This window comes from Bradyrhizobium sp. 191 (genome assembly GCF_023100985.1).
GTDB lineage: Bacteria > Pseudomonadota > Alphaproteobacteria > Rhizobiales > Xanthobacteraceae > Bradyrhizobium > Bradyrhizobium diversitatis.
In genome coordinates this window covers 7330687-7387943 of the sequence record NZ_CP064692.1, presented here as the reverse complement: position 1 = coordinate 7387943, position 57257 = coordinate 7330687, and the positions used below count along the sequence as shown (strand labels likewise).

Here is a 57257-nt window from a genome sequence, read left to right as displayed (position 1 = left end):
CTAGTCTGGCTGGCCGGCGTTCCCAACGTGGTTCCGTTCGGTCCGTAGATGCGCATCGGAAGGAATCCGGGTGATCGATGCCGGAGCTTCGCCGTTTTATGGTTAACGGCCCGTAAACAGCCCGGCAAAATCTGCCGACAGGCGGCAGTTTCGCTCCTCAGGCACAACACCCGCTGACACCGGTCGAAACAGATTTATTCAACCTATTCAGCGATCTATCCCGAAGCCCCGGGTTGGCACAGCGCTCGCAAGGAAAGCGCCGGACCAGCTCGTCATGGGAGTGTCGTGCAGGTCCTTCGGATTTGAGGAGCCTCTTTAGGAGCCTTGGGGAGCAGAGGATGCCAGGCGTTCGTTGGGTGAGGATTGTTGGGGTGGCCTGCGCCGCGCTGTCAGCGCTGGCGCTCTCGGTCACGCCTGCAAGCGCGACATCGCGCATCAAGGATCTCGCCAACATCGAGGGCGTGCGGCAGAACCAGCTCATCGGTTACGGCCTCGTCGTCGGCCTCAACGGCACCGGCGACACGCTCAACAACATCCCCTTCACCAAGCAATCGCTGCAGGCGATGCTCGAGCGCATGGGCGTCAACATCCGCGGCGCCACCATCCGCACCGGCAACGTCGCGGCCGTGATGGTGACCGGCAACCTGCCGGCCTTCGCCACCCAGGGCACGCGCATGGATGTCACCGTCTCCGCGCTCGGTGACGCCAAGAACCTCCAGGGCGGCACCCTGCTCGTGACCCCCCTCCTGGGCGCCGACGGCAACGTCTATGCGGTGGCACAGGGCTCGCTCGCGATCTCCGGCTTCCAGGCCGAGGGCGAGGCGGCCAAGATCGTGCGCGGCGTTCCGACCGTCGGACGCATCGCCAACGGCGCCATCATCGAGCGCGAGATCGAGTTCGCGCTCAATCGGCTGCCGAACGTGCGCCTGGCGCTGCGCAACGCCGACTTCACCACCGCCAAGCGCATTGCGGCTGCGGTCAACGACTATCTCGGCGTCAAGACCGCCGAGCCGATCGACCCCTCGACGGTGCAGCTGTCGGTCCCGCCGGAGTTCAAGGGCAACGTCGTCGCTTTCCTCACCGAGATCGAGCAGCTCCAGGTCGATCCCGATCTCGCCGCCAAGATCATCATCGACGAACGGAGCGGCATCATCGTGATGGGCCGCGACGTCCGCGTCGCCACAGTCGCTGTGGCGCAGGGCAACCTCACCGTCACCATCTCCGAGAGCCCGCAGGTCAGCCAACCCAACCCGCTGTCGCGCGGCCGCACCGTGGTCGCGCCGCGCAGCAGCGTCACCGTCACCGAGGACGGCAAGAAGCTGGCCGTCGTCAAGGACGGCGTCTCGCTCCAGCAGCTCGTCGACGGCCTCAACGGCCTCGGCATCGGTCCCCGCGACATGATCAGCATCCTCCAGGCGATCAAGGCCGCCGGCGCGATCGAAGCCGACATCGAGGTGATGTGATGCAGGCAGGCTCCATCAACACCCCGCGCGCCACCACCGCTTCGGCGTTCTCGGTGGAGAGCCGCAACGGCCGGCCGGACTTCGAGCTCGCCGCCGCGCTGCAGAAAGTCTCACCGCAGCAGCAAGCCAAGGCGCAGAAGACCGCCACCGATTTCGAGGCGATGTTCCTCAACAGCATGTTCTCGCAGATGACCTCGGGCCTGAAGGGCGAAGGTCCGTTCGGCGATACGACCGGCACCGGCGTGTGGCGCTCGATGCTGACCGAGCAATATTCCAAGAGCTTCGCCCAGGCCGGCGGCGTCGGCGTCGCCACCGAAGTCTACCGCACCCTGATCATGCAGCAGGCGAAAACGATCCGCACGGCATAAGGTCAAACGAAATGAACCATTTCCACGCCTCACGTCAGCCGATGCAAGCCCAGAGTCCGAACGCCGCGCCCGGCAGCACCGAGGCGCGCAAGCTCGCCGAAGGCCTGATGGACGCAATGAGCGCATTGCTCGGACTGATCGAGCGGGAGACCGAGCTCGTTCGCGCCGGCAAGGTCCGCGAGGCGATGACGCTCGAGAGCAAGAAGCAGGAGCTGTCGCGCAATTACGTCGGCGCCGTCAGCCAGCTGAAGGCGAACCAGGCCCAGCTCGCGAAATCCGCGCCGGAGTTGCTCTCGACGCTGCATCGCCACCACGATGCGTTTCGCGCGATGCTCCAGGTCAATCTCACCGTGCTCGCGACCGCGCACGCTGTCTCCGAGAGCGTCGTGCGCGGCGTCAACGCCGAGATCCAGAAGCGCAACGTGCCGAACACCTATACGGCCGCGGGACGCCGCGCCGCGCCGGGACCGCGCCACATCACTCCGCTCGCGGTCAGCCGCTCGCTCTGAGCGCGCAGGAACAAGCGACATTTTTACGAAATATTGCGCGGCGATGGCGTCGCGCGATTAGTCACGTTTCCTTACCAGGTCTTCAAACCTGGTGTTCCATGGTTGCGCTATTAGAGGGGTTGGGATTTGACTCAAGTAAGGCAACCAGGAGGCTGCCATGAGTACAGATTTCAGCATCAGGCCGGTGGGGATCCCGGCACCCGCGCAGATCGTACCGACGTCCAACGTGGCGGCGAACGAGGCCGTGCAAACGGATCTTCCGGTGAGCCAGACGGTCGCCGCGAGCGATACGGGCGCGCCTGTGCGCAATGATCTGCCAAACCACGAGAACGTCTCGCGCCAGGTCGTGTTCGACCAGGCGGCCGCGTCCTTCGTCTTCCAGGTCGTCAACGCCAAGACCGACGCTGTGGTGACCCAGTTCCCCGACGAGGCGATGCTGCGCCGGCGCGCCTATTTCCATGCGCTGGATATGCAGTCCGAGCCCTCGCGTCCGCTCAGCACGGACGTCAGCGCCTGACGACCAGGTGTCGACCGTCACGACGGCGGATCGACACCAGTCGAGTCCGCCGCAAGTTCGGTGGCGATGTCATTGATCCGCCCCAGCGCCGGCTTCCGTCAGCATCGACTTGGTCCGCGGTCGGCAAATGCTCGACCACGACCGCTCTCCGTCACGGCCGTCCGGACAGGCCTGCAGCGATGTTGCGGTTGATCTCGATCAGCGGGCGGAAATGATCGAACTGCGGGCTCATCTGCAGCGCGGCCGTCTGGCTCAGCACGAACACGCTGATGTTGGCGATCTTCTGCCGGACGTCGATCGGCTGCGGATTGGTGTCACGCATCGCCTCGCTCAGGAAGATGGTCCAGAGCTTGCGGTTGAACATCAGGGCCTGCATGGTCTGCTCGCTGAGCGGATCGGCGTTGTTCACCGCGTCCTGGAGCTTGTTGGCGGCCTTGAGCAGGGTCTGCGCCTCGATGTCCCGAGGAGATGCGGTGGTCGTTGCAACACGCGCATAAGCCGAGGCAGCGGAATTCGACATCAATCACACCCTGGACGTTACCTAACGCGTTCTACGCGCTTAAGGATTTCTTTCCCAACCCTAGGCAGCACCGCTTAAGATTTGCTTACGTGTTGTGCTTGGAAGCACTCCGGACAATTACGGGGCACGGAGCTCTTCGTCGGCGCAACGCTAGATGCGCGCACGCACGATGTAAACTCGCTCGGCGTGATGCGCATCGATCTCAGCTAATCTTGTCTTAGCGATCTCCCTTAAAAGAACGGCGGAGCGTTAGCTCCGCCGCGAAATCTCGAGTAGCGAACTTGCGCCGCGAACTTAGCGGAGCAGCTGCAGCACGCTCTGTTGCGACTGGTTGGCCAGCGACAGCGCGGAGACCGCGATCGACTGGCGTGTCGAAAGCGCCTGGCTGTTCGCCGCTTCCTCATTGGTGTCGGCGAGCGTCAGGTTGGACGAGCCGGTCTGCAGCACGTTGATCAGGTTCTTGGAGAAGTCCTGACGCACCTGCACGATCGACAGGTTCGAACCGAGGGTGGAGCCTTCCGAGCGCAGCGTGCTCGAGGCTGCATTCAGGCTGGCCAGCACCTTGTTGGTGGCGCCGTTGTCGATGAAGTCGACGCCGTTGACGAGATTGCTGAGACCGAGGCCCGCCGCATTGAACACCACGCCGTTGATACTCAGCGTGGAGCTGCCGGTCTCGTTGAAGACGAGCTTCAGCGTGTCGCCGTTGAGCAGGTTGACGCCGTTGAAGGAGGAGTCCTGCGACGTCGTGTCGATCTGGGCCAGGATGTTGTTGAACTGGTTGACCAGGTTGGAGCGCGCGGTCTGCGCCACCGGATCCTGGACCGGCGGCTGCGCGGTGGTGAAGGCCAGAACGCCGGTGATGGTGCCGCCGACTGCGCCGCCCGCGAGGGTCGAACCGAGCGTCGACGAGGCGTATTCGTTGACGGTGGTCACCGTGAGCACGCCGTTGGCATCGATCGTCGCCGTCAGGTGGTTGGCCTGCAGCTGCGCGTTGAGCTGGTCCAGCGTCTTGACGGTGCCGTTGGTGCCGTCGCCGAAAGTGACGTTCACCGGGGTGCCGCCGTTGAACGAGGTGAAGGTCAGCGTCTTGCCGCTGATGCCGCCGACGCCGGACGTGCGGGCCGCAGTGAAGGCGGTTGCCGTTCCCGTATTGCCGCTGAGACCGAATGCACTGAGGGCATTGCCGGTGCCGGTGATCGAGAGATCGGCGTTGACGCCGGTGGAAAGCGCAAGCTGACCGCTGCTGTTGACCGACGACGGGATCTGGCCCGCCGTGGTCGACAGCGTCGCCGCGCCGTTGAAGATGCTGGCCGTCTTGACGCCGGTCGCGAGGTCGACGGCGTTGAGCAGGTCGGTCAGCGTCGCGCTCTGGATATAGACGGTCGAGTTGCCGTTGCCGTCCGTGACGATGTTGCCGCTGACGCCACCCGAGGTGACGCTGGCCGCCGATTGCGGCGTCTGCGCGTTCTTGAAGGTGATGGTGTGGCCGTCGATGTTCAGCGTCGAGCCGTCCTGAACCAGGGTGCCGAGCGAACCTGCGGTGGTCGACCGGGCCGCGGTGACGTTGGCATTGCCGGCGCCGGTTGCGGACGTCAGGCCGAGCGCCTTGAGGAAGTCGGCCTTTCCGGTCACGCTCAGATCGGCGCCGGTCGAGCTCTTCAGCGTGACCTGGCCGCCCGTGATGGAGGATGCCACCTGCAGCGTGCCGACAGGACCGGCCGAGCCGCTGACCGAGATGGTCGCGGCGCCGGCGCTGATCGTCGCGCTCTTGACGCCGCTGGCCAGATCGATCGCGCTCAACAGGTCGTTGACGGTGCCGGTGGGCGCGGCGGCCGTCCCCATGTAGACGATCGAGTTGCCGTTGCCGTCGGTGGCGATGTGGCCGCTGGCATCCAGGCCCCAGCCGGTCGGCTGCGTCGCGGGCGCCGCGCCGGTCCGGAAGGTAATGGTCTTGCCGTTGACGGTGATCGAATCTCCATCGGCCGGCGACGAGCCGAGGGTGCTCGCCGCCGTGGTTCCGATCAGCGTCGCGCTGCCGGTCAGGGCAGTGGTGCCGTCGGCCATGGTTGCGGCAACGCCGGTCAACGTGCCCGCCGTCGAGCCGAGCGATGCACCGAGGGCGGCGGCGGCCGTCACCGGCGTCACGCCACCGGGAGCGCCGGTGTAGAGCACGTTGCTGTTGGCGGTTGCGCTTGCATAGGACGTCGTGCCGCGCAGATCGGCCGGTGTCGCGCCGGGAATGGTCGTCGAAACGTTCGACTTGGTGGAATAGCCGACGGTGGTCTGCAGCGCCTGGTTGGCGATCGATTTCGCGCTGTCGATCAGCTTTTGCAGCGAGGTGATGCCGGTGTTGGCGGCCTGGAGCACCTGCACGCCGTTGTTGATGCCGTCGAGCAGGTTGCTGATGTCGCTCGCCCGGTTGTCCAAGCCCTGCGCCGTGAAGAAGTTGGTGGGATTGTCGAGCGCCGTATTGACCTTTTTGCCGGTCGACAACCGCTCCTGCGTCGTGGCCAGCAAGTCGGCCGTCGACTGCAGCGACAACAGGTTCTGGCGAACGGACGCCGAGAGAACGATGTTGGACATTGGCGAGTCTTCCTCTTGAACCGGATACGAATCGGCCGCGCGGTCTGCAAAGCGGGGCTTTTGTCCAGTTTTAGGAGGTGTCCTTTAAAGTATGGTTAACGCCGGTTTAAGGGATAGGGTTAATGGCGGGTGAAGGCCCCTGCCCGCCTCCAAATGCAAAGAGAGCGGCGGGGCAAATGGCCCCGCCGCTCGATTTTTACCTCGTATTTCAGTTGCTTACTAGCGAAGCAGCTGGAGCACGCTCTGCTGCGACTGGTTGGCCAGCGACAGCGCGGAGACCGCGATCGACTGGCGGGTCGACAGCGCCTGGCTGTTCGCCGCCTCGACGTTGGTGTCGGCCAGGGTCAGGTTGGACGAGCCGGTCTGCAGCACGTTGATCAGGTTCTTGTTGAAGTCCTGACGGATCTGCACCACCGAGAGGTTCGAACCGAGGCTCGAGGCTTCCGAGCGCAACGTGCTCGAGGCGGCATTCAGATTGGTCAGCACCCTGTTGGCGGCGGCGTTGTCGATGAAGTCGACGCCGACGGTCAGCGCGGCGAGGCCGAGACCCTTCGAGTTGTAGGTCACGCCGGTGATGTTCAGGCTCGACTTGCCGGTCTCGTCGAACACCAGCTTGAGCTGGTCGCCGTTGAGCAGGTTGACCCCGTTGAACGAGGAGTCCTGCGCCGTCGTGTCGATCTGGTTCAGGATGTTGTTGTACTGAGATACCAGGTTCGCACGGGCCGTCTGTGCGACCGCATCCTGGACGGGCGTGGAAGCCGTCGAGAAGGTCAGCGCCGAGGTCAGCGTGCCGCCGATCGCACCGCCCGCTGCAGTCGAGCCGAGCGTCGAGGAGGCGTAGTCATTGGACGCCGTGATCGTCAGCAGGCCGTTGGCGTCGATCGTCGCGGACAGGTTGTTGGCCTGAAGCTTCGAGTTGAGCTGGTCGAGCGTCTTGACCGTGCCGTTGGTGCCGTCGCCGAAGGTGACGTCGACCGCGGTGCCGCCGTTGAAGGAGGTGAATGTCAGGCTCTTGCCGCTGATGCCGCCGATGCCGGAGGTGCGCGCCGCCGAGAACGCCGTCGCGTTGCCGGTGTTACCCGAAAGCCCAAACACCGCCAGCGCGTTGCCGGTGCCGGTGATCGACAGGTCGGCGTTGATGCCGGTCGAGAGCTGGAGCTGGCCGCTGGTGTTGATCGACGACTTGCTCTGGCCGGTTGCGGTATTCAGCGTCGCCGCGCCGTTGGCCGCAATCGACGCGGTCTGCACGCCGGTGGCAAGGTCGATCGCGTTGAGCACGTCGGCGACAGTGCCGGCCTGGAGGTAGACCGTCGAGTTGCCGTTGCCGTCGGTGATCACGTTCCCGCTCTTGCCGAACCCGGCTGGAATGGCCGGCGCACCTGCTGAGCCCGGAACCGGCGCGTTCTTGAAGGTAATGACGTGGCCGTCGACATTCAGGGATGCGCCATCGGAAATCAGCGATCCCAGCGAGCTCGCGGTCGTGGTCCGGTTGACGCTCAGCGACGCATTGCCGCCGCCCGTTGCGCCGGAGAGGCCCAGCGCCTTGAGCAGGTCGGCCTTGCCGGTCAACGACAGATCCGCACCCGTCGAACTCTTCAGCGCCACGACACCTGCGGCGATCGAGGAGGGCGTCTGGCCCGCGCTGTTCGCGATCGTCGCCAACCCGCTTGCGATGACCGAGGTGTTCACGCCGCTGGCGAGGTCGATCGCGGTCAGCAGGTCGTTGACGGTCGCGGCCGGGGTGGCGGCTGTGCCGAGATAGACGGTGGTGTTGCCGCTGCCGTCGGTCACGAGGTTGCCGCTGAGGCCCGAGCCGGCCGGGACGGCGGCTGCCAAGGGAGCCGAGCCGGCGCGGAAGGTGATGGTCTTGCCGTTCACCGTCAGCGTGTCGCCGTCGGCGGGAGCCGAGCCGATCTTCGTGGCCGCGGTGGTGCCGATCAGGGTCATCGTGCCTGTCACGGCGGTGGTGCCGTCGGCAGCGTTCACGGCAACCGTATTCGAGAACGTACCTTGCGCCGCGCCGAGGGTAGTGGTTGCGACGGCCGCGGTAACGCCGCCCGCCGTGCCGTTATACAGCACGTTGCTGTAGGCGGTCGCGCTGGCATAGGAGGTCGTGCCGCGCAGGTCGGCGGCGGTTGCGCCCGCGATCGTGGTGGAGACGTTGGACTTGGTGGAGTAGCCGACCGTGGTCTGCAGCGCCTGGTTGGCGATCGACTTGGCCGAGTCGATCAGCTTCTGCAGCGAGGTCAGGCCGGTGTTGGCGGCCTGCAGCACCTGCACGCCGTTGGCGATGCCGTCGAGCAGATTGTTGATGTCGCTGGCGCGATTGTCGAGCGACTGGGCGGTGAAGAAGTTGGTGGGATTGTCCAGCGCCGAGTTGACGCTCTTGCCGGTCGACAGACGGTTCTGTGTGGTGGCGAGGAGGTCGGCGGTGGACTGGAGAGAGAGCAGGTTCTGACGAACCGACGCAGAGAGAACAATACCGGACATGACTCTTACCCTTCTGGCTTACGCGTCTTCGTTCGATCGCTTCGGATCGAGTGACGGGCACAGCCTGCGCGGACATGGCTAACAAAGGGTGAAACGCGTCTCGCCGGCATAAGCGGCGGTTCACCATAAGCTGCCGGAAGGCGCGGATGGCATCGACAATCCGTCTGAAATAATTGGCGTTTCTCTGCGCTTACGCTCCATTAACCATAACCGCTGGTTACTTTTCAGAGCGTCTCCTGGTTTCTCGAAAGGTCGCATGACATATGAAAAAGCGGCGGGGCCGAAGCCCCGCCGCCGGATCCTGCTTGCGATGTTGGCCGCGACTTAGCGGAGCAGCTGGAGCACGCTCTGCTGCGACTGGTTGGCCAGCGACAGCGCGGAGACCGCGATCGACTGACGGGTCGACAATGCCTGGCTGTTGGCCGCCTCGACGTTGGTGTCGGCCAACGTCAGGTTGGACGAACCGGTCTGCAGCACGTTGATCAGGTTCTTGTTGAAGTCCTGACGCACCTGCACGATGGTCAGGTTCGAGCCCAGCGCGGAGGCTTCCGAGCGCAGCGTGCTCGACGCCGCGTTCAAATTGGTCAGCACCTTGTTGGTGGCCGCGTTGTCGATGAAGTCGACACCGCTGGTCAGCGCAGCAAGGCCCAGACCCTTGGAGTTGTAGGTCACGCCGGTGATGCTCAGGCTCGACTTGGCGGTCTCGTCGAACACCAGCTTGAGCTGATCGCCGTTCAAGAGGTTGACGCCATTGAACGAGGAGTCCTGCGCGGTCGAGTCGATCTGCTGGAGGATGTTGTTGTACTGGTTGACCAGATTGGCACGCGAGGTCTGCGCGACGACGTCCTGGACGGGGGTGGAAGCCGTCGAGAAGGTGAGCGACGAGGTCAGCGTGCCGCCGATCGCACCACCCGCGGTGCTCGACCCGATGGTCGAGGACGCGTAGTCGTTGGTGGTCGAGATCGTCAGCAGGCCGTTGGCGTCGATCGTCGCGGACAGGTTGTTGGCCTGAAGCTTCGAGTTGAGCTGGTCGAGCGTCTTGACCGTCCCGTTGGTGCCGTCGCCGAAGGTGACGTCAACCGCGGTGCCGCCGTTGAAGGAGGTGAAGGTCAGGGTTTTGCCGCTGATGCCGCCGATGCCGGAGGTGCGGGCCGCCGAGAATGCGCTGGCGGTGCCGGTGTTGCCGGCGAGGCCAAGCGCATTCAGCGCGTTGCCGGTGCCGGTGATCGACAGGTCGGCATTGATGCCGGTCGAGAGCTTGAGCTGGCCGGAGGCGTTGATCGACGAGGCGATCTGGCCCGAGGCGGCCGCAAGCGTCGCGGCACCGTTGGCGGCAATGGTGGCGGTCTGCACGCCGGTGGCAAGGTCGATCGCGTTGAGCACGTCGGAAACGTTGCCGGCCTGCAGATAGACTGTCGAGTTGCCGTTGCCGTCGGTGATCACGTTGCCGCTCTTGCCGAAGCCGGTCGGAATCGCCGGGGCGTTGGTCGAGCCCGGGACCGGCGCGTTCTTGAAGGTGATGACCTTGCCGTCGACGTTCAGCGTCGAACCGTCCGTGATCAGAGCGCCCAGCGAGCCCGAGCTGGTCGTACGGGTCGCCGTCGCCGTGGCGTTGCCGCCACCCGTTGCGGTGGTCAGGCCAAACGCCTTGAGCAGATCGGCCTTGCCGGTCACGGACACGTCCGCACCCGCCGAGCTCTTCAGCGTCACGATGCCGGCGGCTATCGACGACGGCGTCGCACCGGAGGCGGCACCGATCGTCGCAGCACCGTTGGTGATCGTCGAGGTCTGCACGCCGCTGGCGAGGTCGATCGCCGTCAGCACCTCGTTGACGGTCGCAGCCGGGGTGGCGGCGGTGCCGAGATAGACGGTGGTGTTGCCGCTGCCGTCGGTCACGAGATTGCCGCTGACACCCGAGCCGGTCGGGACCGCGGCCGCCAAGGGAGCAGAGCCGGCGCGGAAGGTAATGGTCTTGCCGTTCACCGTCAGCGTGTCGCCGTCGGCGGGAGCCGTGCCGATCTTGGTGGCGGCGGTGGTGCCGATCAGGGTCATCGTGCCCGTCACGGCGGTGGTGCCGTCGGCGGCGTTCGCGGCAACCGTGTTCGAGAACGTGCCCTGGGTCGCACCGAGAGTGGTCGTGCCCGTCGCAGCGGTCGTGCCGCCGGGAGCGCCGCTGTACAGCACGCTGCTGAGCGCCGTGTTGCTGGCATACGAAGTCGTGCCGCGCAGATCCGCCGCAGTCGCGCCCGCGACCGTGGTCGAGACGTTGGACTTGGTGGAGTAGCCGACGGTGGTCTGCAGCGCCTGGTTGGCGATCGACTTGGCGCTGTCGATCAGCTTCTGCAGCGAGGTGATGCCGGTGTTGGCAGCCTGCAGCACCTGCACGCCGTTGGCGATGCCGTCGAGCAGGTTGTTGATGTCGCTGGCGCGGTTGTCGAGCGACTGGGCGGTGAAGAAGTTGGTGGGATTGTCCAGCGCCGAGTTGACGCTCTTGCCGGTCGACAGACGGCTCTGCGTGGTGGCGAGAAGGTCAGCGGTGGACTGGAGGGAGAGCAGGTTCTGACGAACCGATGCGGAAAGAACGATACCGGACATTGAGTGTTACCCTTCTGGTACGCAACGCAACAAACTTCGATTAGGATTAATCGATGTGCGGGACGGTGAACGTTGAGGGCTAACAAAGCATGAAGCGTGTCGCGCCAGTCCTTGCGCGGATTCACCATATGGCAGTGTCTCGCTCGATCGAGCTCGCGCATATCGCCCTGATAAGACGACGCTTTCTTGCCCAATGGGAAGGCATTTGCCACTCGTCAACCATAACTTAGAGTACGCAATTGCTGCCTCCAGATGCACCGTCCCGTCTTGGCGAGCGGCACTCAGATGCCGATGCAAAAACAAAGCGGCGGGGCCGAAGCCCCGCCGCCGGATCCTGCTTGCGATGTTGGCCGCGACTTAGCGGAGCAGCTGGAGCACGCTCTGCTGCGACTGGTTGGCCAGCGACAGCGCGGAGACCGCGATCGACTGGCGGGTCGAGAGCGCCTGGCTGTTGGCCGCCTCGACGTTGGTGTCGGCCAGGGTCAGATTGGCCGAACCGGTCTGCAGCACGTTGATCAGGCTCTTGTTGAAGTCCTGACGCACCTGCACCACCGAGAGGTTCGAACCGAGGCTCGAGGCTTCCGAGCGCAGCGTGCTCGACGCAGCGTTCAAATTGGTCAGCACCTTGTTGGTGGCCGCGTTGTCGATGAAGTCGACACCGCTGGTCAGCGCAGCAAGGCCCAGACCCTTGGAGTTGTAGGTCACGCCGGTGATGCTCAGGTTCGACTTGCCGGTCTCGTCGAACACCAGCTTGAGCTGATCGCCGTTCAAGAGGTTGACGCCGTTGAACGAGGAGTCCTGCGCGGTCGTGTCGATCTGGTTCAGGATGTTGTTGTACTGAGATACCAGGTTCGCACGAGCCGTCTGCGCGACGACGTCCTGGACGGGGGTGGAAGCCGTCGAGAAGGTGAGCGACGAGGTCAGCGTGCCGCCGATCGCACCACCCGCGGCACTCGAGCCGAGCGTCGAGGACGCGTAGTCGTTGGTGGTCGAGATCGTCAGCAGGCCGTTGGCGTCGATCGTCGCGGACAGGTTGTTGGCCTGAAGCTTCGAGTTGAGCTGGTCGAGCGTCTTGACCGTCCCGTTGGTGCCGTCGCCGAAGGTGACGTCGACCGCCGTACCGCCGTTGAAGGAGGTGAAGGTCAGGGTCTTGCCGCTGATGCCGCCGATGCCGGAGGTACGCGCCGCCGAGAACGCCGTGGCGGTGCCGGTGTTGCCGGCGAGGCCCAGCGCATTCAGCGCATTGCCGGTACCGGTGATCGACAGGTCGGCATTGATGCCGGTCGAGAGCTTGAGCTGGCCGGAGGCGTTGATCGACGAGGCGATCTGGCCCGAGGCGGCCGCAAGCGTCGCGGCACCGTTGGCGGCAATGGTGGCGGTCTGCACGCCGGTGGCAAGGTCGATCGCGTTGAGCACGTCGGAAACGTTGCCGGCCTGCAGATAGACTGTCGAGTTGCCGTTGCCGTCGGTGATCACGTTGCCGCTCTTGCCGAAGCCGGTCGGAATCGCCGGGGCGTTGGTCGAGCCCGGGACCGGCGCGTTCTTGAAGGTGATGACCTTGCCGTCGACGTTCAGCGTCGAACCGTCCGTGATCAGAGCGCCCAGCGAGCCCGAGCTGGTCGTACGGGTCGCCGTCGCCGTGGCGTTGCCGCCACCCGTTGCGGTGGTCAGGCCAAACGCCTTGAGCAGATCGGCCTTGCCGGTCACGGACACGTCCGCACCCGCCGAGCTCTTCAGCGTCACGATGCCGGCGGCTATCGACGACGGCGTCGCACCGGAGGCGGCACCGATCGTCGCAGCACCGTTGGTGATCGTCGAGGTCTGCACGCCGCTGGCGAGGTCGATCGCCGTCAGCACCTCGTTGACGGTCGCAGCCGGGGTGGCGGCGGTGCCGAGATAGACGGTGGTGTTGCCGCTGCCGTCGGTCACGAGATTGCCGCTGACACCCGAGCCGGTCGGGACCGCGGCCGCCAAGGGAGCAGAGCCGGCGCGGAAGGTAATGGTCTTGCCGTTCACCGTCAGCGTGTCGCCGTCGGCGGGAGCCGTGCCGATCTTGGTGGCGGCGGTGGTGCCGATCAGGGTCATCGTGCCCGTCACGGCGGTGGTGCCGTCGGCGGCGTTCGCGGCAACCGTGTTCGAGAACGTGCCCTGGGTCGCACCGAGAGTGGTCGTGCCCGTCGCAGCGGTCGTGCCGCCGGGAGCGCCGCTGTACAGCACGCTGCTGAGCGCCGTGTTGCTGGCATACGAAGTCGTGCCGCGCAGATCCGCCGCAGTCGCGCCCGCGACCGTGGTCGAGACGTTGGACTTGGTGGAGTAGCCGACGGTGGTCTGCAGCGCCTGGTTGGCGATCGACTTGGCGCTGTCGATCAGCTTCTGCAGCGAGGTGATGCCGGTGTTGGCAGCCTGCAGCACCTGCACGCCGTTGGCGATGCCGTCGAGCAGGTTGTTGATGTCGCTGGCGCGGTTGTCGAGCGACTGGGCGGTGAAGAAGTTGGTGGGATTGTCCAGCGCCGAGTTGACGCTCTTGCCGGTCGACAGACGATTCTGCGTGGTGGCGAGGAGGTCAGCGGTGGACTGGAGGGAGAGCAGGTTCTGACGAACCGATGCGGAGAGGACGATACCGGACATGACTCTGTTACCTTTCTGGTAAACGACGCTACTGTTACGCGTCTGCTTGGATCGAGATTGACCCAGCGACCGGCGGACCGTGGCGCCGAGACTTCTAACGAAGCATGAAATGAAACCCGCGCTTTTGCCGGGTCGCGCGTGATTCGGGGCGCCGAAGCCGCGCACATCGCCACACCGCCGCACAGACATGACGTTGGGAAGATTGAGCTTTTTCTCGCGAATGCCGGAGATTTACAGCTCGTTAACTAATTCCGGGCGAGAATCGGGCCTTGATGAGCCGCAACGAACGCTCGGTTACGAAAGCGTTGATGGAGAACAGGCATGGCCCTCAAGGTCGAGCTCAGACCGCACGAACGCATCATCGTCGGTAACTGCGTGATTACCAACACGGACCAGCGCGCCCGCCTCCTGATCGACGGCGACAACGTGCCGATCCTGCGCGAGCGCGACATCCTCACGCCGGAGACCGCCAATACGCCTGCCAAGCTCGTCTATCTCGCGGTCCAGCTCATGTACATCTCACCGGATCCGCAGACCCAGCACGGCACCTATTTCAACCTGGTGCGCGACATCGTCACTGCGGTGCCGAGCTCCTGGCCGATCATCGAAGGCATCAACAACAACATCCTGAATGGCGACCTCTACCGGGCGCTGAAGGACGCCCGCAAGCTGATTGCCTATGAAGAGAAGCTGCGGGATCAGTACGCGGCAGCGCATCCCAAGGTCGAAGCGGACAAGGCCGACGTGAGTTCAGCCGCCTGACCACACGCTTTCGCTTCGCCCAAGCTGCGAACGACGACGGCCCCGGATCGCCTCCGGGTGCCGTCGTCGTTTCAGGCGCGCATCGATGCTACTGCGCCGCGAGCGGCGGCGCCTCGACCTCGATCAGTCCGCCACGGCTCCGCCGTTCGCCGAACTCCAGCACGGCCGCGAGCAGCGCATCGACGTCCGCTTCCTCGGTGCGGTGATTGACGATCGCGGCGCGGATCGCGAGCCTGCCGTCCAGCGTCGTGCTCGACGGCGCCGCGATGCCGGACTCCTGGACGTCGGCGACGATCTCGCGATTGACCGCATCATCGGCACGGTAGCGGAAGCAGACGATGTTAAGATTGACCGGCGCCAGCAATTCCAGCCGAGGTTCGGCCAACACGCGCGCCTCCAGATATTTCGCCAGCGCGCAGCTTCGCGTGATCACCGCACCAAGCCGATCGGTGCCGAACGTCTTCAGCGTGAACCACGTCTTCAGCGCACGGAAGCCACGCGACAGATCGGGGCCGAGATCGCAGGGCCAGACCGCGCCCGCCGCAAGCCCCCTCGCCTCGCGGCGCAGGTAGGCCGCCGGCTGCGCAAAGGCCTGCCGATGCCGCTCGCCGTCGCGCACCAGCAGGAAACCGGCATCGTACGGCACCTGTCCCCATTTGTGGAAGTCGAGCGCGATCGAATCTGCGAGCTCGATGCCGCCGAGCAGCGGCGCAAGCTCGGGCGACAGGATGGCGAGCGCACCGAAAGCGCCGTCGACGTGAAACCAGATTCCTTCCTCGCGGCACAGCTCCGCGATCGCCCTGAGGTCGTCGATCGCGCCGATGTCGACCGTGCCGGCGGACGCGACCACCAGGAAAGGCTTGAAGCCGACCTCGCGATCAACAGCAATCTGCGCGCGCAGCGCGGCGACGTCGATGCGATGATCGGCATCGACATCGATCCTGCGCAGCGCATCGGTGCCGAGCCCGGCAATATCCATCGCCCTGGAGACGCAGCCATGCGCCGCCCGCGAGGTGTAGGCCGTGAGCAGCGCACCGTCATTGCCGATGCCGTGCTGCCGCGCCAGCGTGCCGAGCACACTCGTGCGCGCCACCAGCACCGCCATCAGATTGGCCATCGACGTACCCGTGACGAAGATGCCGCTCGCGCCGTCGGGGAAGGCGAACAGGCGGCGCATCCAGTCGACGATCTGGCGCTCGACCTCGATCGGCATGTGGTCGCGCCCGCCGAGATTGGCGTTGAGGCCTGCCGCAAGCATTTCCGCGAGCATGCCGACCGCGGTGCCGCCGCCATGCACCCAGCCCATGAAGCCGGGATGGACGTTGCCGGTCGCATAGGGGGCGACATGCTCGGCGAATTCGCGATAGACCTCGGCGAGGTCGCTCGCCTCGCGCGGCAGGTCGGCCCTGAATGCCGTACGGACGTCTTCGGGGATCGGCTGCCAGACGGGCCGCGCCCGAACGTTGGCGATGCCGTCGATCGTCTCGTCCAGCATGCGATGGGCGAGCGCGCGAAACTCGCTCCAGTCCTGCGGATCGAGCGAGGTGCTCGTGACGGCGCTTTGCGTGTTGCGGATGATCTCGTTCATGCTGCGCTCCCTTCGCCCGTCCTTGCGTGCCGCGACAGCATCGCCGTGAACGCGGCAAAGATCTTGCGCATCTGCGGCGGCTTGTAAGGAAACACGGCTGGCGAATCCATGTTGTGCACGACGGCGGTGTTGTCGGCCTCGAACACCAGAAGCTCACGCCTCTCGTTCTCGGCGCAATCGACGATGAAATAATCGAGGCCGACGCGCCGGCTCATCTCGTCGAGCGCGCTCCTGTGGCGCTCTGCGAAGTCGCTGTCGAAGTCGCGCATGAAGACGGCTTCCTCTGCCCGCTTCTCCTCGCTGAATGCCATGTAGGCGTTGAGATACCAGATGTCCCAGCGGTCGGCGATCGCCATGTGGCAGGCGTAAGGCTTGCCGTCGATCATGGCGAGGCGATATTTGCGGTAGAGCCCGTCGGAGCTCACATAGTCGACGAAGCGTGCGACGAAGAAATCCTGCTCTTTGCGTTCGGCGAGATAGGCCGCAAGCGCCGCCGCATCGTCGAGCTTCGCGAGGCCGACGCCGGCATGCGAGCCGCGCGGCCGCGCGATGATCGGAAAGTGCAATTCGCCCGCGATGTCCTCACAGGCGATCCGGTCCTGGGCGAGATCGGACAATTGCGCGCGCGTCGCGTGGATGGTCGCGGGAATGTCCAGGCCCGGCACACCAGCCAGCAGCCGATACAGCTTGTCGCGATCGAGATTGCCGATGCGATCAGGCGGATTGAGCAACGGCCGCGGCCAGTGCGGCGCGGCCTTTTCGATCAGCGCGAGCGCCTCGCGGCATTCCTCGGAATCGGACGCGATCACGATGGCGACGTCGTGCTCGGGCAAGGTTTCCGGCAGACCGACGCCCTTGACCACATAGAGTGTCAGCAGCTCGATGTCGGAGCCTTCGAGCAGGAAATCGATCGGCGTGTTGCCGCCCATGTCGATGTCGGCCGCAAGCGCGAGCACGCGCAAGCCGGGCTGCGGAGCCGCACTGGGCGTACGGAAGAGTTGATGGAAGGTCAGCACTTCAGACTGGATCGCAAGCCCCTGATCCTTGTCGCCCAGAAGCTGGGTGATCAAGGAGAGATCCAGCCCTTCGCCCGCCAACGCGATCCCCGCCGCGATCCGCGCCACGAGCTGGTCGCGCAACGGATGAAGATCGACGCCTTCGAACGCCTGGCGCGTCAGCTGCGCAAAGCCGATGCGGTCGGCATAGTTCGCCGCAGTCAAGCCGATCGGCGCAGAAACTGAATGCTGCATTTCACACCTCGAATGCGGACTTGACCGGCACGGTCGCGGCTGCACCACGGCCGAGCAGCAGCTCGATCTTCACCAGGACATGGGCGATGCGGTCGAGAACGTGCTGCACATTGCGTCGCGCCTTCACCATGTCCGGCGACCAGGCTTCGGTCACGAGCCGTGCGCCGACGCAGAGGCGAAGCACGGCCTGCGGCGTCTCATCCTCCCGCTCCAGCCGGACCGGCTGGCCGACCAGGCAACGCTGCGCGGCGATCTCTCGGTCCGCCGTGCTGCCGCTCATCTCTTCGCTCATGTCACGCGCCAGCGCACGGTGAACGGCCCAGGTCTCGGCGATCGAAACCGGCTTGCCGTCGCGCAGCAGCGTGAACGGAAAGATCGTGGCTTGCGCGAATTCCTCGTCGTCGGCGTCGGCCGTGTTGATCGCGGTTGGAGCTGGAACAGAGCGAAGCGACGGCGACAACGCGATCATGCTGTCCATGCCGGCGGCGAGCTCGGCGAGGATCTCGGCGCGGGACACCGCGGGCACGGCGTAATAGCTGCCGATCTCGGCGAGCGCCGCCTCCCAGCGCAGCCATTGACCGAAATTCGGGCGGCGCTCGAAGCGCGAACGCAGCGCCGTCCAGGCCACCGGCCAATCGCAGCGGCCGGTGTAGTCGAAGATTCCAGGTGCGATCCCCTCACCCCGGTCGAGCGAGCGCGAAAGGCCCTTCGGCACCAGCAGCGCACCGCTGAAGGCAGGCCCGCCGAAGAATTTCGAGCCGGTGATCAGCACCATATAGCCGCGGTCGAGATAGGAGCGCAGCCGGCGGCGGCCGAGCCGGGCCTGGCAGGCATCGACGACGATTTGGACCTCGCGCGGCCAGCGCCGCGCGATCTCGTCGAGGCAGGCCGCGCTCGGCGCACGCCATCCGAGCTTCGAGGAGTCCATGATCTGGAGCAGCACGGGCGCGCCTTGCGCAATCGCAGCCTCGACCGCATGCAGCACCGCGGCATCGGCGTCCGCGCGCATCGCGATCCCCGGTGCGGCCTCGCGCAGTGGCAACGCAAGGCTGGCGCCGGCGAGCCCGGCAACCGCTCCGTCCTTGCGAACCGCAACGCCGCTCGACGTCATGGAGCTGAAATGGTGTCCGCGGGCAGTATGGATCGTCCCGCTTCCGGTCTGGTCGGCGCCGACCACGATCGTCACCGGCCGCGCGCCGAGGATTGTCCGCGCCAGGAGCAGGGCATGGAGCTGGGAGTCCGTGCCGGACGGCGAGAACACCACGTCGACACGCGGCGAGAGCTGGAGATGGCGGCGCAGCTCGTCGCGCATGTTCTCGCAAATTGCGTCGAAAGCGACCTCGACCTCGTCGAACAGACACTTGTGCATCAGCTCTTCGCGGGCCAGCGCGGCACGGTCATAGGCGCCTTGCGAGATCGTCGATGCGGTCGAGGAGGCGAAATTCCAGATTTCCGGCTCCGGCGAGGCCGCGCAGCCATAGGCGTTGACGCGGTCCGCCGGATCGAGCGCGAGCCGCGGATCTCCGCCGGAGACGAGCAGCGTGTCGAGCGGCGTGAAGAGATCGCGCAGGCGATAGCGCGAACCACCATCGGACGCGTGCTCCGGTTCTGACAAACGGGATGCGCCGCCGCTCATCCCGGCAGCCTCACGCTGCGGCATCGGCCGCCGCCGCGGGCGCCGGCGCGAATTGCGAGGCGATGTCGCCGCGGAACACCGACGGCCCGACGTGATCGAGCGAGCTCTGGATATCGGCCCAGATCTCGCCGCCGATATCGGTCCAGCGCTTGCAGAAGGCGAAATCCTCGGAAAGATACGTGCCGGTCGCCGGGTCGATCATGCATTCGAACAGCGCGAACCGGTTCTGGCTCGCCGTCAGCGTATCGTGCGAATGCTCGCGGAAGAATTGCAGGTTCGCATAGGCCGGGTGGCGGCACATCGCCTCCAGCACGTGGCGCCGGATCATCAGGAAGCCGGTGCCGGCGTAGCGCACGCGGGTGAAGCCGTTGACCACGACGATACGGTCGGGATCCTCGATCTCGAGCACGTAGTCCAGCGAGGCGGCCGGCACGTCGGCCCGACCGGACCGGATCGCACGCGCGGCCTTGTCCCAGTTGACCCGCTTGATCGGATAGCAGCCGGCGACGACATCCGCGCCGCATTCGATCAGCCGGAAGACCTGCTCCGGCCTGAACCCGATATCGGCATCGATGAACAGGAAATGCGTCGCCTTGGGATCGTCCAGGAACATCGCGGCCAAATTGGCCCGCGCGCGGGTGATCAGCGCGTCGCCGTCGCGCAGGTGCACCTTGAGCTCGAGATTGGACATGCCGTGCACGGCGCGTTGCAGCGCGAAGATCGAGCTCGCATAGATGCTCGACACCTGCCCGCCGAAGCACGGCGTTGCCACCACCAGCTGCATCCTGTCCGACATCGACCGCCCCGCCCCGCTCCAATCCTCACCAAGAGGTAAACAGGCATGGTTAACGGCGCCTTAACGCCCCCTTACAGGAACTTGACGAGCGAGAGCTGCGCGAGGTTCGAGGTCACCTGGTAGGACGCCTGGAGCGCGTTCTGGAGCGCCAGGATCTCGCTCGCAACCTGGTCGGGCGAAGCCGATTCCGCCTGGTCGATGATGCCCTGGAGCTGCGCCTTGGCCTGGGTCTGGCGCGTGGTCGCGTCCTTCATGGTGTTCTGGGCCATCGCGATGTCGGTCTGGATGTCCTCGATGCGCTGCTGGCCGGGCTGCTGCGTCAGCGCCTGCGTCACCCGCAGGCTCAGCGCCGAGACCTGACCGCCCGAATATTGGCCCGTCGGCGAGGTCGAGAAGGTGCCGAACACGGCGATTGCCTGCAATTGGCGGCGGATCGCATCCTCATTCGCCTGGGCGCCATACTGCACCGTCACGGCATCGTCGACCCGCGCCATCGCGGTCGAGCGCGGCGAGCCGGGCCCATCGTTGCCCAGATACCATTTCACCGTATTGGCCGAGCCGTTCACCAGCGTGGTGGCCGAGCTCGCGGGCGAGGAGCCGACACGCAGCGGCGGCTGCGTGGCGGTCACCGGCGTTGCGCTGAACCCGAGCGCGCTGAGCGCGCCGGTGTTCGACGTCGTGATGTTGAGGCTCGCCGCATCGTCGGTGTTGATCGTGATCGAGCCGCCATGGACCGTCGAGGGCTTCGACGTCCCGGTGATCGCGTCGATCTTGCTCAGCAGGGCCTGAACGCTGTCGCCGACGTTGAGCTGATTGCCGGTCGCGCCCGAGGCCACGAAGGTCAGCGTGGTGCCGTTGACGGTGATGGTATCGCCCGCCACGAAGCCCGGCGAGATCGAGTCCGAGGGGCTCGCGCCTGACAGCGCCGTCGCGCCGCTGATCGGCGCCGGCGTCGCGGCCTGGTTGTTCACGGGCGTGCCGATCGCGGAGCTCGCGGTGTTGAAGAAATTGTCGCCGGCGACGACCGCGGATGCCGCCACCAGCGAGGTGTTGGCGAGCTTGGTGATCGCCGTGTTCAGCGCCGTATTGAGGTTCGCGGCGGTGTTGTCGGGGTTGACCGGGGTGCTCGCATCGATCGCGAAGCTGCCAAGCGGCGTCGGCGTCGCCGAGGACGCCGTCAGGTCGATCTGCTCGGTGGTGCCGTCCGGCAGGGTGAACTGAATGCTGAGCTTGTCGCCGTCGTTCGGGTTGACGCCGTTGAGATCGACCGAGAACGATACCGGCGAGCCGCTCGGGCCGGTGACGGTCGCGCCCGTCAGCGTCGAGGATACGGCCTTGATCTTGAGCCCGAACGGCGACCCGGCGACGTCTTCCGATACCTGCACGGAGCTCGGCGTCGGCTGCGTCTGCACCAGCCGCCCCATGCCGTTGGCGCCGAGGTCGGCGGCCTGGCGCTCCGCCATGACGGTCTTGAAGCCGGCCTGCGTCGTGGTGCCGTTGATGATGTCGCCGGCATCGGCAACCGACTGCGTGTTGACGGCCGTTCCGGAGAACAGATAGCGGCTGCCGGTCTGGGTGTTGAGGACGCCGACCATCGAGCCGAATTGCGCCGCGGCAGTGTTCTGCGCGATCGTCTGGCCGTTGACGTTGAGGTCCTGCGCGGTGTTGGCCGAGCCCGTCTGCACCGTGTTGCGGATCTTCGTCAGCGACTGCAGCGCGGTATTGGCGAGGTTGATGCTGACGTTGACGTTGGTGATCGTGTCGGTATAGCCGGCGATGTTGGAGAGCTGCGCGCGCCCGGCGATCGCAAAGCCCTCGTTGGTGCCCATGCCGGAATAGTTCTGCGACAGCTTGCCGGTCGAAAGCTGGGTCGACAGGTCGGTGAGCTGCTGATTGATGTTGCGGATCTGTGCGCCGAGAATCGACGAAGAATAGTTGATGCTGCTGATCGACATCTTTCAGAGCCCTGTTACTTATTACACTTGAGCCTGGAGCAACGTGTTCATCATGCTCTGCACCACCGACATGACGTGGGCGTTGGCGGCATAGGCATTCTGAAGCTGGATCAGGTTCGACATCTCCGAGTCCAGGTTGACGCTGGAGGTCGAGTCGAACTTGGCCTGGAGCGTCGAGACCACGACGCTCTGGCCCTGCTGGAGCTGGGTCGCCTGGGTCGCGGCGTTGGCCTGGACGCTCAGGAACTGCTGGAGGTAGTTCGAGACGCTGCCGGTGAAGGGCTGGTTCGCCGAGCCGAGGCCGGTCTGCGGCGAATAGGAGAACACCGCGTTGGTGAGCTGCGAATAAAGATAATCCGAACGCGTGGTGTCGCCCGCGGGCGTCACCGGCGAGGTGTTGTAGACCGACAGCCGGCTCGGATCGGAAACCAGCTGCGTGTTCACGGCGATGCGCCCCGCAAAGCCGGTCATCTGCGAGCCGGACGCCGTGATCGCGCCCGTGTAGAGCGCCTGGCCGCCGTCGGTGAACAGCGGCAGCTGCGGATTGCCCGAGGTGAGCGACGTGATCGTCTTCGTGGTCGACGCCGCGCTCACCTTGGCAAGGCCGGTGTTGTCGTCGGTCACCCGCAGCGTCGTGGCGGTCGCCGGCGCAGGGGCGGCGGAGAACGACAGATGCGTGCCCGACAGCGCGGTGTTGAGCGCGGAGGCGATCGCTCCCATGCCGCCGGAGAAGTTGACGCCGATCCGCATCGGATTGGCGTTCGTCGCGTTCTGAAGCGGCAACGCGGCCGGATCGGTCACGTTGACGAGCGTGATCTGACGCTGGGTGTTGGTGGCCGTGTCCGTGTAGGTGATGTTGACGGTGTTGCCCGGCGCCGCGCCGGCAAGGTCGAGATCGAACCCGGCCGGCGGGCCGGTGACCGCGCTTCCGGCCGTGGTCTTGTCGGACAGCGCGCTCGCCATCGTGGCGGCGAGCTGGTCGATCTGGTCCTGCGCCTGCACCAGGGTCTGGTCGCGCAGCTTCAGGTCGGCCGCGATCTGGCCGGACGACACCACGTTGTTGGCGACGACGTCGACCTGCGAGCCGTTCGGCAGCTTGATGTTGAACGCACCGACGCCGGACTTGGCCGGGTCGATGTTGTAAAGCGAGGTCGCCGACAGCGCACCGGCGGAGGCAAAGGAGAATTCCGAGGCCAGCCCGGCGCCGACGAGCTGAATACCGGTCGTGGTGTAGATGTTGGTCTGGTTCGAACCGTCGGTGGTGACGCGGACGTCGACATATTTCGACAGCGTGTTGATGGCCTGGTCACGCTGGTCCATCAGCGTGGCGGCCGAGGGATCGTTGACCGACAGGCCCTGGAGCCTGGTGTTGATGTCGGCGATCTGCTGCATCGCCGCGTTGGCGGCTCGCGCCGAGTTGCCGAGATCCTGCTCGACGTTGGAGCGCAGCGACTGGATGCCGTTGGTGGTGATGTTGAGCTGCTGCGCCAGCGCCTGCGCTGCGCCGAGCGCGACGGTCTGCGCCGACGACGCCCCCGAACTAGTCGAGAGCGCCTGAAGCGCCGTGGTGAACTTGTTCAGCGCGGCTTCGAGCGTGCCGCTGTTGCCGGGCGTGCCATAGACATTCTGAAGCTGCTTCAGGATGTTGGCCATCTGGTCGGCGTAACCGCTGCCGCCGGTCTCGGTCCGCAGCTGGTTCAGCACGTAGCTGTCGAGCGCGCGGGTAACGCCGGTGGTCATCACCGTCGAGCCGAAGTCGCCGGTGGTGACCTCGATCTGGTTCGGCGTCTGGACGACGTAACCCGGCGTCTGCGAATTCGCGACGTTCGATGAGACGATCGAGAGCGCGGCCTGATTGGCACGCAGGCCGCTCATCGCGCTGGCGAGGGCTGAACTCAAACCCATGTCACTGACCCGCCTTTGGTTACGTTACGCGCCGATCAGCGCAACACGTTCAAGAGATCCTGCACCATCGAATTCGCGGTCGTGATCACCTTGGTGTTGGCCGAATAGGCCTGCTGGGTCACGATCAGCTTGGTGAATTCATCGGCGATGTCGGTGTTGGACCCCTCCAGCGACGAGCCGCTGATGGTGCCCGAGGCGCCGTCGATGGCGTCTCCCGACTGTTCAGTTGCGGCATAGGCGCCGCCATCGAGTGCCTTCAGATAGTTGGTGCCGTTGAAATGCGACAACTGCACCTGGGCGAGGTTGAGGTTCTGGCCGTTCGAGAAGGTGCCGACCACGACGCCATTGTTGTTGACGGCAACCGAGCGGAGCTGACCGGCGGCATAGCCGTTCTGCGTGATGGTGTTGATGGTCACCGCGCCGCTCGTGCTGGCATATTGCGTCAGCCCGCCCGAGGAGATGTTGAAGGCGACCGAGCCGAGCGACTGGCCGCTGACGGTGACGTTGTTGATGGTGATGCCCGAGCCGCTCGGCGAGGTCAGCGAGCCGTCGGCGGCAAAAGTGAAGGTCTGACCGGTGTTGACCCAGCCGACGGTCGTGCCGGTTGCGTTCGGGTCGGTCTGGTAGAACAGGTTCCAGCTATCCGAATGGCCCGCGCCCAGCGAGGCACTGTCGGTCTTGGCCCAGCGCAATTGCAGGTTCACCGGCGTGCCGGCGGCGTTGTAGGCGGTCACCGCGCCGCCGCTGATCGTTTCCTTGGTGAACGTGGCGATGTCGTTGCCGATCACGCCCCCGGTGCCGGCGGTGCCGCCGCCGTCGCGATTCTTGGTGATCGTCGAGGTGAAGCCGAGCGCCGAGAAGGCAGCGCTGTTGGAACTCGACACCGAGAGGTTGGAGACGGTGCCGGTGTTCAGCGTGATCACGCCACCGCTGCTGACCGACGACCCCGAGGCCCCGGAGAGCGCGTCGATCTTGCCGAGCAGGGTGGTGACGTTGTCGGTGACGTTGATCTGGTTCGGTCCCGCGGCGCCCGAGTTCATGAATGTCAGCGTCTGACCGTTGACCGTGATGGTGTCGCCGGCAGAGAAGCCGGATGTGAGCACCTGTGCGCCGCCGGCGGTCGCAGTGCCGCTCAGCACGGTCGCGCCCGAGATCGCGGGCGAGGACAGCACGTTGCCGCCGCGCGTCACGCTGCTGATGCCGAGCGCGGTGGCGGCCGTGCCGCTGCCGATCGCGACGTCAGTGCCGGTGCCGGTCGCGATCTGGATATTGCCGCTGACCGAGAGCGAAGCGGTGACGCCGGCGCCGCCGGCCGTCTGGATCGCGTTCAGGATGTCGGCCACCGTCGCCGTCGTGCCCGCACCGAGACCGATCGTGGTGTTGCTGCCGACGGTCGAGACCGTGGTGCCGCCGTTGAAGGTGATGGTGTTGCCGTTGATGGTCAGCGTCTGGCCGCTCAACGCGGTCAGAATGCTGGAGGCGAGATGCGTGCCTGCGGCGTTGTCGAGGGAGGTGGTCGTCGAGGCGACCGCCGATGAATTGTTCTGGAGCGCAACCGTGCCCGTGGCCGTCGTTGACGAATAGGCCGAGCGGACGTTGCCGGTCGCAGCCGCGCCCGAGACCGTCGCGTTGGCATAGGGCGCGGGCGGCGTGCCGACGGGCAGCGGATTCGCTGCGAAGTCGGACGGGTTCAGCCCGCCGGCCGCCAACAGCGTGCCGGTCGACGCCGTGGTTTTCGCCACCGTGTTCGGCTGCGTCGGAAGGTTCGCCGCGTACTGGATCGAAGTGGTCGCCTGCGCCGGAATGAAGTTGTTCTGGAATTGCAGGACGTTCGCCACGCTGCCGGTCGGGTTGCCGGTCTTCGGGTCGACCGTGACGCCCATGAGGTAATAGCCGGCGCCGTTGACCAGGTTGCCGTTGGCATTGAGCTGGAAGTCGCCACGCCGCGTGTAGTAGGTGACCCCCGTGAACACCGGTACGTTGTCGACGACGCCGCTGGCCTTCTGGATCGAGAAGAAACCGTCGCCGGTGATCGCCATGTTGGTGGCGACGGTGGAGGATGAGATCGTGCCCTGCGTGGTGATGGTGGCCTTCGCGTTGGCTTGCACGCCACCTGCGACCTGCTTGCTCGGGACCGATGAGTCGGGGATGAGGTCGACGAAGCTGGTGCCGATGCCCTTGTAACCGGTGGTGGACGAGTTCGCGATGTTGCCGGAAATGTTCTGCAGCGCGAACGATTGCGCCTGCAGGCCACCCACCGAGGTGTTCATTGCATCGAAGATACCCATAACTTTGTCTCCAAATCCGATTCCGGCGGCCGGTCGACCATGGCCGCAGTCGGGAGAGACGTCGCAAGGCCTATGCCAATGCGGGGATCTTCAGGAAATCAATGGCTTACACAAAAAGGCCCCGGTCGGACGACCGGGGCACAATTGCCGGGCCGGCAACAATTGCCGGGGCCTTCGGTCATTCCGGGGCGGTCCGCGGGACCGAACTATGGTGCGCAATTTGCGCACCTGAGAATCTCGAGATTCCGGGTCTGGTCCTTCGGACCATCCCGGAATGACGGCTTGATTGCCTACGTCGCCGACGCCGCCGCGGGATGGAAGACCAGCCCGAAACCGTCGATGCAATAGCGCAATCCGGTCGGCTTCGGACCGTCGTCGAAGACGTGGCCGAGGTGGCCGCCGCAGCGGCGGCAATGCACCTCGGTGCGGACCATGCCGTAGGTGCGGTCCTCGGTCTTGCCGACATTGCCTTCGATCGGCGCATAGAAGCTCGGCCATCCCGTGCCGCTCTCGAACTTGGTCTCGGACGCAAACAGCGGCAGGTCGCAGCCGGCGCAGGCGAAAATGCCCTTGCGGTGCTCCTTCAGCAGCGGGCTGGAGCCGGGCCGCTCGGTGCCGTGATTGCGCAGGATCTCATATTGCTGCGGCGTGAGCTGGGCACGCCATTCGGCCTCCGTCTTCACGATCTCGAACTTTTCCGCGGCCTTCTCGCCGGCCTCGGCGGGGGATGCTCTCAGCCAGCGGAAGGCCGAAAGGCCAAACAGGCCGGCGACAGTCGTCAACAGGATGCGGCGGTCAACCATCTCATTCTCCGTGCGCGGGGAGTCCACGCCCTGAGATACGGGCTCTAACGGCCGACGTTACACTTCCGGGCGGGATTTTTCTCGGGTTTATCGCGAGATGCCGGCTTCGTGAGGGGCCGGTTCCGTGCCCTGTTCTATGTTGCCTGTTCTGTGTCCTGCGCTGTGTCTTGGGTCGCTGGTTTCGGCGGCGGGGCCGGCCGCGGCCGAACGCCGGACGCGGACGGCGGACGGCGCGGGCCGGTGCCGGCGGCCCGGTTGGCCTTGGCGAGGCGGGCCTCGCGTTCCCCGTCCTTGACCCTGGCACGTTCGCGATAGCGGGCGAGCGAGCCTGCCGCGGCGGAACTCGCCCTGTTCCAGATCCCGACCAGCTGGCCGGCGACGCGCCCCGTGGCGCCGCCCGCCCAGACCAGCTCGAACGGCGAGAACAGCCGCCAGCGCTCATCGCCCCGCAGAATGCTGCGCGCAATCATCTGTCCGGCCATGGCGGAGGTGTTCATGCCCTGGCGGCCGAACCCGCTCGCCACCCAGAGGCCTTTGCGCAACTGGCCGATCTGCGGCATGCCGTGCACGGTCTGGCCGGTGGCGCCGCCGAACATGTCGGCGATTTCGACGTTGCCGAGTTCGGGAAAAATCGTGCGTATCCGCCGCCTGACGGCGCCCGCGAAGCGCTGCGGACGCGCCGCCCAGGTGGTCTCCGGGCTCTCCCACATCAGCCGGTCGCCATCGACGATCCGGAAATGGTCGACGCCGTCGGAATCCATCACCGATCCCTTGAAGGCGATGATCTCATGAAGGCGCTCGCCGAGCGGCGCGGTGACACCGGCATAGCGCCAGACCGGCAGCAGCGTCTCCGAAAGGCGCTTCAGGGGCGCGCCGAGATGAATGTTGCCGGCGAGCACGATGTGGGTTGCGCGCAGCCGCGCCGAGGGTGTGACGATGCGCTTGCGGATGCCGGAATGATCGATGCTGACGACCGGCGTGTCCTCGAAGATGCGGGCGCCTGCCCGCCGCGCCAGCGCCGCGAGGCCGTGCACATATTTCCGTCCGTCGACCTGGAACGCCCTGGGATAATACACGCCGTGGAAGTAGCGGTCGGTCTTGAGCAGCCCGCGGACGTGATCGGCCTGCCAGCCCTCAACCTCGGTATCGAAATCCTCGTTCAGCATCTGCAACCGGCTGATCAGCCGGTCGCCGGCATCGACGTTGGAGACCTCCAGCACGCCGTCGCTGAGGCCGATTCCCGGCATGTTCTCTTCCGTGGCGTTGGCCCGGACGAACTCGGCGCCTTCCTTCGACAGGCCCCACAACTCGCGCGCGTCCTCGAAGCCGATGCGCTCGATCAGGTCCGCAAGCGGCAGCGCGAAGCCTGGCGTCACGGTGCCGAGCTGGTTGCCGGAGGCGTTCCAACCGATATGACGGCCCTCGAGCACCGCGACGCTGGCCCCGAGCCGGGCCGCCTCCAGCGCGATGGAGAGGCCGGCAAGCCCCGCGCCGATGACGCAGATGTCGGCGTCGAGATCGAACGTCAGCCGCACGCGGTCGCGCAAGCCGGCTTCTTCCTGGGACACGCTTGTGAAAGTCTCGCTCATGTCGTTTTCTTAAAGGACCGATCAGGCGCTTGTCACCTTATCCCCAACCCGCGCCCGTAGATTATCCTGGACACACAACGATTCGAGAATGCCATGCGCCGTTTGATGCTGCTGCGTCACGCTAAGACCGAGACCGACGCGCCAAGCGGCCGTGACCAGGACCGCCGGCTCGACGAGCGCGGCCACAAGGATGCTGCGCGGATGGGCGACTGGATCGCCGCCCATCCCCCCTTCCCCGATACCGTGCTGGTGTCACATGCCGTGCGGGCCCGGCAGACCTGGGACATCGCTTGGGAGGCGATGAAGGACCGCGTCCCCGTGCCGCAGGTCGAGGTCCTGCCGGAACTCTACGGCGCCGATTCCGCGGAAATCCTGGAAGCCATTCGCACCGCAACCGCCCCGGCCGACCCAAAGCAATTGCTGCTGATCGGCCACAACCCCGGCATGCACGAGGTCGCCCTGATGCTGATAGGCGGCGGCGATCCTGATGGCGCCAAGGCGCTCGGCCACAACCTGCCCACCGCGGGGCTTGCGATCTTCGACTTTGACGTCAAGGATTGGGGTGACGTGGCCTACCGCCGCGGCAAGCTGGTGCTGTTCGTCAGCCCCAAGCTGCTTCGATCGGAGTGATCGCGCGACTTGCCGGCAAGACGTGCTGACCGAAAGATTTGGAGGCGCAGATGTTCAAGTCCATCCTCGTGCCCATCGACCTCGCCGACACCGATCTCGCCAAGCCGGCGATCGCGACCGCGGCGACGTTGTCGCAGACCTGGAGCGGCACGGTGCGCCTGCTCAACGTGCTGCCGATGACGCCGGTGATGCTGGCCGAATACGTCCCGGCCGATTTCGACGAGCAGCAGCGCCAGACCTCGGAGGAGGCCCTCGCCATCGTCGCGCGCGAGTCCGGCATCGAGCCGAGCCGCATCTCCAGCGTGGTGCGCCAGGGCGGCATCTATCACGAAATCCTCGAGGAAGCCGCGAATATGAAGGCCGACCTGATCGTGATGACCTCGCACCGGCCGGCCATGCGCACCTATTTCCTCGGCTCCAACGCCGGCCACGTCGTGCGCTATGCCAAATGCTCGGTGCTGGTGGTCAGGCATTGAGGTTCGTCATAGCCGGTATCGTAGGGTGGGTTAGCCGCGCGGACTGCGCGAAGCGCTGGTCGCTCGGCGTAACCCACCGCTTTAATCTGCTCGGTAACAGAAGTGGTGGGTTACGCCTGCGGCTAACCCACCCTACGCAGCTATTACTTGCGTTGCCCGTCGGGCAAAACACCCAAGGCGCAGGTCAACACGCGCGGCGGAAAATATTCTACTTTACCGAAATTCGGAAATCGCGTATGTGTCGCGGCAACCCGGCCCATGGAAGAGGGGCGTATCGCGATCGTCACGAACGCGGGTCGGGCGGCGGTGGACGCTGATTGCATCGGCGCGAAGGGCTTTGCAGGGCGGGCAACTGTGAGCAAGACCGTCGCGCACACGACCGGTGTGATCGGCGTACGGCAAAATCGTGTGGTCCTGGCGCCCGGGGTCTGTGCGCCAAGTCGTGCGGTGATGTGGCGGCCCGACCGGGCACACGCATCAGTCATCCGCAAGGTGACGGGGGCAATAGTGCATCGCTCCCCGGGGAGCAACTGTGCTGAAGTAGACCGCCGATCGGCCGGCCTCAAGGCTGGCGCTGGACGCGCCACCGCCTTTGGCGGCTGACGGCCTTGACCCCGTCCGCTCGCCGGTCTGTCGGCTTGGCATGCGCTCGGTCGAGGACCGAGCGCGGTAGGGCGCGCTCGATCAGCTCACCGCAACGCGTAGCGGCTCGGCTCCCATTTCTCGCCGCGGGCGATCATCGTATTGAGGATGACGATCAGCTTGCGCATGCAGGCAATGAGCGCAACTTTCGGCTCCTTGCCCTTGGCAATCAGCCGTTGATAGAACGCCCTGAGCAACGGGTTGTTCTGGGTGGCTGCGCCGAGACAGGGCATGTAGAGGGCGTTGCGTACCCAGCGGCGGCCGCCCTTGATATGGCGCTCGCCACGTCGCTTGCCACTGTCGTCATCATAAGGCGCAGCGCCCAACAACGCGGCGGCGATCTCCTCGCGGCCGTCCCGAGTTCCGGGAGCCCCGCAATGAGGACCGCAGAGGCCGTTTCGGCGAGGCCCGGCACGCTCTCGATGATCTCGGCGCGCGCGGCAAATGCCGGTGTGGCCTTGACCGTGACAACGATTGCATCCTCGAGCTTGGCAATCTCAGCATCCAGGCCCTTCAAGACGCGGGCGTGGGCTTTCTGCACCGCTCCCGGCACGGCGTGCTCGTTCTGGCTCTGCAAGCGGGTCTTCAGATCGATCACGGCTTTGCGTGCTTTGACCAGTGCCGCCAGCTCCTCGCGCGCCGCATCGTGGGTTTGGCTCGGCGCATCTTCAAACGTCTCAGCGAACCAGGCGATCGTGTCCGCGTCGATCGTATCGTTCTTGGCGAGCCGCCCCGCCGATCGGGCGAAGTTACGCACTCGCCGTGGATCGACGATCCGCACCGCGAAGCAGGCTTCGCGCAGCGCCTTGGCCCAGTCCCGCTCGTAGCCGCCGGACGCCTCCATCACCGCCCTGTCGACCTTGTGCTTGCGCAGCCAGGCGACCAGCTTGCGCCGCCCCTTCGCACCGCTCGGGAACGCTTGCCGTTGCGACAGCGAGCGAATGCATGCATCCACCTTGTCCTTGGCCACATCAATCCCGACGACAACGCGACTGTTTTGTGCCATCATCCACTCCCTTCCTTGCTCGGTTCGGGCTCGAAGCCCATGCAACTGTTCGGGTTGAGGAAGACACGCCGAATCCGTCCCACGCTCCCCGACAGGCTCTAGGCCTTTGAGCACGAACGGGCTCGGATCCAGCGACGGGCGGTTGGTCAGAACCGCCCGTTGTCACATCCTGGCAGATTTTGCGGACACAAGAGCGCGACATAAGCCGTAAAACCACTGCGCAGGGAAGGCCGGGATGTCCTGGCTTCACCTGTATGCCGCTGTGCAGCTTCTTGTTACGCAGATTCCGCACAGTGGACCTCGGGTGCCAGCGGGCTCCCGGTCTTCCCTGCGCCCTCTTTCAATTGAGGGTGAGCAAGAAGCAAAGCTCGGGCGAGATGAGCCGCGAGGATGCGGAAGTGCGTCCGCAACGAAGATGCAGTTTGAGAGAACGACGCCTTTCACCCCATACCCCGTCATTGCGAGCGCAGCGAAGCAATCCAGAATCTTTCCGCGGATGCATTTCTGGATTGCTTCGCTGCGCTCGCAATGACGGCGTTGAGGCAGGTGTGCGCCACACACTCTGCTCTCGTGCCCCGGATGCTGCGCAGCACGAAGTGATGCGCTGCTGAGCCGGGGCCCATGTTACAGCGACTTGTGCGACTTCCTGGGTCCCGGCTCTGCGCCGCAACGCCAAGAGCGTTACGGCGCGTCCGGGACACGCAAGGAACGAGCGCGACAGGAACGCCTCACAGATACCGCGACAGCTCGGCCTTGAACTGCCCGTACACCGCATCCTCGATCTGGCTGCGCGTGATGCCGATGTCGCGCAGGGCGCGGTCGTCGAGCTCGCTCAGCGTCTTGACGGCGGAGCGGCGCTCGATGCGGTCGAACAGCGCAGAGGCGGCGTGGGCAAGCGCACTGAAAAATCCGCCCGATGAGGATGGGCGTAAACTCCGCCCGGCAGTTTGCGAGATCGTGGTCATTTTTTCTTCTCCGGCGTGTCGTTCCGCGGCGAAGCCGATGCCGTTGGCGCGGACGCTGTCAGCGCCTGCACCTCATTGCCGTCGGATTGCTCTCGCGCACCCTCGGCTCAATCGCGGGTCTTGATGGAACTTAAATGCTCCGGTACATACCTCGGAGCAAGCAAAACATTGCTCTCGGTGCAATAATGTCCAAGTTCGAGTACGTGAAGCTTGCCGATGCCATTGCGGCCGATATCACTAACGGCACGTTAAGGCCCGGCGACCGGCTGCCGCCGCAGCGCAATTTTGCCTATGACCGTGGCATCGCGGTCTCGACCGCGAGCCGGGTTTATACGGAATTGCTCCGCCGCGGCCTCGTGGTCGGCGAGGTCGGCCGCGGCACCTTCATCTCCGGCGACATCAGGCGCCAGGTCGAGACGATGCGCGAGCCGGCCGAGGCACGCATCAATTTCGAGGTCAATTACCCGCTGCTGCCCCAGCAATGGGCGATGATCGCCAAGAGCCTTGCGGGGCTCGAGCGCATCGACGCGCTCGAATCCGCGCTGCGCGTTTCGACCAGCACCGGCACCAGGAGCGCGCGCGTTGCTGCCGCCGCCTATCTCGCGCGCAAGGATTTTACGCCGCAGGCGGACCAGATCTTCTTCACCGCCAACGGCAAGCAATCGCTCGCGGCCGCGCTTGCGGCGCTCGTTCCAACCGGCGGCCGCTGCGGCGTCGAGGCGCTGACCTATCCATACGTCAAGAGCATCGCCGCGCGGCTGGGTGTGACGCTAGTCCCGATTCCGATGGACGAGCACGGCGTGCGGCCGGATGCGATCCAGAAGGCGCATCGCGAGGCGCACCTGTCGGCGCTGTATCTCCAGCCCATCATCCAGAATCCGCTCGGCGTCACCATGAACGCGACGCGGCGCGCCGACATCATGCGCGTCGCCGAAAAGCTCGATCTTCCCATCATCGAGGACACCGTCTACGGCTTCCTCGCCGACGATACGCCGCTGGCCGCGCTCGGGCCGGACCGCTGCATCGTGATCGACAGCCTGTCCAAGAAGGTCGCGCCGGGCCTTGCGCTCGGCATCCTGGTCGCGCCGCCTCACTTGCGCGAAAGCGTGATGAGCGCGGTCCGCACCGGCGGCTGGATCGCATCAGGTCATGCGCTGGCGGCCGGGCAGCGGCTGATGGCCGACGGCACCGTCGCCGAGCTGACGCGCCTGAAGCGCATCGACGCGGCGCGCCGCCAGCAGACCGCCGCAAGACTTCTGGCCGGCTACCAGCTCGCCGCAGACGCGCGCTCCTATCATCTCTGGCTGACACTGCCGCCGCACTGGCGCTCGCAGACCTTCGTCGCCGCGGCGGCAAGGCGCGGCATCGCGCTGACGCCGTCCTCGACCTTCGCGATCGCGCATGGTCATGCACCAAACGCGGTGCGGCTCGCCCTCGCCCCGCCGTCGCCCGAGCAGCTCGATTCCGGCCTGCGCACGATCGCCTCGCTGCTCGGCACCAAGGAAGAGGATTTCGACTCGACGGAATAGCGATCCGCCCAGAGCGTTTTCAAGCGAAGTGGCTACCGGTTCGCGTGAAGAAAACGCGTCAAAACAAGAATCCAGAGCCCCGTTCCGATTCCATCGGAACGGGAAAGGCTCTCTAAGGCAGCACGGACCGTGGTAACTGATCGAAACTGTAGCTCCGCGGCCTGTTGCGCCACACGAAGCCGCCGACCTGCCAGGCGAACAGCGCCGCGAAGCCGAGGATGAACAGCGCGCCGGCGAACTCGCCGATCAGAAGCGCACGGATCAACAGCCCCGCCATCGCCACCGTCAGCACCGCCAGGAAAACCAGCGCCGCCGCATAGGTCTTGCGGCCCAAGCCGGCGGTCAATTCGGCCCGGCTGCCGGCCTGCGCCATCCGCGCATGCAGCGCGAGAATGAAATCGCGGAAGCCGCTGTCCTGCGGCGCCATCAGCGCCGCGGTCTGCCAGCTCGTCGAGAGGATCGCGATGCGCCCGCCGCCGGTGCGGCTGACATCGGCACGGAAGCGGTGCTGCTGCATCGAGACCGGCCGGAACGACAGCCGGATCGCCGAGATCTCGTCGTAGCGCCACAGGCCGGAGCGTCCGGCGATGTGCCAGGACAGCCCCTGCTCCGTCAGCTCGAAGCGATGCGCCGACCCGATCAGCGAGGCCTTGTAGGCGTAGCTCGTGGCCGCATCGGCTTCGGCTCCCGGCATATCGATCACAGGTCCCATTCGCGATCCGCTTGCGCGATCGCCCTCGCCCATCCTACAAGCGAGGCATGGCTGAGACGACGTTTTTTCCGCGCCGCCTGATTCTCGGCGCCGCTATGATCTCCGGCGTGCTGCTCGCGCTCGCGGTCCACATGCTGGGCGCGCGCTATGGCCTCGATCTCGGCGGCCTCTGGCGCTCCGACACGCATGAGTTCATGCCGACGGGCGCGGCGATCGCCTGGTGGCTGATCGCGACCGTCGGCTTCTCCGGCGGCTATTTCACGGCGAGCCTGATGCAGAGCGCCGTCTCCGGACAGATCCCGCAGCGGATGCGGCAATTCCTGATCGCGGTCGGCGTGCTCTTGCTTGCGGGAGCGGGCCAGGCGGCCTCTGCGCCGAGCCCGATCCCGACCGTCTCGGGCGTGCTGGCCGGGCTCGCCGCGCTCTGCCTCGGTGCCGTGATGGCGTTTTGCGGCGCGCATTTCGCGCTGCGCCGCGGCTGACCCCTTACGCCGATGCGCGCAGTCGCGGGCGGTCGAGCATCATTGCCACGTCCGACGCCGGCCGCGGCTCGCTGAACAGATAACCCTGCGCCTGAGTGCAGCCTTCGCGCCGGAGCAGCTCGAGCTGCACGTCGTTCTCGACGCCTTCCGCCGTAGTGACGATGCCAAGGCTGCGGCCGAGGCCGGTCACCGCACGGATGATCGCCATGGAATCTTCGCGCGTCGCCAGCTCCGACACGAAGGAGCGGTCGATCTTGATCTTGTCGAACGGGAAGCTCCGCAGATAGCTCAGCGACGAATAGCCGGTGCCGAAATCGTCGAGCGAGATCCGCACGCCCATGGCGCGCAGCTCATGGAGGGTCGCGAGCGTCGCCTCGCTGTTCTGGAGCAGCACCGATTCGGTGATCTCGAGCTCGAGACGGCGCGCATCAATTCCCGAGGCGGCCAATGCGTCGGTCACGGACGCGATCAGGTTCGGGCTCTTGAACTGCACCGGCGACAAATTGACGGCGACATCGACGTCGTCGGGCCAAGTGACTGCGTCGGTGCAGGCGGAGCGCAGCACGAACTCACCGAGCTGAACGATGAGCCCGGTCTCCTCGGCGAGCGGAATGAAGTTGATGGGCGCGATCAGCCCGCGCTGCGGATGGTTCCAGCGCAACAGCGCCTCGAAGGCAACGACGCGACCGCTGGCGACGTCACGGATCGGCTGATAATAGACCTGAAACTCGTCGCGTTGCAGCGCCGCGCGCAGATCCATTTCCAGGAGGCGCCGCGCTTGAGCGCGCGCATCCATGCCGGTCTCGAAGAAGCGATAGGTGCCGCGGCCATCCGCCTTGGCGCGGTAGAGCGCAAGATCAGCGTTCTTCAGGAGCTCGTCCGGATTGCTGCCGTCCTGCGGCGACAGCGAGATGCCGATCGAGACGCCGATCACGATCTGATGGTCGTCGATCTCGTAAGGCGCCGAGATCACCTCGACGAGGCGCCCGGCAAGGGACCTCGCAGCGGTCTCCTCGGACCGCCCGATCTGGACCACCGCGAACTCGTCGCCACCCAGCCGCGCCACGGTGTCGTGCTCGCCGACGGTGGCCTTCAGCCTGCGGCCGACCTCCTTGAGCAGCGCATCGCCGATGGGATGGCCGAGCGAGTCGTTGATGTCCTTGAAGTGATCGAGATCGAGACAAAGCACGGCGAGCTGGTCGCCCGATTTGGTCCGACGCAGTCCCTGCTCGAGCTCTTCGTGAAACAGCACCCGGTTCGGCAGGCTGGTCAGCGCATCATGGCGGGCCATGTGCGAGATCTTGGCCTGTGCCTCCAGCCATTCGGTGATGTCCTCGAAGGTCGCAACCCAGCCGCCGCCCTGCATCGGCTGGTTGACGACCCGGATGGAGCGGCCGAACCGGCTGACGACGTCGGTCGTGGTGCGGCCCTCGCGTGCGTCGGCGACGAGGCGCGCGAAGAATTCATCGGCGTCGCCCTGCCACTGGCCCTTTGCCTGCTCTTCCCTGAGCACGTCGACCAGTAGCCGACCGGTGAGCAGGATGTCGGTACGACGGAGCATCGCGGCGTAGCGCTCGTTGAACAGGATGATCTTGCCGTCGGCGTCGAACATGCACAGCCCCTGCGACATGTTCTCGAGAGCGCTGTCCAACACGATCTGCTGGCGGCCCAATTCACCCTTGGCGCGGCGGTCGAGCAGCGCGGCCACGAGCGCAATGGCGATGATCGCGACCGCAGCGCCGGCGGTGAGGAAGGACAGCGAGGCCGGTGGAATGGAGAGCCCGCTGATCGCGAGCGTCGGGTCCGGCGTCAGCAGCACGGCGCCCATCGCGGTGAAGTGATGCGCGACGATGGCGACCGTGAGCAAGGCAGTCGCGCTCAGGGCATGACGAATGTCGTCGCCTCGGGCTGCCACGAACAGCGCGAGCGCTGCGAAGATGATGCCGAACAGCACCGAGGCGGCAACCGTGCTTCCGATCCAATCCACCCGTGCCGGCATCTCCAGGGCCGCCATGCCGGTGTAATGCATCGCCGCGACACCCGTGCCGACGATGGCGCCGCCGAGAACGATCCACACCGGGCGCGAGGACGCTACGGCGATGCTCAGCCCCACGAAGGTCACGGAGATCGCAAGCATCAACGAGAGAATTGTCACCGGGATGTTGTAGGCGCCGGCGCCGCCCGGCCCGTAGGCAAGCATCGCGATGAAATGCGTCGCCCAGATGCCACATCCGCTGACGGCCGCATCCAGGGCGATCCAGGCCAGACGCCCGGGGCCGTGCGTGGCGCGTGCGCGCTGAAACAGGCTGATCGCAGCCGCGCTGGCGAGCAGACACACTGCGCCGCCAAGCGCGACGAGTCGCCAATCATGCTCGTCGGTTAGACAGTAGAGAACTTGATACATTACCGGCCCCTATCGACTCGCACTTGAGCCGACAGTGGTGGACGATCGGTAACCGGCTACAAGCCTGTTCGGGGATTGGTGAATGGAAGATGTCTGTGATCGCTCACATTGTTGATCCTCGCGCCGGCGCACCGAGGCCGATCATCCCGGCTGGATGCCCCGCTTTCGCGGGGCATGACAGCGGATGAAGCGAGAAACAACGCGCCGCGCGGGCCACCGTGCGGCGCTTGTCAGCTGGACGCCCTCAGCTCGCCGCGCGCAGATTCACCTTGCTCTCGGCGAGCGTCGTCAGCTTCTTGTCGGTCGCCTTCTCCTCCTCCAGCGTCTTGGCGAGGATGCTGGCGCAGTCGTTGCGGCCGAGCTGCTTGGCCCAGGCGATCAGGCTGCCGTAGCGCACGATCTCGTAGTGTTCGGCGGCCTGCGCCGCGTTGATCAGTGCCGCGTCGAGCACCGCCTTGTCGGCGACTTCGCCGGCGGTCTCGTCGGCTTCCTCGATGATGCCGTCGATGGCCGGGCAGTCGACCGCCTTCACGGCGACGCCGTGCATCTTGAACACTTCCTCAAGTCGAGCGACGTGCTGCTTGGTTTCCTCGAGGTGCGTCAAAAAGCCCTGTTTCAGCTGCGGATCGGTGGCCTTGCTTGCCATCTTCGGCAGCGCCTTGGTGAGCTGCTGCTCGGCGTAATAGATGTCCTGAAGCTGATGCACGAACAGGTCGTTCATGGTTTTGATGTCTTTTGTGAACAGTCCCATCGTTCCGATCCTCTCGGGGTTTCGGGAACATGGAGGCGCCGGCTTGCACGAAAAGCCGCATATTCCACCATGTTCGATTGCTGATGAAGCCTAACGAGCACGCGGCATCGACGTTCCAGGAAGCGCCGAAGCCGCTTGCGCTGGAACAATGCGGACGGCGCCAGGATTTGAAATCATGTCGGCGCCCCAAACGCGCGAGCGGAGCCGGTTTCACGACTCATATGCTTAACGCGCATCCGATGTGAACCGCGTATGACAAAAGTGGCCGTCCAATGCAGAACCTATTGTTGTCAAGGGCTGCACAAGCCGCTGATTTTGCCTTAAATGAGCTTGATCATGCCTAGCGATCGATGCCTGCCTTTGGCCATGATCGCGTCCGACCGGCCAATGCCTGGCCCGGTCGGTCTTTGCCCCCCGCCGGGAGGATGAATGCACGGACTGCTGCCCGCGCTGAAACGCGGCTTCAAGAGATGGATCGGCTGGCGACGGCTCGGAATTGCCGCGAGCATCTTCATCATCGCCTTCGCGATCACCACGCTGGTGCGGACCCTCAAGGGCATCGATACCGGCGTCATCCTGACTGCGTTGACCGAGATTCCCCGCGGCAGTATCGGCCTGGCGGCGATCTGCGTCTTCTTCGCGTTCTGCACGCTGACCTTCTACGACTTTTTTGCGCTGCGAACGATCGGCAAGAAGCACGTGCCCTATCGCATCGCGGCGCTCTCCAGCTTCACGTCCTATTCGATCGGACACAACATCGGCGCGACGGTATTCACCGGCGGCGCGATCCGTTTCCGGATCTATTCGGACTACGGGCTCAACGCGATCGACGTCGCCAAGATCTGCTTCCTGTCGGGCCTGACCTTCTGGCTCGGTAACATCTTCGTGCTTTCGATCGGCATGGCCATCCATCCGGATGCGGCCTCCTCGATGGATCAGCTCCCCTCCTCGCTCAACCGGTTGATCGCCCTCGGCGGTCTCGCATCGATCGGCGCCTATCTGGTCTGGCTCTGCATGGGCGAGAAGCGCCGCGAGCTCGGCCAGAAAGGCTGGAAGGTGGTGCTGCCCTCCGCACCGCTGACCCTGGTGCAGATCCTGATCGGCGTCGTCGATCTCGGCTTCTGCGCCACGGCAATGTACCTCTTGATGCCGGCCAATCCGCCGATCGACTTCATGTCGCTCGCGGTCGTGTTCATCCTGGCGACCCTGATCGGCTTTGCCAGCCACGCCCCCGGCTCGATCGGCGTGTTCGATGCCGCCATGCTGGTGGCGCTGCCCCAGTTCGGCCGCGAGGAGCTTCTCGCCACGCTGCTGGTGTTCCGTATTCTCTATTTCGTGATCCCGTTCGGCCTTGCCATCTCGATCATGGGCACGCGCGAGCTCTGGATGAACGTGGTCGAGCCCTGGCAGGAGCGGCGGCGGCTGGCGGAGGCCTGCGCGCAGGCCAATCTGCCCAAGCAGGTGACACCGATGGAGCGGGAGCGGTTGCTGCGGCAGGCCAACAAGCGCTAAGGCAGCCGTCGCAGACAAAGGTTGCGGGCGGCGGAGCAATGCTCTCTTATTTCCGCCTCAACTTTGCCGTTGAAGACCCGGGCCATGATCCCTTTATCCCTTCGTACTCTCGCCGCGGGCGCTCTGCTGCTTTCCGGGCTTTTGACTGCCTTGCCGTCCGAGCGCGCCGCCGCACAGGATGCCGGCGCCATGCAGATCGATTGGGAGGTGCGTAACCGCTTCCGGCTGTTTCGCGAGGAGCGCGACTTCCTGCTCCATGTCGAGAACGCGCGCAACCGCAGCATCCTCGCCGCCGAGCAATCGCTGGAGCTGCAGAGCGAAGGCCGCGGCTGGGCCCGCAACATGGTCAACCGGCTCTGCATCGACCTCCAGGGCCGGGTCAACCAGCCCTGTACCCGCGACAACGTCAAAGAGAACTACATCACCCCGATCGACCATCCGGTGACGGTACGTCTAACCGGCGCGGTGCCGGTCGGCGCCACCTGCGCCTGGTCGTTCGACGACGGCGACGGTCCGCAACAATCGACCTTCGACTGCGCCGAGCCGATCAATCTGCGCGTCCGCTACGGCAGGCAGACGGTCGCGACCGTCGATGTCTCCGCCGGCTCCGATCCGACCCAGCGCCTCCAGACCGAGATCCGTGTCCGCGACATTTTCGTCGCCGGCCTCGGGGACAGCATCGCCTCCGGCGAGGGCAATCCGGACCGGCCGCTGGCACTCTCGGACGAAGGATTTTGCTTCCGCTCCTATCTCGGTACCGCAGGCGCACAGTACTACCGGCCGAGTCGCCACGGCTTCAAGGGCGGCCGCGCCTGCGAGGCGCCGGATACGCTCGCCAACTGGCAGCGCTACAGTGCGCTCTGGTTCAACGCGCCCTGCCACCGCTCGCTCTATAGTTACCAGGCCCGCACCGCGCTGGCGCTCGCGGTGCGCTACACCCACATCGCCGTGACCTTCCTGCCGCTCGCCTGCACCGGCGCCAGCATTGCCGACGGGCTGCTTGGCTCGCAGCGCGCCCGCGAATGCCCGCCCGGCAAGACCGGCGTCTGCAACACCAGCGTGAACGCGCAGGTCGCCGAGCTGCGCGAAGCGCTCACCGCGGCAAAGAAGCGCCAGCCCGATCGGACGCTCGATCTCGTGCTGCTTTCGGTCGGCGCCAACGACGTCTACTTCTCCGGCCTCGTCGCCGACGTCATCGTCGATACCGCGACCGAGCGGACGCTATTCCGCCGCTCCGGCGTGATGGCGAGTGTCGATGATTCCCGCGATGCGCTGACGCGTGAGCTGCCGCAAAGCTTCGTCAAGCTGCGCGAGGCGTTAAAGCCGCTCGTCGGCGGCGACCTCTCACGCGTCGTCTACGTCTCCTATGCCAATCCTGCGCTCGCCGACGGCGGCGTTCCCTGCCGCGGCGGCCGCGCCGGCTTCGACATCCATCCGTCCTTCAACGCCGATCCGCAGCGCCTCGCCCGCGTCTCCACCTTCGTCGACACCGAATTCCTGCCGCAGCTGAAAGGGCTCGCCACCTGCACCCGCGGTGCGCTGTGCCGCGATCCCGAAGCCGACCGCATGACCTTCGTCGATGCGCACCAGGCCACGTTCGCCGATCATGGCTTCTGCGCCCATTCGGGCAATGACCCCGAATTCGACCGGGCCTGCTTTGCCGAGAACGGGCAAAGCTTCAATCCGGACATTGTCAGCGCAGCGAGCCAGCCCATGCTGTGCGGCCGCGGCGCCTCGGAATATCGCGCCTACTTGCCCCGCGCGCGCTGGATCCGCGACGCCAATGACAGCTATTTCGCGGCGATGACCTATCCGCAGGGCCTGCCGGCCGCGAGCCAGCCGACCGACATTCACGACGCGACCTGGGGCGTGCTCTCCGCCGTCTACGGCGGCGCCGTGCATCCGAGCGCCGAAGGCCACGCCGCGATGGCGGACGCGGCGCTGCCGGCCGCGAGCGCCGTGCTGGGGCTCGATGCGGTGCCGCCGAACGTGACGCGGGGATTCCTGCCGCAGCTATTGCCAAGCGCACAGCAGTAGCAAAGACGACGGTATTGTAGCCCGGATGAACCAAAGCGACATCCGTGACAACTCTCTCCCCGCAGATCGCTTCGCTCATGCGGGCTACGCTGCCGCTACACCCGTCATTGCGAGCGCAGCGAAGCAATCCAGATTCTCTCCGCGGAAGGACACTGGATTGCTTCGTCGCAAGAGCTCCTCGCAATGACGAGCCCGTGACTCGCATTCTCACTCTCTCACAATCGCTCCCCCAAACCCGCCGTTCCATCGATCCAAAGACGGCATCGATCGATACTCCCTTGAACTTGGACACTTTGCCGCGCGCGCCTCTAGGACTCGCCTCGAGGAAATGTTCGAGTTCTAAGGAGGCGCATGATGAGCGCAGTGTTGTCCGCAGCGGACGTGAGGCGGTCTCGCGTCAGGCTGTTCATCGTGACCATGTTGTTCCTGGTCACCACGGTCAACTATGCTGACCGCGCCACTCTCTCGATCGCAGGCCCTGCGCTCTCCAAGGAGTTGCATCTCGATCCCGTCGCCATGGGCTGGATCTTCTCGGCCTTCGGCTGGTCCTATGTGATCGCGCAGGTCCCGGGCGGCTGGCTGCTCGACCGCTACGGCTCGCGCCTCGTATACGCCTTCAGCATCATCATCTGGTCGCTGTTCACGCTGATGCAGGGCTGGGTCGGCTTCCTCAGCGCCGGCGCGGCCGTCGTCGTGCTGTTTGCGCTACGCCTCCTCGTCGGCGTCGCGGAAGCACCGTCGTTTCCTGCCAATGCCCGCATCGTCGCGGCGTGGTTTCCCGGCAACGAGCGCGGCACCGCGTCGGCCTTCTTCAATTCGGGACAGTACTTCGCGACTGTAATCTTCGCGCCGCCGATGGGCTGGATCGCGCACGCCTATGGCTGGCGCTTCGTGTTCTTCGTGATGGGGGCGCTCGGCATCGTCATGGGTCTCGTCTGGATCAAGACCATCTATGGCCCGAAGGAGCATCCTTCGATCAACGAGGCCGAGTTCGACTACATCAGGAACGGCGGTGCGCTGGTCGATCTCGATGCGCCGAAAGAGGAACGCGCGCCTCGATCCGGCTCCGGGTGGGACCACATCCGCCAGTTGCTCTCAAACCGCATGATGCTCGGCGTCTATCTCGGCCAGTACTGCATCAACACGCTGACCTATTTCTTCCTGACCTGGTTCCCGGTCTACCTCGTCAAGGAGCGCGGGCTGTCGATCCTGCAAGCCGGTTTCGTCGCGACGCTTCCTGCGCTGTGCGGCTTCATTGGCGGCGTGCTCGGCGGCATCATCTCCGATGCGATCCTGCGCGGGACCGGCTCGCTGACCATGGCGCGAAAGATCCCGATCGTCGGCGGCATGCTGCTGTCGATGTCGATCATCGCCTGCAACTATGTCGACGGACAGGCGCTCGTGGTGGGCTTCATGGCGCTCGCCTTCTTCGGCAAGGGCATCGGCGCGCTCGGCTGGGCCGTCGTCTCCGACACGTCGCCGAAGGAGGCCGGCGGCGTCTCCGGCGGCCTGTTCAACACGTTCGGCAATCTCTCCTCGATCACCACTCCGATCGTGATCGGCTACATCCTGGCCGCGACCGGCTCGTTCAACGGCGCGCTGGTGTTCGTCGGCCTCAACGCGCTGGTGGCGGCGTTCGCCTATCTCGTCATCGTCGGCAAGATCGAGCGGGTGGTGCTCAAAGGTTCCTCCTGAGGGCTCTCACGGGAGCTTGACCAGGCAACTTGCGGCGGCTCACCAGCCGCCGTCTTTGTATTGGGGGTGATCGATGCTAGAAGTGCCGGGGAAACGCCTTATCCATCTAAGGCATGTATCGATGTTCGACCTCAACCAACTCCGCTGCTTCGTCACCGTGGCGGAGGAGCTGCATTTCGGCCGCGCCGCCGCGCGACTGAACATGACGCAGCCGCCGCTGTCCCGGCAGATCCAGGTGCTCGAACACATCATCGATGCGTCGCTGCTCGAACGCACCAGCCGCTCGGTGCGCCTCACCCCTGCCGGGCGCAGCTTCCTGCCGGAGGCGCGGCGCATCCTCAAGCTTGCGGAAAGCGCCTCGCAAGTCGCCCGCCGCATCGCGCTCGGCAAGATCGGCTCGCTCAAGATCGGCTTCACCGCGGCCGCCGCCTACGGCTTCCTGCCCGAGCTCGTCGCCGCCTGCCGCGCCAAGCTGCCCGAAGTCGATTTTTCGTTGAAGGAGATGGTGTCCGGCGACCAGTTCGAGGCGCTGACCTCCGGCCAGATCGATGCCGGCCTGCTGAGGCCGCCGATCGCGCGTCCCGAGCTTGCCAGCCGCCGCGTCGTCGCAGAGCCGCTGCTCGCGGCGATCCCGAGGAAGCATCCGCTGGCGAACGCCGACAGCATCGCCATCAAGGATTTCGACGACCAGCCCTTCGTGATGTACTCGCCCTATGAGAGCCGCTACTTCCACGACCTCCTGGTGGCGCAGTTCACCCGCGCCGACGTGCTGCCGCGCTACGTCCAGCATCTCAGCCAGATCCACTCGATCCTCGCGATGGTGCGCGCCGGCCTCGGGCTTGCCATCGTGCCGGCCGCCGCCGCGAACCTGAAGATCTCCGACGTGCGGCTGCGGCCGCTGAAGCTGCGCAGCCGCGTGCCCGTCGAACTGTTCATGGTCTGGCGGCGCGAGGACGAGAATCCGCTGCTGGCGGCGCTGGTCAAAACCGCCGGCGAATTATCCTCCGCGGAGCTGCCGGAGGATTGATGCTCAAGCCGCATCGGTCGATATAGGATTTGGCTTGGACGCGCATCGAACGGTCTCCTAAACCACGGCGCATGGACGCGCAGGCTTTGCGTCCTCCGCAACACGCACGAAGGGAGCAGCGCCCGTGAGCAAGATGACCCCGCAGGACATGGCCCGAAAGATCGGATCCGGCCTCCTGTCCTTCCCCGTCACGCCGTTCAGGGCGGACTACTCCTTCGACGAGGCGACCTACCGCGCCAACATGGACTGGCTGTGCGGCTACGACGTTGCCGGCCTGTTCGCCGCCGGCGGCACCGGCGAGTTCTTCTCACTAACGCCATCTGAGGTCCCGCAGATCGTCAAGGTCGCCGTCGAGGAGACCAAGGGGCGCGTGCCCGTGCTTGCCGGCACCGGCTACGGCACCGCGATCGCGCGCGAGATCGCCATCGGTGCGGAAAAGGCCGGCGCCGACGGCCTCCTGCTGCTGCCGCCCTATCTCACCCATTCCGAGCAGGACGGCCTCGCTGCCCATGTCGAGGCGGTCTGTGCCGCCGTGAAGATCGGCGTCATCGTCTACAACCGCGACAACGCCATCCTCCAGCCCGACACGCTTGCGCGCCTCGCCGAGCGCTGCCCGAACCTGGTCGGCTACAAGGACGGCATCGGCGACATCGAGCTGATGACCCGCGTCTACACCAGGCTCGGCGACCGCCTCACCTATATCGGCGGCCTGCCGACCGCGGAGACGTTCGCGCTGCCCTATCTCGACATGGGCGTGACGACCTATTCCTCCGCGGTGTTCAACTTCGTGCCGGAGTTCGCCACCAGCTTCTACGCCGCGGTGCGCAGGCGCGACCATGAGACCATCCATGCCGGCCTGAAGAACTTCATCCTGCCGCTGATCGCAATCCGCAACCGCAGGAAGGGCTATGCGGTCTCGATCATCAAGGCCGGAATGAAGGTGATCGGCCGCGATTCCGGCCCGGTCCGGCCGCCGCTGACCGACCTCACCGAGCAGGAGATGGCGGAGCTGACCGCACTGGTGAAGAATCTGCCCGCCATCCGATCGACACAACAGGCGGCAGAATAATCCGATAGACGGGGGAGGAGCGCGCGATGGCCCGGATCGATATCTCTGGCGCACCTGTCGTCACCGCGATGCAGGTGATCCCGGTCGCGGGCCGCGACAGCATGCTCCTCAACCTCAGCGGCGCGCATGCGCCGTTCTTCACCCGCAACATCGTCATCCTCACCGACAATTCCGGTCACACCGGCGTCGGCGAGGTGCCGGGCGGACAGAAGATATGGCAGACGCTGCAGGATGCCCGCGATCTCGTCATCGGCAAGACCGTCGGCGCGATGAACAACATCCTCGCCGACGTCCGCACCGCCTTCGCCGAGCGCGACGCCGGCGGCCGCGGCAAGCAGACCTTCGACCTGCGCGTGATGATCCACGCGGTCACGGCGATCGAATCCGCACTGCTTGATTTGCTGGGCCAGCATCTCGGCCTTCCGGTCGCAGCCCTGCTCGGCGAAGGCCAGCAGCGCAAGAGCGTCGAGACGCTCGGCTATCTGTTCTTCGTCGGCGATCGGCGCAAGTCGAAGCTCGACTATGTCGCGGGCGAGAGCGGCAAGGCGGAATGGTTCAACCTGCGCCACCAGGAGGCGCTGACGCCCGAGACCGTGGTGCGGCTCGCGGAAGCGACCCACGACCACTACGGCTTCGCCGACTTCAAGCTCAAGGGCGGCGTGCTCCGCGGCGAGCAGGAGATCGAGGCCGTCACCGCGATTGCCAAGCGCTTCCCGAACGCGCGCGTCACGCTGGACCCGAACGGCGCCTGGTCGCTGGACGAGGCCGTCAGGCTCTGCAAGGGCATGCACGGCATCCTCGCCTATGCCGAGGATCCCTGCGGCGCCGAGGCCGGCTTCTCCGGCCGCGAGATCATGGCCGAGTTCCGCCGCGCCACGGGGCTGCCGACGGCGACCAACATGATCGCCACCGATTGGCGGCAGCTCTCCCATGCGCTCCGCCTGGGCGCGGTGGACATCCCCCTCGCCGATCCCCATTTCTGGACCATGCAAGGCTCTGTGCGCGTGGCCCAGACCTGCCGCGACAACGGCCTGACCTGGGGCTCGCACTCCAACAATCACTTTGACATCTCGCTCGCCATGTTCACTCATGTCGGCGCCGCCGCCCCCGGCAAGGTCACCGCGATCGATACCCACTGGATCTGGCAGGACGGCCAGGCGCTGACGAAAGAGCCGCTCCAGATCAGGGGCGGCAAGATTGCAGTGCCCGATCGTCCCGGCCTCGGCATCGAAATCGACCGTGCCGCCATCGAGGCTGCGCATGAGCTCTACAAGAAGCATGGACTCGGCGCCCGGGATGACGCTATGGCCATGCAGGATCTGATCCCGGGCTGGACCTTCGACGACAAGCGTCCGTGCCTCGTGCGATAAGAAACGTCAGGCATGATCCCGGGAAAGTGGACACCGGTTTTCCGATAGGATCATGTCCCTTGAACATGGAGGAAAAGATGACAGCGATCCTGAAGAACTTCATCGGCGGCGAATGGGTCGACGGCTCCGGCGTCACCAGGAACATCAACCCCTCCAACACCAACGACCTCGTCGGCGAATACGCCAAGGCCGACAAGGCGCAGACCGAGAAGGCGATCGCCGCCGCGAAGGCCGCCTTCCCGGCCTGGGCGCGCTCGACCCCGCAGGAGCGCTATGACGCGCTGAACAAGATTTCGCTCGAAATTCTATCCCGCAAGGAAGAGCTCGGCCGCCTGCTCGCCCGCGAGGAAGGCAAGACCTTGCCGGAAGGCATCGGCGAGGTCGCCCGCGCCGGCCAGATCTTCGCGTTCTTCGCCGGTGAAGCGCTGCGGCTGATCGGCGAGAAGGGCGCCTCCGTGCGTCCCGGCCTCGACGTCGAGCTCACCCGCGAGCCGGTCGGCGTCGTCGGCATGATCACGCCCTGGAATTTTCCGATCGCGATTCCCGCCTGGAAGATCGCGCCGGCGCTCTGCTACGGCAACACCGTCGTGTTCAAGCCTGCCGAGCTGGTGCCTGGCTCTGGACATGCGCTCGCCGAGATCATCACCCGTTCCGGGATTCCGGCCGGCGTGTTCAACCTCGTGGTCGGCTCCGGCTCCGTGGTCGGCCAGACGCTGCTCGAGCATTCCGACGTCGCCGCGATCTCCTTCACCGGCTCGGTGCAAACGGGGCGCAAGATCGCGCAGGCCTGCGTGCTGTCGAACCCCATGAAGAAATTCCAGCTCGAGATGGGCGGCAAGAATCCGCTGGTCGTGCTCGACGACGCCGACCTCAAGACCGCCGTCGAGGTCGCCGTCAACGGCGCCTATTTCTCCACCGGCCAGCGCTGCACGGCCTCCTCCCGCCTGATCGTCACCGACGGCATCCACGACCGCTTCGTTGCGGCGATGGCCGAGCGGCTGAAGGGCCTGTCGGTGGACGACGCGCTCAAGGCCGGCGTGCATATCGGCCCCGTCGTCGACCAGAGCCAGCTCGACCAGGACCTGCGCTACATCAAGATCGGCCAGGACGAGGGCGCCAAGCTCGCCTTCGGCGGCGAGCTGCTCAAGCGCGAGAACCCCGGTCACTATCTGCAGCCGGCGCTGTTCACCGAAGCCAGCAACAACATGCGCATCGCGCGTGAGGAGATTTTCGGCCCCGTCGCCGCCGTCATCCGCGCCAAGAACTACGAGGAGGCGCTGGCGATCTCCAACGACACCGAGTTCGGCCTCGCCTCCGGCATCTGCACCACCAGCCTGAAATACGCTTCGCACTACAAGCGCAACAGCGAGTCCGGCATGGTGATGGTCAATCTGCCGACCGCCGGCGTCGACTATCACGTGCCGTTCGGCGGCCGCAAGGGTTCGAGCTACGGCGCCCGCGAGCAGGGCTCCTATGCCCGCGAGTTCTACACGACGGTGAAGACGGCCTATACGTTCCCGGGCTGAGATATCGTAGGGTGGGTTAGCGCAGCGTAACCCACCTCTTCTGCTTCCGCGGACACAGATATTGGTGGGTTACGCTGCGCTAACCCACCCTACAAATCCGGAGTCCTTGCATGGACCAGGACGTCGCAGCGAAAGAGAAGCCCCGCTACATCAAGCTCAACGAGCGCGACAATGTCGCGATCGTGGTCAATGATTTCGGGCTTCCCGCCGGCTCCCGCTTCGCCAGCGGACTGACGCTGCGCGCCTTCGTGCCGCAAGGGCACAAGACGGCGCTGGTCGACATCGCGCAAGGCGCGCCAATCATCCGCTATGGCGAGATCATCGGCTACGCGCTGTCGCCGATCCTCGCCGGCGAATGGGTGGACGAGGCACGCATCCGCATGCCGGAGGCTCCTGCCCTCGACAAGCTCGAGATCTCCACCGCCGTCCCCGCGCCGTTGCCGCCGCTCGAAGGTTTCACCTTCGAGGGTTATCGCAATCCGGACGGCTCGGTCGGCACCAAGAACATCCTTGGCATCTCCTCCTCCGTGCAATGCGTCAAGGGCACGATGGAATATGCGGTCAAGCGCATCCGCGCCGAACTGCTGCCGATGTATCCGAACGTCGACGACGTCGTGCCGCTGACCCATGCCTATGGCTGCGGCGTCGCCATCAATGCGCCCGACGCGGTGGTGCCGATCCGCACCCTGCAGAACCTCGCGCTCAATCCGAATTTCGGCGGCGAGATCCTGGTCGTCGGCCTCGGCTGCGAGAAGCTGGCGCCGGAACGGCTGGTGCCGGAGGGCGTGGGCGATGCCATCGTGCGCATGCAGGACGAAGCCTTCGACGGCTTCGGCGCCATCGTCGATGCGATCATGACCCAGGCCGAGGCCCGGCTGAAGGTGCTCAACGCCCGCAAGCGCGAGACCTGCCCGGCCTCCGATCTCGTCATCGGCCTGCAATGCGGCGGCAGCGACGCCTTCTCCGGCGTCACCGCGAATCCCGCCGTCGGCTTCGCCGCCGACCTCCTGGTGCGCGCCGGCGCCACCGTGATGTTCTCGGAAGTCACCGAGGTGCGTGACGCCATCCAGTTGCTTACCCGGCGCGCGATCAACGAGGATGTCGGCCGCGCGCTGGTGCGCGAGATGGCCTGGTACGATTCCTATCTCGCCCGCGGCGGCGCCGACCGCAGCGCCAACACCACGCCGGGCAACAAGAAGGGCGGCCTCGCCAACATCGTCGAGAAATCACTGGGCTCGATCGTGAAGTCCGGCTCGAGCGCGATCACCGGCGTGCTCTCGCCCGGCGAGAAGGCGACGCAGAAGGGCATGCTGTTCGCGGCAACGCCCGCCTCCGACTTCATCTGCGGCACGCTGCAGCTCGCGTCGGGCATGACGCTGCAAGTGTTCACCACCGGCCGCGGCACGCCCTATGGCCTCGCGGCTGCGCCCGTGATCAAGGTCGCGACGCGCAGCGAGCTCGCGCGGCGCTGGAAGGACCTGATCGACTTCGATTCAGGCAGCATCGCCACCGGAGAGAAGACCATCGAGGAATGCGGCTGGGACCTGTTCCGCCTGATCCTCGATGTCGCCTCCGGCCGCACCAAGCCGTGGTCGGACCGCTGGGGCATCCACAACGATCTTACGCTGTTCAATCCGGCGCCGGTGACCTGAGGCCCCTCACTGACCATCGATCAGGTGCATGTCGCCCAGAGTGACGGGCAGGCTGCGCGTGATGAGATCCGCGATCGCTGCGCGCAACCGTTCTCCTGAAGCCGGACCGCCAAACGTCTCGTCGACCGGTCCGCTCGGGCCGGCAATCCGCACGGTCCCGGTATTGTCGAGCGGCGCAGCCGCCCGCTTCTCGATCACGTCGAACGTCTTGCCGTCGATGACGCGAACTTCGTACAGCGCGTGGATCAGGCCGTAATCGGCCAGCAGCGTCCGGTATTCGGCGAGCCCGACGCCCTCGACGTTGCGTCCATTGCCGAGCTTCGATCTCGCCCGGGTGATGACGATGTACGCGTCCAACCCCTGCGGCGCGATATCGCTGCGAACCAATTCCTTGAACGGATCGCCGCGCAGGAGGTTGACGGGCGCAACCGCCGAATCCCTGACGGCAACGAAGGCGGCGCGCCTGTAATTCACCGGCTGCACGCGAAAGCGTCCGCTCAAGAGCCGCGTCACCTGCTGAACGATCAGCTCGTCCAGCCCCCACGCGCTGATCGAAGCGCTTTGCGCGACGTTGCCGAGCCCGGTCAGGCCGGCTCGCGTGAGGCTCATTTCCTCGCCGATCGCCGAGACGATGCCCACGGTCTTGATCGCCTGGATGCGGCTGGCGCGCGTCTCGAACGCCGCGGCGGCGCCGAGTGCGACGCAGGCTGCAGCGAGGCCAATCCATAGAAATGCAGTGCGGCGCATGGCGGCTCATCGAATCCTGAAATCGAACGAGTAGGATGCTCCGAGGCCGACCGTCGTCTGGTTCGACGATCCCCGCAGCTTCACCAGCGGACTGTCCGCGACGTCGCCGAGCAGCTTCTCGTATTCGACATAGGCGTGGACCTCCCACTGCGGATTGATGCGATAGGAGATCTGGCTGCCGAAGCCGACAGAATGCGCGCCGCCTCTGGCATCGTAGACCGGCAACCCCGATGCCAGGGCTTGCGTGGCGTCGACGCCGAAATAGGGCGCGGTCGCGTTGGTGCTCTTCCAGGTGAAGCGGGGACCGGCCGAGATCGTCAGCCGTTGGATGAGCGGGACGATGACGTCGGCCGAGACGTCGGCCACGGTGCCGGTATGGCCGCCGAAGCCTTGGCGCAGCTCGCTGCGCAGGCGCAGCCAGTCGACCGGATAATATTCGACGAAACCGCCGAGCTCGTAGGCGGCGTCGACATTGCCGAGGCCGGTCAGCTCGGAATATTTGTCGCTCTTGCGCGAGGAGACGTATTTGAACGCAGGCCCGGCGCGAAAATTGCCGACGTCGAGTAGCGCAATGCTGGCGCTGTCGCGCGGACCGCGAAACTGGTCGATCGATCCGGCGCGGCGGATCGTGAAGATCGGGATCGGAAGAAACTTGCTGTTTTTCGATCCGACGAAGTCAGGCGTGTATTCGCCGCCGATGCCGACCATGACGGTCCAGTTTCCGGACGGTGAAGGCAGCATCGGCAGTTCGAACGGTGGTGCTGGCAGCGTGAACGCGCTCTGCGCCGATACAGATTGCGCAGTCGTCAAGATCGCACCGAGCGCGGCGAGACAGGCAGTCGTCCGCCGCGCGGTCGCCGTGAGGCGGAGAGCGGCTTCTTCGAAAAACATCATTGCGGGGCCCCCGGACCGGCCTTGCGGGCCTGGTCGACTCGTGTGGTTCAGAGCCACAGCATGTGGTCCGGCAAAATTGCCCCAAGATTGCAAGGCGAGAGCCGTCGTCCGAGACGTCGCGCGCCAGGCGCCGCCGGATCAACATTGCCCGAACATTGCCGCGCCGCAGCCGCGCCCTCAAATCTTGACGGGCGGTGCCTGCGAACTCTCCCGTTCCTGCCTTTTATTCGCCAAGCTCGCTACCCTAATGGAACCCTAGCGCACGAGCCGAAACGCCAGGCGTCGGCCAGGGAGCGTCACGGTCAGGGTTTTGTTGCCCCAGCAGAGTCAAGGACGACCCGCGTGCGTTCCCTCGTGATCGAAGACGAACCGCAGATCGGCGCCTATATCAGCCGGCTGCTCGGGCAACTGCACGGTATCGTCGACATCGTCGGCTCGATTGCGGAGGCCAGCCAGGCGCTGGAGAACTTCAAATATGACCTCGCGATCGTCGACCGGATGCTGCCCGACGGAGATGCACTCCAGGTGGTCACGGCACTGAGCCGGTTGGCTGAACGGCCCGCGATCATCATGCTCACGTCCAAGGACACGAAGGAGGACGTCGTCGACGGCCTCAACGGCGGCGCCGACGACTACCTCGGCAAGCCGTTCGAGCCTCAGGAGCTGATTGCGCGCGTGCGCGCCGTGTTGCGACGGCCCCGGCTGCTCGCGCCCTCCGTGCTCTCGCTCGGCAATGTCGAGCTGCATCTCGGCAGCAACGAAGTCGTGGTCGCCGACAGGAAGATCCTGCTGCGGCGGCGCGAGGCACTGATCCTCGCCGCCCTCCTGATGCGCCGCGACCGCGTCATCACCCGCGCCGCGCTGATCGAGGAGATCTACGGTTTCGACGACGAGATCGAGTCCAACACGCTCGAAGCGCAGGTCTCGCGCCTGAGGAAGAAGCTGGCCGCATTCGGCGGCGACGTCGAGATCCGCAGCATGCGAGGCATCGGGTACATCCTGCGGCTGGCGACACCGCGATGAGATCGATCGCCCGGACGTTTGCATTCTCGCTCGGCATCGCCGCCACGGCGATCTTTCTGATCATGGTCGCGATCTTCGTCTCGAGGTACCCGCTGGAGGAACGCGAATTCAGGGCTTGCCGGGTCGTGGCCGCCGTTCTCGATCGCGCCACTGATATCGATGGGCAAAACCTGACGGTTCGTCCGACTCCCGCGCTCGAGGAATTGAAGGCGGACAGCCCGAACCTCTGGTACGTCGTGTCGGTGGGCGATCTCGTCAGCGAGTACGGCAGCGAGCACCGGCCACCGCTTCCGTTCGCGTTCCCCTATCGCGGGCCCGTCGGCCTGTCGGTCTTCAGCACCCCCGACCAGAACAACACGTTTTGTCTCGCCGTTGCGCAACGGGGCTCCTTGCGGCTCACGACGATGGTCGGCGAGCCTCAGGTCCGCTTCGGGCGAATGGCCGGGAACTTCCTCGTCAACAGGATTTTTTCGATCATGCTGGTGGCGCTGGCCTTTGCGGCGACCGTCGCCATCGGTTCAGCGCTTGCTGCACGTTTCGTCTCGCGCGGCATCGAACGGGTCGCGCACCGCGCGCTCGCGATCGATCCCTCGGCCCCGCAAGGTTTGATATCGCTGTCCGAAGTCCCCTCCGAGTTGAAGCCCCTGGTCGAGGCGCTGAACCGCGCCTTCGGCGAGATCGACGCCTATATCCGGATGCAGCGCCGCTTTCTCGGCAATGCAGCCCATCAGCTCCGCACGCCACTGACGCTGCTGCGCGCCAAGATCGACGACGTGCCCGATCCGGCCCTGAAGGCCGAGCTGGTGCGCGACGTCCGCCGCCTGACCTCGTTGGTCTCGGCCATGCTTGACCTCGCGCGCCTGCAAAATCACGCGATCGCGAAGCGGCCGATCGATCTTGCCCGGATCACGCTGGATGTGCTGGCCGATTTCAGCCCCTCGGCGCTCGACGCCGGCATCGAACTTGCGCTGGAGCAGGACGGGAAAGGTCCATTCATGGTGCAGGGCGTGGACGCTGCGGTCCGCAGCGCGCTTGCCAATCTCGTCGGCAACGCGCTCATCCATGCCCATGGCGCGCGGCGCATCGTCGCCACGCTCGGCCGCGACCGTATCTCGATTCACGATGACGGCGCAGGCCTGCCCGATGGCGCCCAACACGGGCTGACCGAGCCATTTCAGACCGGCAGCGCCGCGAGTGATGGCGCGGGGCTTGGCCTGTCGATCGTCCGTGAGATCATGGCTGCCCATGGCGGCGAGTTGATCATCTCTTCCGCGCCCGGCCGCGGCACGACGATGAGCCTGCGCTTTCCCGCAGCCACCGCTCCGGTCAAATCTCCGCAGCTTGACCTGCAAGAACATTGAGCTGGTTGTCGTCGTTCCGGGACGCACGACGTGCGAACTCTGGTGCGCGCGCACCTGAGAATCTCGCGCAAACCCCGCGATTCCGGGTTCGACGCTGCCGCGCCGCCCCGGAACGACATCGAAGATTGATGGCGGCTACGTCATGCTGCCCGGCATGAAGCAGCGCACGCGCGGATGACCGTCGACATAGTGCTTCCAGACCATGGTGCGGCCGAACTTGTTCGGCACGGTGATCACGGCACCGTCGGGCACCACGACCCATTCGTCGTCGATCCGCACGCGGTAGCGGCCGCGATCCGACTCCCAATCGACGTCGGCAATGACGTAGCCGTCGGCATCCGAGCAGCACTGCCCGAATTCGCTGTGCAGACTCTCGAACCAGGGTTTTAGCGGCGAGTTGGCGTAGCGGCCGTCGTCGCGCGCCAGCGCCGAAGCCGCGAGCAGCGTCGTCAACCCCAGCAGCGTGGCCACACCTGATATGGCAGGTCTCATGTCGTCTCCGCGGTCGAAGTGATCGCCGCGAGGCAAACGCTGCCGTCCACCCTCCGCGTGGCGCGCGACGGGCGTGGAGACGGCGCGACTCGCTCCCCCAGCAGCTTTGCCGACAGCTATGCAAATCCGGCGCCAGCGCGCATTCCGGGGAACTACTGGAGCAAAGCCGGCACACGGTCGCCATTCGGCGAACGTGGCCGCGCAGACCGTCGCCCATGCGGGAAATGACCGGGCGTCGAAGCTACCGCCGATCAGGCAGCGCAGTGCTTTGCGGGCCTTACTGCTTCGGTGCCGGCGCCATCATGCCGCCGCCCTTCTTCGTCGCGGGCGCCGACGGCTTCGCTGCGGCGGCTTGCGCAGGCAGATACTTCGCGACGATGGCGGGATCGATCTGGGCGATGTTGGCGTCAGGCAGACGCGTCCAGGTCTCGTCCTTGCCGAGCAGCGCGATGCCGAGATAGCCGCGCAGCGTCAGGGTCTGGCCGTCGGGACTGATCCGCATGTTGGCCTTCCAGATCTGGCCGTCGCGCGGATTGAGCACGTTGCCGCCTTCGTACTTCAATCCTTCACGCTTCATGTTGCGGACGAAGGAGATGCCGAGCACCCGGGCGTTCTTGCGATCGTCGGTGCATTTGCTGCAGACCTCGTTCGGGTCGTCGGTCGGCCGCGGAAAGGTCTTGGCGATCACGCCTTCGAAGACGCCGTTGTGGTCGATGAAGAGGAACCATCCGACCGTCCTGCCGTCTTCCACCTTCTGCCAGAGGCCTGCCGCCGTGGGCTCGGCGCTCTGCGCCGCACACGGGCTCACCGTCGCGAGCGACAATGCCAGCGCGAGAAAGGAGAGCAGCCGAAAGCTGGAAAAAATCCGCATTAGATCACCTTGCTATTCCACGACCGGAATGGCCGCAGACTACGGCGATTTCGCGAACGGTTCCAGCACCAGAAACATGGGGCACCGCCTCCCCGCTGCGTTCCCTCAGTTGACACCGAGCTTCTTTTGCAGGCTGGAGGACGACGTCGTGTACTGGAACACGAGCCGCTTCTCCGGATAGACGTAGCGATGGGCTTTTTGCGACATCAGCGCGCCCTCGTGGAAGCCGCACAGGATCAACTTGAGCTTGCCCGGATAGGTGTTGATGTCGCCGATGGCGAAGATGCCTGATACGTTGGTCTCGAACGCGGAGGTCTCGACCGGCACCAGATTGTTCTCCAGCGCAATGCCCCAGTTCGCGACCGGGCCGAGCTTCATAGTCAGCCCGAAGAACGGCAGCATGGTATCGCAGGCGATTTCGCTCACGCTGTTGTCATTGCCCTTGATGGTCGCGCCGGTGAGCTTGCCGTCAGCGCCGGAGAGCGCGGTGACTTGGCCGAGCCGCAGATCCATCTTGCCGCCGGCAACCAGCGCGCGCATCTGCTCGACGCTGTGGGGTGCGGCGCGAAATTCGTCGCGTCGGTGCAACAGCGTGATGCGCTTGGCCAAGGGATGCAAGTTGAGCGTCCAGTCGAGCGCTGAATCGCCGCCGCCGACGATCAGCACGTTCTTGTCGCGGAACGTCTCCATCTTGCGCACGGCGTAATGGACTGAAGTGCCTTCATAGGCCTCGATGCCCGGCACCGGCGGACGCTTGGGCTGGAACGAGCCGCCGCCGGCCGCGATCACCACCACCTTGCATTCGAACACCTTGCCGGCATCGGTGGTGCAGCGGAAGGCGGGATCGCCGATCTTCTCCACGGTCTCGACCATCTCGCCGAGATGGAAGGTCGGGTGAAACGGCTTGATCTGCTCCATCAGCGCGTCGGTGAGTCCCTGCCCGGAGACATGCGGAATGCCGGGAATGTCGTAGATCGGCTTTTCCGGATAGAGCTCGGCACACTGGCCGCCGACCTTGTCGAGGATGTCGACAAAATGCGTCTTCATGTCGAGAAGGCCGAGCTCGAAGGCGGCGAACAGACCGCAAGGGCCGGCGCCAATAATCAGCACATCGGTTTTGATTACGTCGCTCATGTCGTCTCTTTTTTGGTCGTTATCGGTTGGACGGCGCCCGTCGGGCAGAGGTGACCCTGCCTGTCTAGCCAACGGGAATGGAACAGGGAAGGCATAAAAGCGGGAGCGCCCCGCAGCCGCGCCCACTTGCCGGGCCAAAATAACTGGGTTGTAACGAGGTTGGATATGACGGAGATCAATCGGTGAACGCACCCGCCCGCCTCGAATTGACGCCGCGCCTTGAGGACTTTCCGTTTCGCCTCAGCGACAACGTCCGCTTCGGCGATCTCGATCCCAACCAGCACGTCAACAATGCGGTCTACGCCACCTATTTCGAGACCGGCCGTGTCACGCTGATGAAGCTTCCCGAATACGGGCTGACCCCGCCGGGCCTCGCCTGGATCATGGTCCGGCTCGACATGCATTTTCGCGCCGAGTTGCACTGGCCCAATACGATCGAGCTTGGCCTTGGCGTGGTGAAGCTTGGACGGACGTCCGTGACCTTCGAACAGGTCGTGTTCTCGAACGGGACGTGCATTGCGTCAGCGACGTCGGTCGGCGTCCTGCTCGACGAGGCCACGCGGCGACCCGCGCCACTGACCGCAGAGGTGATCGAGAAGCTCAGACCCTGGCACAAGCGCGGCATCGAGGTCGCGGCACCGCGCAGTTGATATAGCGAGGGACGATCAGGCCTGACGTTCCGGCGTCGCCACCACGAGACCGTCGAGCTCGTCGGAAACCTTGATCTGGCAGGACAGGCGCGAATTCGGGCGCACGTCAAAGCCGAAGTCGAGCATGTCCTCTTCCATCGGCGTCGGGCTGCCGACCTTCTCGCGCCAGGCTTCGTCGACATAGACATGGCAGGTCGCGCAGGCGCAGGCCCCGCCGCATTCGGCCTCGATACCGGGAATGCTGTTGCGGATCGCGGCTTCCATCACGGTCGCGCCGTTCTCGATTTCTACCGTGCGGGTTTCGCCCTTGTGGTCGACAAAGTGAATCTTGGCCATGTGTGCTCGTACTGCCGCG

The 57257-nt window shown here is 65.4% G+C and carries 46 protein-coding genes and 2 pseudogenes (1 of these 48 running past the window's edge); 20 read left to right on the top strand and 28 right to left on the bottom strand.

Features of this window, described 5'->3' with window-relative positions; translation table 11 throughout:
• Positions 1–56: the beginning of a flagellar assembly protein FliX gene (locus tag IVB23_RS34555; RefSeq protein ID WP_061883035.1), read on the bottom strand. 358 nt of this gene lie to the left of the window's left edge; only the first 56 of its 414 coding nucleotides appear in the window; the start codon lies at positions 54–56; the stop codon falls past the left edge of the window.
• 282 nt (positions 57–338) lie between these two features.
• On the opposite strand from IVB23_RS34555, the gene IVB23_RS34550 reads away from it, so the two are divergent.
• The 4 genes from IVB23_RS34550 (at position 339) to IVB23_RS34535 (ending at position 2857) form a co-directional block, all read left to right on the top strand.
• Positions 339–1463 carry a flagellar basal body P-ring protein FlgI gene (locus IVB23_RS34550; RefSeq protein ID WP_028181459.1) on the top strand — a complete coding sequence of 375 codons (1125 nt, stop codon included), beginning with the start codon at positions 339–341 and terminating at the stop codon, positions 1461–1463.
• On the top strand, positions 1463–1831 hold the full coding sequence (flgJ, locus tag IVB23_RS34545) for a flagellar assembly peptidoglycan hydrolase FlgJ (RefSeq protein ID WP_247801493.1): 369 nt from the start codon (positions 1463–1465) through the stop codon (positions 1829–1831). The genes IVB23_RS34550 and flgJ overlap by 1 nt, the downstream gene beginning before the upstream one ends.
• Before the next feature lie 11 nt (positions 1832–1842).
• Positions 1843–2340: a hypothetical protein gene (locus IVB23_RS34540; protein WP_247801492.1), complete on the top strand. Its 498-nt coding sequence runs from the start codon at positions 1843–1845 to the stop codon at positions 2338–2340.
• A gap of 157 nt (positions 2341–2497) precedes the next feature.
• On the top strand, positions 2498–2857 hold the full coding sequence (locus IVB23_RS34535; RefSeq protein WP_028181462.1) for a hypothetical protein: 360 nt from the start codon (positions 2498–2500) through the stop codon (positions 2855–2857).
• A gap of 151 nt (positions 2858–3008) precedes the next feature.
• Here IVB23_RS34535 and flaF read toward each other — a convergent pair whose 3' ends face one another.
• The 5 genes from flaF to IVB23_RS34510 form a co-directional block, all read right to left on the bottom strand.
• On the bottom strand, positions 3009–3377 hold the full coding sequence (flaF, locus tag IVB23_RS34530; RefSeq protein ID WP_028181463.1) for a flagellar biosynthesis regulator FlaF: 369 nt from the start codon (positions 3375–3377) through the stop codon (positions 3009–3011).
• A 294-nt stretch (positions 3378–3671) separates the two neighbouring features.
• The gene (locus IVB23_RS34525) at positions 3672–5960 is read right to left on the bottom strand and encodes a DUF1522 domain-containing protein (RefSeq protein WP_061883039.1); all 2289 of its coding nucleotides are present in this window, start codon (positions 5958–5960) and stop codon (positions 3672–3674) included.
• A 219-nt stretch (positions 5961–6179) separates the two neighbouring features.
• Complete coding sequence (locus tag IVB23_RS34520) at positions 6180–8450, bottom strand: DUF1522 domain-containing protein (protein ID WP_061883040.1); 2271 nt, start codon at positions 8448–8450, stop codon at positions 6180–6182.
• 324 nt (positions 8451–8774) lie between these two features.
• Positions 8775–11045, bottom strand: coding sequence for a DUF1522 domain-containing protein (locus IVB23_RS34515; protein WP_247801491.1), 2271 nt, complete (start codon positions 11043–11045; stop codon positions 8775–8777).
• A gap of 357 nt (positions 11046–11402) precedes the next feature.
• Positions 11403–13673 carry a DUF1522 domain-containing protein gene (locus IVB23_RS34510; RefSeq protein ID WP_247801490.1) on the bottom strand — a complete coding sequence of 757 codons (2271 nt, stop codon included), beginning with the start codon at positions 13671–13673 and terminating at the stop codon, positions 11403–11405.
• A 321-nt stretch (positions 13674–13994) separates the two neighbouring features.
• Between IVB23_RS34510 and flbT the strand changes: the two genes are divergently transcribed.
• Positions 13995–14435: a flagellar biosynthesis repressor FlbT gene (gene flbT / locus IVB23_RS34505; RefSeq protein WP_061883079.1), complete on the top strand. Its 441-nt coding sequence runs from the start codon at positions 13995–13997 to the stop codon at positions 14433–14435.
• 88 nt (positions 14436–14523) lie between these two features.
• On the opposite strand, the gene IVB23_RS34500 is transcribed toward flbT, so the two are convergent.
• The 9 genes from IVB23_RS34500 to IVB23_RS34460 all read right to left on the bottom strand — a co-directional run bounded on the left by IVB23_RS34500 (position 14524) and on the right by IVB23_RS34460 (position 28245).
• Positions 14524–16023 carry an aspartate aminotransferase family protein gene (locus IVB23_RS34500; RefSeq protein WP_061883080.1) on the bottom strand — a complete coding sequence of 500 codons (1500 nt, stop codon included), beginning with the start codon at positions 16021–16023 and terminating at the stop codon, positions 14524–14526.
• On the bottom strand, positions 16020–17273 hold the full coding sequence (locus IVB23_RS34495; RefSeq protein ID WP_247801489.1) for a hypothetical protein: 1254 nt from the start codon (positions 17271–17273) through the stop codon (positions 16020–16022). Before IVB23_RS34495 ends, IVB23_RS34500 begins: the two co-directional genes overlap by 4 nt.
• A gap of 1 nt (position 17274) precedes the next feature.
• Positions 17275–18909 carry a hypothetical protein gene (locus tag IVB23_RS34490; protein ID WP_247805011.1) on the bottom strand — a complete coding sequence of 545 codons (1635 nt, stop codon included), beginning with the start codon at positions 18907–18909 and terminating at the stop codon, positions 17275–17277.
• 10 nt (positions 18910–18919) lie between these two features.
• Positions 18920–19705, bottom strand: coding sequence for a hypothetical protein (locus IVB23_RS34485; RefSeq protein WP_061883082.1), 786 nt, complete (start codon positions 19703–19705; stop codon positions 18920–18922).
• Positions 19706–19776: 71 nt separating this feature from the next.
• Positions 19777–21660 (bottom strand): flagellar protein, encoded by a 1884-nt coding sequence (locus IVB23_RS34480; protein WP_061883083.1) that lies wholly within the window; start codon positions 21658–21660, stop codon positions 19777–19779.
• Between the two features lie 21 nt (positions 21661–21681).
• Positions 21682–23565 (bottom strand): flagellar hook-associated protein FlgK, encoded by a 1884-nt coding sequence (gene flgK, locus IVB23_RS34475; RefSeq protein WP_247801488.1) that lies wholly within the window; start codon positions 23563–23565, stop codon positions 21682–21684.
• Positions 23566–23600: 35 nt separating this feature from the next.
• Entirely contained in the window at positions 23601–25853 is a 2253-nt protein-coding gene (locus IVB23_RS34470) for a flagellar hook-basal body complex protein (protein WP_061883085.1), read from the bottom strand.
• 290 nt (positions 25854–26143) lie between these two features.
• A complete protein-coding gene (gene msrB / locus IVB23_RS34465) occupies positions 26144–26656 on the bottom strand; it encodes a peptide-methionine (R)-S-oxide reductase MsrB (RefSeq protein WP_061883086.1) in 513 nt (170 codons plus the stop codon).
• 134 nt (positions 26657–26790) lie between these two features.
• A complete protein-coding gene (locus IVB23_RS34460; RefSeq protein ID WP_247801487.1) occupies positions 26791–28245 on the bottom strand; it encodes an FAD-binding oxidoreductase in 1455 nt (484 codons plus the stop codon).
• 93 nt (positions 28246–28338) lie between these two features.
• Between IVB23_RS34460 and IVB23_RS34455 the strand changes: the two genes are divergently transcribed.
• Together IVB23_RS34455 and IVB23_RS34450 are read left to right on the top strand one after the other, a co-directional pair.
• Positions 28339–28875, top strand: coding sequence for a histidine phosphatase family protein (locus IVB23_RS34455; protein ID WP_247801486.1), 537 nt, complete (start codon positions 28339–28341; stop codon positions 28873–28875).
• A 50-nt stretch (positions 28876–28925) separates the two neighbouring features.
• Positions 28926–29351, top strand: coding sequence for a universal stress protein (locus tag IVB23_RS34450; protein ID WP_061883091.1), 426 nt, complete (start codon positions 28926–28928; stop codon positions 29349–29351).
• 689 nt (positions 29352–30040) lie between these two features.
• Here IVB23_RS34450 and IVB23_RS34445 read toward each other — a convergent pair.
• The 4 genes and pseudogenes from IVB23_RS34445 to IVB23_RS34430 form a co-directional block, all read right to left on the bottom strand.
• Positions 30041–30190, bottom strand: a complete 150-nt coding sequence (locus IVB23_RS34445) for a hypothetical protein (RefSeq protein ID WP_247805035.1) — start codon at positions 30188–30190, stop codon at positions 30041–30043.
• 39 nt (positions 30191–30229) lie between these two features.
• A pseudogene (locus IVB23_RS34440) lies at positions 30230–30319 on the bottom strand (transposase); the annotation flags it as partial.
• Between the two features lie 299 nt (positions 30320–30618).
• A pseudogene (locus IVB23_RS34435) lies at positions 30619–30999 on the bottom strand (transposase); the annotation flags it as partial.
• A gap of 728 nt (positions 31000–31727) precedes the next feature.
• Complete coding sequence (locus IVB23_RS34430) at positions 31728–31964, bottom strand: DUF1127 domain-containing protein (protein ID WP_247801485.1); 237 nt, start codon at positions 31962–31964, stop codon at positions 31728–31730.
• A 185-nt stretch (positions 31965–32149) separates the two neighbouring features.
• On the opposite strand from IVB23_RS34430, the gene IVB23_RS34425 reads away from it, so the two are divergent.
• Positions 32150–33493, top strand: coding sequence for a PLP-dependent aminotransferase family protein (locus tag IVB23_RS34425; RefSeq protein WP_061881971.1), 1344 nt, complete (start codon positions 32150–32152; stop codon positions 33491–33493).
• Positions 33494–33605: 112 nt separating this feature from the next.
• Here the strand turns inward: IVB23_RS34425 and IVB23_RS34420 are convergent, their stop codons facing one another.
• Complete coding sequence (locus tag IVB23_RS34420) at positions 33606–34187, bottom strand: hypothetical protein (RefSeq protein WP_247805010.1); 582 nt, start codon at positions 34185–34187, stop codon at positions 33606–33608.
• A 65-nt stretch (positions 34188–34252) separates the two neighbouring features.
• Here IVB23_RS34420 and IVB23_RS34415 point away from each other — a divergent pair, with 65 nt between their 5' ends.
• Complete coding sequence (locus tag IVB23_RS34415) at positions 34253–34687, top strand: hypothetical protein (protein WP_061881972.1); 435 nt, start codon at positions 34253–34255, stop codon at positions 34685–34687.
• Between the two features lie 4 nt (positions 34688–34691).
• Here IVB23_RS34415 and IVB23_RS34410 read toward each other — a convergent pair whose 3' ends face one another.
• Complete coding sequence (locus IVB23_RS34410; protein ID WP_197966856.1) at positions 34692–37091, bottom strand: EAL domain-containing protein; 2400 nt, start codon at positions 37089–37091, stop codon at positions 34692–34694.
• A 244-nt stretch (positions 37092–37335) separates the two neighbouring features.
• A complete protein-coding gene (locus IVB23_RS34405; RefSeq protein WP_061881974.1) occupies positions 37336–37842 on the bottom strand; it encodes a ferritin-like domain-containing protein in 507 nt (168 codons plus the stop codon).
• 429 nt (positions 37843–38271) lie between these two features.
• Here IVB23_RS34405 and IVB23_RS34400 point away from each other — a divergent pair, with 429 nt between their 5' ends.
• The 8 genes from IVB23_RS34400 to garD all read left to right on the top strand — a co-directional run bounded on the left by IVB23_RS34400 (position 38272) and on the right by garD (position 49730).
• Positions 38272–39354, top strand: a complete 1083-nt coding sequence (locus IVB23_RS34400) for a YbhN family protein (RefSeq protein ID WP_197966857.1) — start codon at positions 38272–38274, stop codon at positions 39352–39354.
• A gap of 84 nt (positions 39355–39438) precedes the next feature.
• Positions 39439–41391: a hypothetical protein gene (locus IVB23_RS34395; protein ID WP_061881976.1), complete on the top strand. Its 1953-nt coding sequence runs from the start codon at positions 39439–39441 to the stop codon at positions 41389–41391.
• A gap of 354 nt (positions 41392–41745) precedes the next feature.
• Positions 41746–43086, top strand: coding sequence for an MFS transporter (locus IVB23_RS34390; RefSeq protein ID WP_247801484.1), 1341 nt, complete (start codon positions 41746–41748; stop codon positions 43084–43086).
• A gap of 121 nt (positions 43087–43207) precedes the next feature.
• Complete coding sequence (locus tag IVB23_RS34385) at positions 43208–44113, top strand: LysR substrate-binding domain-containing protein (RefSeq protein WP_061881977.1); 906 nt, start codon at positions 43208–43210, stop codon at positions 44111–44113.
• Positions 44114–44237: 124 nt separating this feature from the next.
• Positions 44238–45182, top strand: a complete 945-nt coding sequence (gene kdgD / locus IVB23_RS34380) for a 5-dehydro-4-deoxyglucarate dehydratase (protein ID WP_197966858.1) — start codon at positions 44238–44240, stop codon at positions 45180–45182.
• Between the two features lie 26 nt (positions 45183–45208).
• A complete protein-coding gene (gudD, locus tag IVB23_RS34375) occupies positions 45209–46552 on the top strand; it encodes a glucarate dehydratase (RefSeq protein ID WP_197966859.1) in 1344 nt (447 codons plus the stop codon).
• 77 nt (positions 46553–46629) lie between these two features.
• Positions 46630–48078: an aldehyde dehydrogenase family protein gene (locus tag IVB23_RS34370; protein ID WP_061881982.1), complete on the top strand. Its 1449-nt coding sequence runs from the start codon at positions 46630–46632 to the stop codon at positions 48076–48078.
• 110 nt (positions 48079–48188) lie between these two features.
• Entirely contained in the window at positions 48189–49730 is a 1542-nt protein-coding gene (gene garD, locus IVB23_RS34365) for a galactarate dehydratase (protein ID WP_197966861.1), read from the top strand.
• Positions 49731–49736: 6 nt separating this feature from the next.
• Here the strand turns inward: garD and IVB23_RS34360 are convergent, their stop codons facing one another.
• Both IVB23_RS34360 and IVB23_RS34355 read right to left on the bottom strand, forming a co-directional pair.
• Positions 49737–50477: a hypothetical protein gene (locus tag IVB23_RS34360; protein WP_247801483.1), complete on the bottom strand. Its 741-nt coding sequence runs from the start codon at positions 50475–50477 to the stop codon at positions 49737–49739.
• Between the two features lie 6 nt (positions 50478–50483).
• Positions 50484–51371: a MipA/OmpV family protein gene (locus tag IVB23_RS34355; protein WP_061878904.1), complete on the bottom strand. Its 888-nt coding sequence runs from the start codon at positions 51369–51371 to the stop codon at positions 50484–50486.
• Between the two features lie 342 nt (positions 51372–51713).
• Between IVB23_RS34355 and IVB23_RS34350 the strand changes: the two genes are divergently transcribed.
• A complete protein-coding gene (locus IVB23_RS34350; RefSeq protein ID WP_061878903.1) occupies positions 51714–52394 on the top strand; it encodes a response regulator transcription factor in 681 nt (226 codons plus the stop codon).
• Positions 52391–53755, top strand: a complete 1365-nt coding sequence (locus IVB23_RS34345) for a HAMP domain-containing sensor histidine kinase (RefSeq protein WP_197966865.1) — start codon at positions 52391–52393, stop codon at positions 53753–53755. The genes IVB23_RS34350 and IVB23_RS34345 overlap by 4 nt, the downstream gene beginning before the upstream one ends.
• Before the next feature lie 135 nt (positions 53756–53890).
• Here the strand turns inward: IVB23_RS34345 and IVB23_RS34340 are convergent, their stop codons facing one another.
• From IVB23_RS34340 to IVB23_RS34330, 3 genes are all read right to left on the bottom strand, one after another.
• Entirely contained in the window at positions 53891–54247 is a 357-nt protein-coding gene (locus tag IVB23_RS34340; RefSeq protein WP_247801482.1) for a hypothetical protein, read from the bottom strand.
• 277 nt (positions 54248–54524) lie between these two features.
• The gene (locus IVB23_RS34335; RefSeq protein WP_061878900.1) at positions 54525–55118 is read right to left on the bottom strand and encodes a DUF2147 domain-containing protein; all 594 of its coding nucleotides are present in this window, start codon (positions 55116–55118) and stop codon (positions 54525–54527) included.
• 105 nt (positions 55119–55223) lie between these two features.
• Positions 55224–56252 (bottom strand): NAD(P)/FAD-dependent oxidoreductase, encoded by a 1029-nt coding sequence (locus IVB23_RS34330; RefSeq protein WP_197966867.1) that lies wholly within the window; start codon positions 56250–56252, stop codon positions 55224–55226.
• Positions 56253–56434: 182 nt separating this feature from the next.
• Between IVB23_RS34330 and IVB23_RS34325 the strand changes: the two genes are divergently transcribed.
• Complete coding sequence (locus IVB23_RS34325; RefSeq protein WP_247801481.1) at positions 56435–56902, top strand: thioesterase family protein; 468 nt, start codon at positions 56435–56437, stop codon at positions 56900–56902.
• Positions 56903–56917: 15 nt separating this feature from the next.
• On the opposite strand, the gene IVB23_RS34320 is transcribed toward IVB23_RS34325, so the two are convergent.
• Entirely contained in the window at positions 56918–57238 is a 321-nt protein-coding gene (locus IVB23_RS34320; RefSeq protein WP_008143731.1) for a 2Fe-2S iron-sulfur cluster-binding protein, read from the bottom strand.
• Between the last annotated feature and the right edge of the window lie 19 nt (positions 57239–57257).

What these genes read in the sequence shown, in the direction of transcription:
- IVB23_RS34550 (WP_028181459.1), top strand. Translation starts at nt 339, where the DNA reads ATGCCAGGCGTTCGTTGGGTGAGGATTGTTGGGGTGGCCTGCGCCGCG.
- flgJ (WP_247801493.1), top strand. Translation starts at nt 1,463, where the DNA reads ATGCAGGCAGGCTCCATCAACACCCCGCGCGCCACCACCGCTTCGGCG.
- IVB23_RS34540 (WP_247801492.1), top strand. Translation starts at nt 1,843, where the DNA reads ATGAACCATTTCCACGCCTCACGTCAGCCGATGCAAGCCCAGAGTCCG.
- IVB23_RS34535 (WP_028181462.1), top strand. Translation starts at nt 2,498, where the DNA reads ATGAGTACAGATTTCAGCATCAGGCCGGTGGGGATCCCGGCACCCGCG.
- flaF (WP_028181463.1), bottom strand. Translation starts at nt 3,377, where the DNA reads ATGTCGAATTCCGCTGCCTCGGCTTATGCGCGTGTTGCAACGACCACC.
- IVB23_RS34525 (WP_061883039.1), bottom strand. Translation starts at nt 5,960, where the DNA reads ATGTCCAACATCGTTCTCTCGGCGTCCGTTCGCCAGAACCTGTTGTCG.
- IVB23_RS34520 (WP_061883040.1), bottom strand. Translation starts at nt 8,450, where the DNA reads ATGTCCGGTATTGTTCTCTCTGCGTCGGTTCGTCAGAACCTGCTCTCT.
- IVB23_RS34515 (WP_247801491.1), bottom strand. Translation starts at nt 11,045, where the DNA reads ATGTCCGGTATCGTTCTTTCCGCATCGGTTCGTCAGAACCTGCTCTCC.
- IVB23_RS34510 (WP_247801490.1), bottom strand. Translation starts at nt 13,673, where the DNA reads ATGTCCGGTATCGTCCTCTCCGCATCGGTTCGTCAGAACCTGCTCTCC.
- flbT (WP_061883079.1), top strand. Translation starts at nt 13,995, where the DNA reads ATGGCCCTCAAGGTCGAGCTCAGACCGCACGAACGCATCATCGTCGGT.
- IVB23_RS34500 (WP_061883080.1), bottom strand. Translation starts at nt 16,023, where the DNA reads ATGAACGAGATCATCCGCAACACGCAAAGCGCCGTCACGAGCACCTCG.
- IVB23_RS34495 (WP_247801489.1), bottom strand. Translation starts at nt 17,273, where the DNA reads ATGCAGCATTCAGTTTCTGCGCCGATCGGCTTGACTGCGGCGAACTAT.
- IVB23_RS34490 (WP_247805011.1), bottom strand. Translation starts at nt 18,909, where the DNA reads ATGAGCGGCGGCGCATCCCGTTTGTCAGAACCGGAGCACGCGTCCGAT.
- IVB23_RS34485 (WP_061883082.1), bottom strand. Translation starts at nt 19,705, where the DNA reads ATGTCGGACAGGATGCAGCTGGTGGTGGCAACGCCGTGCTTCGGCGGG.
- IVB23_RS34480 (WP_061883083.1), bottom strand. Translation starts at nt 21,660, where the DNA reads ATGTCGATCAGCAGCATCAACTATTCTTCGTCGATTCTCGGCGCACAG.
- flgK (WP_247801488.1), bottom strand. Translation starts at nt 23,565, where the DNA reads ATGGGTTTGAGTTCAGCCCTCGCCAGCGCGATGAGCGGCCTGCGTGCC.
- IVB23_RS34470 (WP_061883085.1), bottom strand. Translation starts at nt 25,853, where the DNA reads ATGGGTATCTTCGATGCAATGAACACCTCGGTGGGTGGCCTGCAGGCG.
- msrB (WP_061883086.1), bottom strand. Translation starts at nt 26,656, where the DNA reads ATGGTTGACCGCCGCATCCTGTTGACGACTGTCGCCGGCCTGTTTGGC.
- IVB23_RS34460 (WP_247801487.1), bottom strand. Translation starts at nt 28,245, where the DNA reads ATGAGCGAGACTTTCACAAGCGTGTCCCAGGAAGAAGCCGGCTTGCGC.
- IVB23_RS34455 (WP_247801486.1), top strand. Translation starts at nt 28,339, where the DNA reads ATGCGCCGTTTGATGCTGCTGCGTCACGCTAAGACCGAGACCGACGCG.
- IVB23_RS34450 (WP_061883091.1), top strand. Translation starts at nt 28,926, where the DNA reads ATGTTCAAGTCCATCCTCGTGCCCATCGACCTCGCCGACACCGATCTC.
- IVB23_RS34430 (WP_247801485.1), bottom strand. Translation starts at nt 31,964, where the DNA reads ATGACCACGATCTCGCAAACTGCCGGGCGGAGTTTACGCCCATCCTCA.
- IVB23_RS34425 (WP_061881971.1), top strand. Translation starts at nt 32,150, where the DNA reads ATGTCCAAGTTCGAGTACGTGAAGCTTGCCGATGCCATTGCGGCCGAT.
- IVB23_RS34420 (WP_247805010.1), bottom strand. Translation starts at nt 34,187, where the DNA reads ATGCCGGGAGCCGAAGCCGATGCGGCCACGAGCTACGCCTACAAGGCC.
- IVB23_RS34415 (WP_061881972.1), top strand. Translation starts at nt 34,253, where the DNA reads ATGGCTGAGACGACGTTTTTTCCGCGCCGCCTGATTCTCGGCGCCGCT.
- IVB23_RS34410 (WP_197966856.1), bottom strand. Translation starts at nt 37,091, where the DNA reads ATGTATCAAGTTCTCTACTGTCTAACCGACGAGCATGATTGGCGACTC.
- IVB23_RS34405 (WP_061881974.1), bottom strand. Translation starts at nt 37,842, where the DNA reads ATGGGACTGTTCACAAAAGACATCAAAACCATGAACGACCTGTTCGTG.
- IVB23_RS34400 (WP_197966857.1), top strand. Translation starts at nt 38,272, where the DNA reads ATGCACGGACTGCTGCCCGCGCTGAAACGCGGCTTCAAGAGATGGATC.
- IVB23_RS34395 (WP_061881976.1), top strand. Translation starts at nt 39,439, where the DNA reads ATGATCCCTTTATCCCTTCGTACTCTCGCCGCGGGCGCTCTGCTGCTT.
- IVB23_RS34390 (WP_247801484.1), top strand. Translation starts at nt 41,746, where the DNA reads ATGAGCGCAGTGTTGTCCGCAGCGGACGTGAGGCGGTCTCGCGTCAGG.
- IVB23_RS34385 (WP_061881977.1), top strand. Translation starts at nt 43,208, where the DNA reads ATGTTCGACCTCAACCAACTCCGCTGCTTCGTCACCGTGGCGGAGGAG.
- gudD (WP_197966859.1), top strand. Translation starts at nt 45,209, where the DNA reads ATGGCCCGGATCGATATCTCTGGCGCACCTGTCGTCACCGCGATGCAG.
- IVB23_RS34370 (WP_061881982.1), top strand. Translation starts at nt 46,630, where the DNA reads ATGACAGCGATCCTGAAGAACTTCATCGGCGGCGAATGGGTCGACGGC.
- garD (WP_197966861.1), top strand. Translation starts at nt 48,189, where the DNA reads ATGGACCAGGACGTCGCAGCGAAAGAGAAGCCCCGCTACATCAAGCTC.
- IVB23_RS34360 (WP_247801483.1), bottom strand. Translation starts at nt 50,477, where the DNA reads ATGCGCCGCACTGCATTTCTATGGATTGGCCTCGCTGCAGCCTGCGTC.
- IVB23_RS34355 (WP_061878904.1), bottom strand. Translation starts at nt 51,371, where the DNA reads ATGATGTTTTTCGAAGAAGCCGCTCTCCGCCTCACGGCGACCGCGCGG.
- IVB23_RS34345 (WP_197966865.1), top strand. Translation starts at nt 52,391, where the DNA reads ATGAGATCGATCGCCCGGACGTTTGCATTCTCGCTCGGCATCGCCGCC.
- IVB23_RS34340 (WP_247801482.1), bottom strand. Translation starts at nt 54,247, where the DNA reads ATGAGACCTGCCATATCAGGTGTGGCCACGCTGCTGGGGTTGACGACG.
- IVB23_RS34335 (WP_061878900.1), bottom strand. Translation starts at nt 55,118, where the DNA reads ATGCGGATTTTTTCCAGCTTTCGGCTGCTCTCCTTTCTCGCGCTGGCA.
- IVB23_RS34330 (WP_197966867.1), bottom strand. Translation starts at nt 56,252, where the DNA reads ATGAGCGACGTAATCAAAACCGATGTGCTGATTATTGGCGCCGGCCCT.
- IVB23_RS34320 (WP_008143731.1), bottom strand. Translation starts at nt 57,238, where the DNA reads ATGGCCAAGATTCACTTTGTCGACCACAAGGGCGAAACCCGCACGGTA.